The organism is Mitsuokella jalaludinii DSM 13811 (genome assembly GCF_000702905.1).
In the GTDB taxonomy this organism is placed as follows: Bacteria; Bacillota; Negativicutes; order Selenomonadales; family Selenomonadaceae; genus Mitsuokella; species Mitsuokella jalaludinii.
Genome location: NZ_JNKR01000015.1, coordinates 1 through 56254, shown reverse-complemented (window position 1 = coordinate 56254; position 56254 = coordinate 1). Strand labels below are relative to the sequence as shown.

Below are 56254 nucleotides of genomic sequence, written 5' to 3'. Positions count from 1 at the left end.
AGCACTGGCCCTTGGCGTGGTTTGTCGTGCGGAAGAGCAAGAGCAGTGCGAAGATAACGACGTCGAGCTGTCCTTCCCAGACTTCAGCCGGCCAGAGCGGCTGGTCGCCGTACGTGTGGTAGGCGAGCGTGGTCGTCGGATAGATGATGCCGAATGAGCTGCCCGTCGGTGCGCCAAAGGCGTCGCCGTTCAGTAGGTTGGCACAGCGGCCGAGCGCCTGGCCGAGGATGATGGCCGGTGCGAGCACGTCCATGAGGTGGACGGTGTCAAGATGATGGCGGTGACAGTACCAGACGCCCGTCAGCACGCCGAGGAAGACGCCGCCCTGGATGGCCATGCCACCCTGCCAGACGTTCAGCAGCTCGGTCAGATGATGGCCGTAGTAATCCCAGTCAAAGAAGAAGACGTCCCAGAGGCGCGCGCCGAGCAGTCCAGCGACGCCGCAGTAGATGCCGAGGTCGACGATGTACTTCTCGTAGCCGCGGCCGTCCGCCTTTGTCAGGAAGTAGCCGACGCCTGTCGCGAGGATGATGGAGAGAGACAGCACGAGGCCGTAGGCCCGTATCGGGAAGTCTCCGATATAGAAAAGATACTGATGCATGAGATCCCTTCCTTTTCAGTGTTCTTGTTTGCTCAAACAACCTTCATTATAGCGTAAAGCGGATGGCTTGAGAAGAGAGCCTAGGAACGCTCAAAATGTATTTGAAATCTGTCCATCCCTGTGGTACAATAAAGCCTGTCAACATGTAAATGCATCGATGGAGAGAGTAGACTGCAGAGAGAGCGGAAGCGAACCGGGAAAGGTGAGAGCCGGGCGTGCGTACCTGCAGGGGAAAATCACTCCGGAGCAGCGGGCTGAACGAATCGAGTAAGCCTTGCCGGCATCCCCCGTTACGGGACAGCGCATGGTGGTGCGTGGAAATAGGTGGTTATCCTGTAGGTATCATGAGCCTGCATCCTATTTGGGTGCAGGCTTTTCATATGTGAGGAGGCATTCTGTTTGTATAAGAAAGTAGATACGAACTTGAATTTCGTGGAACGCGAGAAGGAGATCCGCGAGTTCTGGAAAGCACATGACATCGCTCAGAAGGCAATCGACCAGCGCGAGGGCTGCGATACCTTCACGTTCTACGATGGCCCGCCGACGGCCAACGGCAAGCCGCATATCGGCCATGTCCTGACGCGCGTCATCAAGGACATGCTGCCGCGCTTCGCCTCGATGAAGGGCAAGAAGGTCCTCAGGAAGGCTGGCTGGGATACGCACGGCCTGCCGGTCGAGCTCGAAGTCGAGAAGCAGATCGGCATCAACGGCAAGGAACAGATCGAGGCATATGGCATCGAGCCGTTTATCAAGAAGTGCCGCGAGTCCGTCTGGAAGTACAAGGGCATGTGGGAGGAGTTCTCCGATGTCGTCGGCTTCTGGGCTGACATGGAGCACCCGTACATCACCTATGAGAACGACTTCATCGAGTCGGAGTGGTGGGCACTCAAGGAAATCTGGAAGAAGGGCCTGCTCTACGAGGGCTACAAGGTTGTCCCGTATTGCCCGCGCTGCGGCACACCGCTCTCCTCGCACGAGGTGGCACAGGGCTACAAGGATGTCACGGAGCGCTCGGCTATGGTCGAGTTCAAGGCCAAGGACGGCGACTACTCGTTCCTCGCCTGGACGACGACGCCGTGGACGCTGCCGTCGAACATGGCGCTCTGCGTGAACCCCGCGGTCGACTACGTCAAGGTACAGGTCGGCGATAAGAAGTACGTCCTCGCTGAGGCACTCGTCGACAAGGTCTTCGAGGGTGTCGAAGGCGAGCGCCAGATCCTCGAGCGCTATAAGGGCAAGGATCTCGAGTACCGCGAGTATGAGCCGCTCTATCCGTACGCTGTCGAGAAGGTCAAGAACCAGCGCGGCAAGAAGGCATTCATCGTGACCTGCGATGACTACGTCACGACGGAAGACGGCACGGGCATTGTCCACATGGCTCCGGCATATGGCGAAGACGATAACCGCGTCTGCCAGAAGTACGGCGTCGCTTTTGTCAATCTCGTCAACAGCAAGGGCGAGCTCACGGCTGAGACGGATTGGCCGGGCCTCTTCGTCAAGAAGGCTGACCCGCTGATCCTCGCAGACCTCGAGAAGAAGGGGCTGCTCTTCAAGGCTCCGGAATTCACGCACAGCTATCCGCATTGCTGGCGCTGCGATACGCCGCTGCTCTACTATTCGTTCCCGACCTGGTTCATCAAGATGACGGCCGTCAAGGACGAGCTCGTCGCCAACAACAAGACGGTCAACTGGATCCCGAAGTCCATCGGCGAGGGCCGCTTCGGCAACTGGCTCGAGCATGTACAGGACTGGGGCCTCTCGCGCAACCGCTACTGGGGCACGCCGCTGCCGGTATGGCAGTGCGAATGCGGCCATCAGCATGTCATCGGCTCGATCGAGGAACTCAAGTCCATGAGCTCGAACTGTCCGGATGATATCGAGCTGCACCGTCCGTACATCGACAAGGTCACGATTAAGTGCCCGGAGTGCGGCAAGGAGATGCACCGCGTCAAGGAAGTCATCGACTGCTGGTTTGACTCGGGGTCCATGCCATTCGCGCAGTGGCATTATCCGTTCGACAACAAGGAGATCTTCGAGAAGCGCTTCCCGGCGGACTTCATCTCGGAGGCTGTCGATCAGACGCGCGGCTGGTTCTACTCGCTCATCGCCATCTCGACGCTGCTCTTCCACAAGGCACCGTATCGCAATGTCATCGTCCTCGGCCACGTCCAGGACAAGGAAGGCCGCAAGATGTCGAAGTCGAAGGGCAATGCCGTCGACCCGATGGAGGCACTGCAGAAGCACGGCGCTGACGCCATCCGCTGGTATTTCTACGAGAACAGCGCACCGTGGCTGCCGAACCGCTTCCACGACGATGCCGTCCAGGAAGGCCAGCGCAAGTTCATGGGCACGCTCTGGAATACGTACGCGTTCTTCGTGCTCTACGCCAACATCGACAACTTCGATGCGACGAAGTACACGCTCGACTACGATAAGCTGCCAGTCATGGACAAGTGGTGCCTCTCGCGCCTCAACACGATGGTCAAGGACGTCGACTACGACCTCTCGAACTACCGCGTGACGGAAGCCGCCAAGGCACTCGAGGAGTTCGTCGACGAGCTCTCGAATTGGTACGTCCGCCGCAGCCGCAGCCGCTTCTGGGCAAAGGGCATGGAACAGGACAAGATCAATGCCTACATGACGCTCTACACGGCACTCGTCACGACGGCCAAGGCCGCTGCACCGATGATTCCGTTCATGACGGAGTCCATCTACCGCAACCTCGTCTGCAGCATCGATGAGAAGGCACCGGAATCCGTCCATCTCTGCGACTTCCCGAAGGCCAATGAGGCACATATCGACAAGGAGCTCGAGAAGAACATGGGCGAGGTCCTCGAGATCGTCGTGCTCGGCCGCGCTGCGCGCAATGAGGCCAACATCAAGAACCGTCAGCCAATCGGCAAGATGTTTGTCAAGGCACCTGTCGTGCTGCCGGACTTCTACAAGGAAATCGTCGAAGAGGAGCTCAACGTCAAGGAAGTTGTCTTCACGGACGATATGGAGGCATACCTCACGTACAGCTTCAAGCCGCAGTTCCGTGTCCTCGGACCAAAGGTTGGCAAGAAGATGGGCGCCATCCAGAAGGCTCTGAAGGCGGTCAACGGCCACAAAGCCAAGGAAGAGCTCGACACGACGGGCAAGCTCGTCGTCGCATTGCCGGATGGCGATGTCACGCTGCTGCCGGAAGACGTCGAGGTCACGATGGCCCAGACGGAGGGCTTCAACTGCCAGCGCTACAACGGCGTGACGATTGCGCTGGAGACGACGCTCAGCGAAGAGCTGCTCGAAGAGGGCTTTGTCCGCGAGATCATCAGCAAGGTCCAGACGATGCGCAAGGAAAATGGCTATGAGGTCACGGATCACATCAAGGTCGGCCTCAAGGGCAACGAGAAGCTCGAGAACCTCGTCAAGAAGAACGAGAGCTTCCTCAAGGACATCACGCTCGCTGACGAAGTCACGTACGGCACGACGTCCGGCCACGAGAAAGAGTGGAACATCAACGGTGAGACGGTGACCCTCTCGGTTGACTGATTTCCCCGCTGACCATAAAAAGATCTCCTCTTGATGAGGAGATTTTTTTATTGCGGGAAAGAAGGAAAAACAGAAGTAAAACACGAATATAGACAATAGTCCTTTGCAACGAGAATACCAGGCAGGTGATACTGAAGCGAATGAACGAGAACAATCGAAATCAGGACAATGGACATCATGGACAGGATGGACATACGGAACATATCCATGTGCTGGCCGATGGCACGGTGCTCCACCATACACATGGCGCGCACGGCCATCAGCACAGCCACACGCAGACGAAGGCGGTGCTCAACCGCATGGCGCGGCTCATCGGCCACCTCGAATCCATCAAGCACATGATCGAGGACGGGCGCGACTGCAGCGAGGTGCTCGTGCAGCTCTCGGCGGTCGACAGCGCCATCAAGGGCGTCAGCCGCATCATCCTCAAGGACCATCTCGAGCACTGCATCGTCGATGCCGTGCGCGACAACGACCAAGAGGCATTGGACCAGCTCAACCGGGCTATTGACCGCTTCATCAAGTGAGGTGCGCGCGGTTTTGTGAGTCAGTCACGGTATTTCCCGTGTGAATCCTATATCCTAGTCCTGTATCCTATAGGCAATATGTCCGTATATCATTTCTATAACATGAGCGGAGCGCGTGCTCTGCATCGATAGATCAGGAGGTTTTTCCATGGCACAGAATAAACTCATAATCAGCCAGGTCATGATGCCGAACCAGACGAACCCGAGCGGCAACATCTACGGCGGCGATATCATGAAGATGATGGACTCGGCGGCTTATGCCGTGACGCGCAAGTACGCGCGCTGCAATGTCGTTACGGCTCGCGTGGACGAGCTCGAGTTCCACCTGCCGATCCTCGTCGGCGACCTCGTCACCTGCACGGCAGAGATTGTCTTCGTCGGCCACAGCTCGATGGAAGTCACGGTAAACGTCGATGTAGAGGATCTCGATCAGGAGGGCAAGCCGCAGCGCGCGCTGACAGCCTACTTCACGATGGTCGCTCTCGACCGCAATTCGCGCCCGAAGGCTGTGCCGCCGCTCATCATCGACACGGAAGAGGCGAGAAAGGCCTTTGAGGAAGGCCGCCGCCGCTATGAGGCGCACAAGGAGCAGAAGCGCCAGCAGCGCGAGGTCGAGAAGAAGCTCAGCCAGGCCAAGAAGACGCTGCGCGAGCCAGAAGAGAAAAAATGAGCGCAGACCTGTAAAAAAGTTTACAGATTTACAAAAAATGCTTGCAAAACAGTTTCTCCTGTGCTATTCTAGTACCCAACACAGGGAAATGCGTTGAAGAGGAATAGTAAGGACCCCGGAACGATCAGAGAGCTGCCGTCTGGTGCGAGGCAGTCGGGAAAGGATCTGGAACTCACCTTGAAGCAGCTCGCTGAAAGTGCATCGGCGTACACGATTGTATGCAGTGAGTGCATGATTAGGCAGGGACGGAGCCTGACCGTTACAGCAGGAGGATTTGCTAGAATCCGTAGAGGTACTCCGCAAGGAGTATGAATTTGAGTGGTAACACGCAGGTACAGCCCTTCGTCTCATGAGACGGGGGGCTTTTCTATTTGGGGAGGTTTTGTCAAATGATGAATTATCAGAAGTACAGCAAAGGTTATTTCATGCCGCCGGAGATTGACCTGGAGTGGGCGAAGAAGGATGCCCCAGACCATGCGCCAATCTGGTGCAGCGTTGACCTTCGCGATGGCAACCAGTCGCTCGTCATCCCGATGAGCCTTGACGAGAAGATGGAATTCTACAAGATGCTCCTCAAAGTCGGCTTCAAGGAAATCGAGATCGGCTTCCCGGCTGCATCGGAAACGGAGTTCGAGTTCCTGCGCCGCCTCGTAGAGGAAGACCTGATCCCAGACGATGTGACGGTACAGGTCCTCACGCAGGCACGCGAGCACATCATCCGCAAGACGTTCGATGCCCTCAAGGGTGTCAAGAACGCCATCGTCCACGTCTACAACTCGACTTCTGTTGCACAGCGCCAGCAGGTCTTCCGCAAGAACAAGGAACAGATCAAGCAGATGGCTGTCGATGGTGCAAAGCTCCTGCAGGAACTCACGGAAGAGGCCGGTGCGAACTACCGCTTCGAGTATTCGCCGGAGTCCTTCACGGGCACGGAGCCGGAGTACGCACTTGAGGTCTGCAATGCCGTCCTCGATGTCTGGAAACCGACGGCTGACCGCAAGGCCATCATCAACCTGCCGGCGACCATCGAGATGAGCATGCCGCACGTCTTCGCGACGCAGGTCGCCTACATGAACAAGCACCTCAAGTACCGCGACAATGTCGTGCTCTCGCTCCATCCGCACAATGACCGCGGCTGCGGCGTAGCTGATGCCGAGATGGGCATGCTGGCCGGTGCGGACCGCATCGAGGGCACGCTGTTCGGCAACGGCGAGCGCACGGGCAACGTCGACATCATCACGGTTGCCATGAACATGTTCGCACTCGGCGTCGATCCGCAGCTCGACTTCTCGAATATGCCGGAACTCGTCGAGATGTACGAGCGCGTCACGCGCATGCACGTCTCGCCGCGCCAGCCGTACGCCGGCGACCTCGTCTTCGCCGCCTTCTCCGGCTCCCATCAGGATGCCATCGCGAAGGGCATGCACTGGAAGGAAGAGAAGAATCCGGAAAAGTGGACACTGCCGTACCTCTACATCGACCCGAAGGATGTCGGCCGCGAGTACGACGGCGACGTCATCCGCATCAACAGCCAGTCCGGCAAGGGCGGCGTCGGCTTCATCATGGAGCAGAAATACGGCATCGACATGCCGAAGAAGATGCGCGAGGACTTCGGTTACTGCGTCAAAGGCGTTTCCGACCACAAGCACAAGGAACTCATGCCGGATGAGATCTACCAGATCTTCCAGGATGAGTACGTCAACGTCGATACGCCGTACAAGCTCCATGACTTCCTGCTCCAGAAGGAGCCGGACGGCACGCGCAAGGGCACGGTCGATATCTTTGTCAACGGCGAGCCGAAGACCTTCCTCGCACGCGGCAACGGCCGCCTCGACGCCGTCTCCAATGCGCTGCAGGCAAACCTCGACATTGCCTACAAGGATCTGACGTACAGCGAGCATGCGCTGGAGATCGGCCAGAATAGCCGCGCGATGGCCTACATCGGCATCACGAACGACGACGGCCACATCACCTGGGGCGCCGGCATGGACACGGATATCATCACGGCATCCATCCAGGCCTTGATCAGCGCCATCAACCGCATGAAGGCAGGCAAGTAATAACCGTAAGTACATACGTATATCAAAAGAAAATCCGGGCCAAGCGATTGGTCCGGATTTTTGTGTGTTCGAGTGATTGAGAGGTCCAGCTGGTCATCGGGCGTCTCTCGTCAGGAGCACGCGCGCTTCGTACGGCTGCAGGCAGTCCGCCTTGTGCTGCTCGTAGTTGGAGATCAGCGTCTCGCCCTCGAGCCCTTCAAACAGCGTGCAGGGGACTTCCTTATCGGTCCAGTTGCAGGCGACGCGGAGCGTCTCATTGTCCAGGTGACGTGCAAAGGCATAGACGCACGGGTCTTCCTCCAAGAGGGGCTCGAAGGTGCCGTAGACGATGATCGGGTAGGCGTGGCGCAGGCGGATGAGCTTCTGGTAGTAGTAGAAGGTGGAATCGGGATCCTTGAGCGCGGCCTCGGCGTTGATCGTCTTGTAGTTCGGATTGACGGCGAGCCACGGCGTGCCGTCGGTAAAGCCGGCATTGTCGCTGGCATCCCACTGCATTGGTGTGCGCGCATTGTCGCGGGCGACTGTGTTGAAGCACGCGAGCATCGTCTCGGGCGTGACCTTCTTCTGCTCGTCGACGTACTGGTGCCAGGCGTTGATCTCCTCGAGGTCCTGGCAGTCAGCGAGCGAGTGGAACGTCGTGTTCGTCATGCCGAGCTCTTCGCCCTGGTAGATGTAGGGCGTGCCCTTCTGCATGTGCAGGCAAGTCGCGAGCATCTTGGCGGAGAGCACGCGCCACTCGGGGCTGTCGTTGCCGAACATCGAAACGCAGCGCGGCTGGTCGTGATTGTCGAGGTAGAGCGAGTTCCAGGCCTTGCCCTCAAGCTCCAGCTGCCACTTGTTGAGGATGGCGCGGACATCCGGCATCTGCGGTTTGCCCGTCGTCCACTTGTCGATGATGCTGCCCTTGCCGTTTTCCGGGCCGACGTGCTCAAACTGGAAGACCATGCCGAGTTCCTTGCCGTCGCTGCGGGCGTACTTCTTGGCCTCGTCGATCGTGACGCCCGCTGCCTCGCCGACGGTCAGCAGGTCGTAATGCGAGAGCACGCGATCGTTCATTTCCTGCAGGTACTCGTGGACGCGCGGCCCGTTGCAGACGTGCGGCGAGAGGTCGCCGTAGCCGTCTGCCTTGAGGGGACCGTCCGGGAAGGACTGGTCCTTGGAAATCATTGAGATGACATCCATGCGGAAACCGTCGATGCCCTTCTCGCACCACCAGGTCATCATGTCGAAGACGGCATCGCGCACCTTCGTGTTCTCCCAGTTGAGGTCCGGCTGCTTCTTGGAGAAGCAGTGCAGGTAGTACTGGTCCGTCGCCGCATCGTACTGCCAGGCCGGGCCGCTGAAGTACGACTCCCAGTTGTTCGGTTCCTTGCCGTCTCGTCCGTCCTTCCAGATGTAGAAGTCGCGGTACGGGTTCGTGCGGGACTTGCGACTCTCGATGAACCAGGCGTGCTCGTCAGACGTGTGGTTGACGACGAGGTCCATGACGAGCTTGATGCCCGCCTCATGTGCCGTCTTCAGCAGCGTGTCGAAGTCGGCCATCGTGCCGAAGTCCTTCATGATGGCGCGGTAGTCGGAGATGTCGTAGCCGTTGTCGTCGTTGGGCGACTGGTAGATCGGGGAGAGCCAGATGACATCGACGCCGAGCTTCTTGAGATACGGGATGCGGCGCGTGATGCCAGGCAGGTCGCCGATGCCGTCGCCGTTCGAATCCTGGAAACTGCGCGGATAAATCTGATAGATGACGGCCTCTTTCCACCAGGCCTTCTGTTCTTCTGCCATATGTGAATGCCTCCTGTTGAGTTCTTTTTCCTAGACGTATTCGCCCTTCCCGTGTGGATTTCCTATGCGGGACTGATACAGAATGCGGACCTCGTTCCATATGCGGCCTGCGAGGCGGCTGGGAGACGGGGGAAAAATTTTGGCAGATGCCACCTTTTTTCCCGATAATGATGATATAATAGAAGCACATTTTGGCAGAGCAGAAAGGTGGTTCTTGACGCTTTTATGAAGAAGATCCTCATATCCTGCCTCTTGACGGCAGTCATCGTGACGGCGGCGCTTGTCATCGAGGCGGGATATTTTATTGGCAATTACTGCGTGCACTTCGGCCTGGAGCGCGGGACGGCGGAGAATCCGCAGGAGCCCCCGCGGGCCTATGCGTTGCTGATGCCGCCGGAGGCGCGCCATTTTGACAAGCCGAACTACGCTTCGGAGAACTGGAACATCGAGTCGGAGGACGGCATCTACCTCGCGGCGACGCATTTCAAGCCGGAGCGCGCGACGGACAAGTGGGTCATCGTCGCGCACGGCTACGGCTGCACGCAGCAGAATTCCTATTACATCGCGGAGCATTACCTATCGATGGGCTACCACGTGCTGACGCCGGACCTGCGGGCCTCGGGGCTCAGCGGCGGGCGCTATCTGACGCTCGGCTACCGCGAGAGCGAGGACATCGTGCTCTGGGCGAAGCGAGTCGCTGAGCTCTATCCGCAGGCCAAGATCGTGCTGCACGGCGTCTCGATGGGGGCGGCGACGGTCATGATGGCCGCGGGCCGCGAGGATCTGCCGCCGGAAGTCGTCGCGGCGGTGGAGGACTGCGGCTACACGAATGCGGATGAGCTCATCGCCATGCAGATGGAGAACTCGTTCGGCCTGCCCGCCTTCCCGGCCATGAATCTCCTGAACTGGCGCTGCGAGAAGGTGGCGGGTTTCAACCTGCACGATGCGGCGCCGATTGATGCTGTGCGCCATGCCCGCGTGCCAATCCTCTTCATCCACGGCACGAAGGACACGCTCGTGCCACCGAACATGGCGGAGCAGCTCTACGCGGCGGCCAATGCGCCGAAAAAGGAACTGCTGATGATACCGGGGGCCGTGCACGCGGCGGCGAGTCAGGCAGATCAGCAGACGTACTTCCGGACCATCCGGAAATTCGTGCAGCCCTATATGGAGGAACAGAAATGAAAGCAGTTGTGACAAGGGTGCAGCAGGCATCCGTTGAGATTGAGGGCAAGGTGTGCGGTGCCATAGGACAGGGCTTTCTCGTCCTGCTCGGCGTTGGCCCTGATGATGATGAGGCGTCCTGTGACCGCTTGGCCGAGAAGGTCGCCCATGTGCGCGTCTTCTCGGATGAGGCAGGCAAGATGAACTTGAGCATCGACCAGGTGGGCGGGGCCTTCCTCGTCATCTCGCAGTTCACGCTTTACGCTGACCTCAAGAAGCGGCGCCCCGGGTTCTCGCATGCAGCTAAGCCGGAGATCGCGGCACCGCTCTACGAGCGCTTCATGGAGGATCTGCGCCAAAAAGGCTTTGCGGTAGAGCACGGTGAATTCGGTGCGGATATGAAGGTGGCTTCTGTCAATGATGGCCCGGTCACGCTGCTCTTTGATACCGATTGCTTGTAAGGATAGAGTCAGACAGGGGGAAAGGCATGAATATGAATTTACTGCACAATTATGCACGTCTCGTCGTGCGTGTCGGCGTCAATCTGCAGCGCGAACAGATCCTCGTCATCAATGCGCCAATCGAGTGCGCAGAGTTTGCTCGCGCCATTGCCAAGGAGGCCTTTGCAGCGGGCGCCCACGATGTCGTCGTGAGCTGGAACGATGAGCAGCTCGCTCACATCCGCTATGCGGGCGGCAAGAAAGCGCTCTTCACAGAGTTCCCCGAGTGGCGTCGCGCCTTCTATGAGGACTATGCGGCGCAGGGAGCGGCCTTCGTCTCAATCGCCGCGCGCGACCCGGAGATCTTCGGCGACATCGACCCGGAGAAGCTCAAGCTGGCCAATCAGGCAGCGGGCGCGGCGCTCATGGAGTACCGGGAGCGCCTGATGAACAACCGCAATACATGGTGCGTCGTCTCGGTGCCGACAAAGGGCTGGGCAAAGAAGGTCTTCCCAGAGCTTGCAGAGGATGAGGCCGTCGCACGCCTTTGGTGTGAGATCTACAAGACGGTCCGCGTCGGCGAGGGCATCGACACGGTCAAGGCGTGGCAGGAGCACATCGCCTTCCTGCACAAGGCGGCCGATTTCCTCAACGCGAATGACTTCCAGAAGCTCCACTACACGAATCGTCTCGGCACGGACCTGACTATCGAACTGCCGGAGGGTCATATCTGGGCGGGGGGCGCCGAGAAGTCGGAGCTTGGCACGGTGTTTGCCGCAAACATGCCGACGGAAGAGGTCTACACGTTGCCGAAGCGCGACGGTGTCAACGGCATTGTCTACGCGACGAAGCCGTTGAACTTCAACGGCAATCTCATCGAGGACTTCTGGCTGCGCTTCGAGAATGGCCGCGTCACAGACTTCGCCGCGAAGAAAGGCGAGGCGATCCTCAGGGGGCTGATCGAGACGGACGAGGGCTCGCACTTCCTCGGCGAAGTGGCGCTCGTGCCGTATGACTCGCCTATCTCGAAGAGCGGCGTGCTCTTCTACAACACCTTGTTCGACGAGAACGCTGCCTGTCATCTGGCGCTCGGCAAGGCATATCCGACCTGTCTCAAGGACGGCGAGAAGATGGACAGCGTGACGCTCCTGCAGCACGGCGTCAACGACTCGCTGATGCACGAGGACTTCATGGTCGGCAGCCGCGACCTCGAGATCGTCGGCACGCGCCGTGACGGCACGGAGGTGCAGGTATTCCATGAGGGCAATTTCGCTTTTTGACGCATAGGAGACAGAAAGGAGATGGGATGATGCAGAGGACTCTAGGCATCTTCACGGCGCTCGTGCTGGTCTTGGCGGCACTCTGCCTGCCAGCGGGGCGCTCAGAGGCAGAGGGGCTCCAGGATGCGGATTTTTCCTGCCGCGGCGCAATGCTCGGCGCGAGCGAAGCGGAGCTTTTCAAAGCGTGGGGGGAGCCGCTCTTTGACCGGACGGAGATACGCCAGGGCGTGACGGTCAAGGTCTACGTCTACAAGGACCACTACGAGGCCGCCGTCGACAAGAGTGGCCACGTCGTCGACTTCCTCATCAAGAACGACCGCTACGAGGCGAGGAACGGCATCCGGCTCGGCGCGACTTCGTACTGGATTCAGAAGACGTACGGCAAGACAGAGCGTCAGCGTCTCGACGGGGCGGCGTACTACATCTACACGCGCGAGGGCCATCCGCACGACCATCTCCTACTGGGCATCGATGCGCAGGATGGGTATCTGACGTCGATGCGCATCACGTCTCTGCCGCTGACGGATGAGGAAGCGGAAAAGCGGGCGCTGGAAGACGATGCGGAAGAAGGGGAACTCGAACCGCGCTTTGCCGAGAAGGAAATCGACACCTCCGCACTCGGGAAGGCAGAGCCACCCGTCCTCAAGGAGGTACGGCCATGATTCACCTCAAGATGATGCGCCACCGCCTGCTGCGCTATCTCGGCATCACCGTGGGCTGCCTGATCGCAAGCTGCTCCATCAACCTCTTCCTCGTGCCTTCCCATCTCCTGACGGGCGGCGCGACGGGCATCGCGATCATCGTCTACTACCTGGCGCAGCTGCCCATCGGCCTGCAGACCTTCCTCTACAACATCCCGCTTCTCATGGCAGCCTGGAAGACGCTCGGGCACGGCTACACGGTCGATGTCATCATCGGCACGGGCATCTTCTCGCTGTGCCTCGATCTCACGCGCTTCCTCAATGCCTACGCGCCTGTCAATGACATCATGCTCGCAGCCATCTTCGGCGGTGTCTTCAACGGCATCGGCTACGGCATTGTCTTCCGCATGAACGGCAGCACGGGCGGCTTCGATATCGTCGGCGCCATCGCCAAGAAGTACTACTCGCTCAACATGGGCGGCGTCATCTTCGCCTTCAACTGCATGATCATGTGTGTGGCGGCCTTCTTGTTCGGCGTGGCCCCCGCGATGTTCACGCTGATCTGCATGTACATGAATGCGATGGTCACCGACAAGGTCATTGCGGGTTTCAACAGCCGCAAGGCCGTGCTGATCGTCTCGGACCGCGCGCAGCAGATCGCGGACGGCATCATGGAAGTCGGCCGCGGCGTGACCTTCCTGCACGGGCAGGGCGCCTTCACGCGCAAGGAGCGCAATGTCGTCTTCGTCGTCGTCAAGCTCACGCAGGTCAGCAAGATCAAGCTCATCGCGCATGCGGTCGACCCACACGCCTTCATGATCATCATGTCGGCCAACGAGGTCATGGGCCGCGGCTTCAGTGAACCCGGCATCGCCTTCCGGCGCTTCATCAACAAGGACAAGGTACAGCTAGAGCATCCGGAGCATCTGAAATGGCACGATGAGCGCTGAGCCTCTACCAAAAGAAAGGAAGAATCCACATGATTGAGATCACCTACCTGCTGAACAGCGGCTTCCTCGTGCGCGTCGGCCGCACACTGCTCGTATTCGACGACTTCAAGGACCCGGCGGGAGCCGTCGATGTGGCCGTCGAAGCGGCGGATTTTGACCACCTCTACTTCTTCGCGTCGCACGGCCACTTCGACCACTTCGATGCGCACATCTGCACTTACGAGGCAAAGACAGAACGCTACATCCTCAGCGATGACATCCGCTGCACAAAGGCCCTCAGCAGCTTTGACCAGGCGAAGCTCGTCTTCCTCAAGACGTACGCATCCTGGCAGGACGAGCACATCGCCGTGGAGTCCTTCGACTCGACGGACATCGGCACATCGTTCCGCGTCGTGCTCAAGGACGAGGGCGTAACAATCTTCCATGCCGGTGACTTCAACTGGTGGGACTGGACGGGCGAGCCCCAGGAGCAGCGGAAGCTCGCCGAGAACGCCTTCCGCAAGCAGATGAAGAAGCTCAAGGGGCTAGAGGCGGATCTGGCCTTCTTCCCCGTCGACGGCCGCCTGGGCCCGAGCATCGACAAGGGCGCAAAGGTGTTCTGCGCCGAGACGGAGGTGCGCGCGCTCGTCACGATGCACTCCGTCGGCTATCCAGCCTGGCAGCCGCCAGAGGGGTTTTTCGGAGCAGGCCGTTCCATTCCCGTCTGGTCGCCGCGCACGCCGGGCGAGAAGGCCTGCCTCAAAGATGGCCAATTCCTCGCAGACTGACGGTCGACTATTGAAAACATAGGAGGATATAAGGTAAAATGAAGAAGGTGTTCTTGCTGCTGCTCGCCATGCTCGTGATGACGGGCAGTTGCCTTGCCGCATCCGGCAGTGAGAAAACAACAAGCATTCAAGACGGCCAGACCGTCAAAGATGTTCATGGAGGAGATAAGAAAATGGTAAATCGCATTGCAGTATTTGAGACGAACCTCGGCAACTTCAGCGTGGAGCTCTTTGAGGACCAGACGCCAATCACGACGGAGAACTTCATCGACCTCGCCGAGAAGGGCTTCTACGATGGCGTCATCTTCCACCGCGTCATCGACGGCTTCATGATCCAGGGCGGCGATCCGGAGGGCACGGGCATGGGCGGCCCGGGCTACACGATTGAGGATGAGTTCCTCGACGATCTGCGCTTCGACGGTGAGGGCATCCTCGCGATGGCCAACACGGGCATGCCGCACACGGGCGGTAGCCAGTTCTTCATCACACTCGATAAGACGCCGTGGCTCAACGGCCATCACACGATCTTCGGCAAGGTCAAGGAAGGTATGGATGTCGTGCGCCGCATCGGCCATTCGGAGACAGACATGGCCGACCGCCCGCTCGAGGACGTTGTCATCAAGACCATCGAGATCAAGTATCCGGAGTGATGGCAGAGGCCTACACCTACATCCTCGAATGTGCGGACGGCAGCTTCTACACGGGCTGGACGAATGACCTGGCGGGGCGCGTCAAGGCGCATAATGCAGGGCGCGGCGCGAAGTACACGCGCTCGCACCGCCCGGTCCATCTCGTCTACTTCGAGTCCTTCGCGACGAAGGGAGAGGCACTTTCGCGCGAGGCCGCCATCAAGAAGATGACGCGCGCGGCGAAGCTTGCCTTGATTGACACAGCTGAGAAAAGAAATTATAATGAATAAGTTAAACTGAAACATAAAGGGGCGTTTTATCATGGCAGATAAACAGGTCATGCTGACCGAAGAAGGCTATAATAAACTCGTAGAAAAGCTCAACTACCTCAAGAGCGTCAAGCGCATCGAGATTGCAGAGCGCCTGAAGGCCGCCATCGCACTGGGCGACCTCTCCGAGAACTCGGAGTACGACGATGCCAAGAACGAGCAGGCATTCCTCGAGGGCGAGATCCAGGACCTCACGGCCAAGATCCGCAACTCGCACATCATCAAGGCTGGTGCCGGCGATATCGTCCAGATGGGCAGCAAGGTCACGGTCAAGGACATCGAGTTCGGCGATGAGGACACCTTCATGCTCGTCGGCTCGACGGAGGCTGACCCGGACGAGGGCAAGATCTCGAATGAGTCCCCGCTCGGTCAGGCACTTCTCGGACAGAAGAGCGGCAGCGTCATCGACGTGCACGCTCCGGCCGGCATCATCAAGTACGAGATCCTCGCAATCAAGGGCTGAGAGCGCAGCGGATCGTTTAGATTGGAGTAATGGAAAGTATGGCAGATAAGAAGCAGAAGGGGCAGCAGGCTCCTGTGGAAGACCTCAATGAGATGATGAAGGTCCGCCGCGAAAAGATGGAAGAATTCCGCGCGATGGGCGTGCCGCCGTTTGGCCATCGTTACGAAGTCACGGATTATGCAGAGCCAATCAAGGAGAAATACGCACATCTTGAAGGCGATGAAGAGGGCGGCGAGGTCCGCATCGCCGGCCGTCTCATGGCCATCCGCGGCCATGGCAAGGCGTCGTTCTGCACGCTCAACGACCGCACGGGCAACATCCAGGTCTACTTCAAGATCGATGTGCTCGGCGAGGACAAGTACAAGAACCAGTTCAAGAAGCTCGATATCGGCGACATCGTCGGCATCCGCGGCATCGTCTTCAAGACGCACCGCGGCGAGGTGACGGTCCGCGTCGAGGACTTCGACCTGCTCTCGAAGTCGCTGCGCCCGCTGCCGGAGAAGTTCCACGGCCTGCAGGATGTCGACATCCGTTACCGCCAGCGCTACCTCGACCTCATCATGAACCCGGAGGTCCGCGACACCTTCCGCAAGCGCACGAAGATCATCCAGTCCATCCGCACGTACCTCGATGATCGCGATTACCTCGAGGTCGAGACGCCGGTACTCTCGACGATCGCCGGCGGCGCAGCAGCGCGCCCGTTCGTCACGCACCACAATGCACTCGACATCGACCTCTACCTGCGCATCGCGACGGAGCTCAACCTCAAGCGCCTCGTCATCGGCGGTTTCGACCGCGTCTACGAGATGGGCCGCGTCTTCCGCAACGAGGGCATGGATGTCCGCCACAACCCGGAGTTCACGACGATCGAGTTCTACCAGGCGTACGCTGACTACACGGACATGATGGACATCACGGAAGGCATTGTCGTCAATGCCGCCAAGAGCGTTCTCGGCACGCCGGTCATCAATTACCAGGGCGTCGAGATCGATCTCTCGAAGGTCAAGCGCATCAGCATGAACGATGCCGTCAAAGAGGCGACGGGCAAGGATTTCCTCTCTTGCAAGACCGTCGAAGAGGCCCGCAAGATGGCTGACGAGATCGGCGTCCCGTACGAGCCGCGCCACGGCATCGGCGGCATCCTCAACCAGGCCTTCGAGGAGAAGGTCGAGGAGACACTGATGCAGCCGACGTTCATCACGGGCCATCCGACGGAGATCTCGCCGCTCGCGAAGCGCAATCCGGAAGACCCGCGCATCACCGACCGCTTCGAGTTCTTCATCTACGGCCGCGAGCTGGCCAATGGCTTCACGGAGCTCAACGACCCAATCGACCAGGAGGGCCGCTTCCTCGATCAGCTCAAGCAGCGCGAAGCCGGCGACGATGAGGCTCACGTCATGGACCGCGACTACATCACGGCCATGGAGTACGGCCTGCCGCCGACGGGCGGTGTCGGCATCGGCATCGACCGCCTCGTCATGCTGCTGACGGACGCGCCGTCCATCCGCGACGTCCTGCTCTTCCCGACGATGAAGCCGCTCTCTGAATAAGACTTGGCAGACTTCTGGCGCCTTCTGGTGCCAGGAGTTTTTCTATTTGCAGAGATTGACAGCATCATCGCTCTATATTACAATGTCAGTAAAACATATTAATTAACTATGTATATAGATAGCGAGGGATAGATATGAACGAACAGGACATCTTCCAGAAGATAACCGATGAATTTTACTGGTTCCACCGTCACCCGGAACTCTCCTACGAGGAAGTCGAGACGACAAAGCGCCTCCGAGAGGACCTCGCGGCTGCTGGCATCGAGGTCCTCGACCTGCCGCTCAAGACGGGCCTTGTCGCCAAGGTTGGCACAGGTGAGGCGCCGTTCATCGCGTTGCGCTGCGATATCGACGGCCTGCCGATCCAGGAGGAGTCGGGTCTTGCCTATGCGTCTGAGCACGCGGGCCGCATGCACGCCTGCGGCCATGACTTCCACATCAGTGCGGTGCTCGGCTCGGCGTACCTGCTCAAGGCGAAGGAGCGCGAGCTTCGCGGCACAGTCTACCTGATCTTCCAGTCGGCAGAAGAGGCGCCGGGCGGCGCGCGCAAGGTCATGGAGACGGGGGTGCTCAAGGACGTACAGGCCATCTTTGGCCTGCACACCTCGCCGCTCTACGATGTCGGCACGCTCGGCATCCGCTCGGGCGCGGTGACGGCGTCTGTCGACAAGTTCACCGTGACGTTCCACGGCAAGGGCACGCATGCAGCTCATCCGGAGCGCGGCATCGACCCCATCGTCATGGCCGCGAGCTTCGTCACGGCTGCGCAGAGCATCGTCTCGCGCAATATCGACCCGGCACACCCGGGCCTCGTCTCCATCACGCACATCGAGAGCGGCAATACCTGGAACGTCATCCCTGAATCCTCGTGGCTGGAGGGCACGGTGCGCTGCCTGACGGCAGAGGACCGGAAGCTCATCAAGAAACGCATCTACGAGCTGGCAGAGGGGCAGGCCGCATCCTTTGGCGGTCATGCAGAACTCACCTGGTATGCCGGCCCGCCGGCGACGGATAACACGCCGGACTGGACGGACTTTGCCATCGAGGTGGCGAAGGAGGCGGAGCTGGACGTCGTGCCCGCGCCCGTCAATCTGGCCGGCGAGGATTTCGCCTACTACCAGGAGGAGATCCCCGGCGTATTCGTGCTCGTCGGCACGGGCAAGTCGCCGGCTAACCACAATCCGAAATTCCACGTTGATCCGGCAGCACTCGGACCGGCTGCCAGATATATGGCAAGACTCGCCGTGGAGGCCTTTGTGCGCCTCTGAGGCGATGCGCCAAGATAAGGGGTAAGCAATGAAAATCATCGATGCACATCTTCACTTTGGGTCGGATGCCTACTTTGACGAGATCGCGAAGGCAGCCGAGCATGAGAACAGCGCCGACCACCTGCTCGAGCAGTACAGGATGCGCGGCATGGTGCACGGCATCGTCATGGGCAATCTGCCCGTCGAAGCGCTCGCGCCAGCGTATCCGCCCTTCCTTTCGTACTGCATCGGGCTTGACAGCCAGGTATTCGACATGGAGAAGCTGCCGCAGAAGCTCCATCTCATCGAGCAGCATTTGAGGAGCGATCGCTGTGTCGGCATCAAGCTCTACCCGGGCTACGCTTCGTTTTACCTCTACGACGACAGGCTTGCGCCAGTCTACGAGCTCGCCGCGCGCTACGACAAGCCGGTCGCGGTCCATACGGGCCTGACGGCGACAGACAACGCGCTCTTGAAGTACAGCCATCCGCTCGTCATGGATGAGGCGGCGACGAAGTTCCGCAAGGTGCGGTTCGTCATGTGCCACTTTGGCGAGCCGTGGTTTACGGATGCGGCAGCCGTCATTGAGAAGAACCCCAATGTGGCGGCAGACCTCTCGGGCCTTTTAGAGCGCAAGATCCCGGATTTTGGGGCTTTCTGCGAGAAGAAGCATTTCTACATCGAGCGCCTCAAGGGCTGGCTCGAATACCTCGACCTCTACGACCGCTTCATGTTCGGCACGGACTGGCCGCTTGCCAATCTCGGGGACTACATCGCCTTCACGAAGGAAATCATCCCAGAGGAGCATTGGGATGAGGTATTCTACAAGAATGCCATGCGCATCTACCATCTGAAGCCAGAAGCGATGCTCGACAGCTGATGCATATCGGACAAAGTGAATCGGCAACAAAAAATACGGTATCCGTCTAGGATACCGTATTTCTGTTGAGCATGGGATGCAGATCTCAGTGTGCACCGGCAAGGCGCTTCTCGTAGAAGCGCTGGCGGCGCTGGGCGATGATCGTCTTGGCTTCGCTGTCGCGGTCCATCTGATGGCGCGTGAAGCGGTGATGGCGGGCGAGCAGGTAGTAGTAGAGGACGATGCCGATGAGGGAGATGGCACCAGCTGCGATGTAGACGAAGGAGAAGCCGAAGGCCGGGACAAAGCTGCCGAGCGTGTATGGGCCGACGCCGATGCCGAAGTCAAGCAGGACGAAGTAAGTGCTCGTCGCGACGCCGACCTGATGCATCGGTGCGCAGTGGACGGCAAGAGCATGGCAGGAAGCCGTCGTCGTGCCGTAGCCGAAGCCGAGGAAGAGTGCGCCGATCAGCATGGCTGCGTCCGTGCTGGCCGTACCGATGAAGCCCATGGCGACGGCCATGCAGATGAGTGCCGGGTAGATGACGATGTTGCCGCCGAAGTGGTCGAGCAGGTAGCCAGTCAGCGGGCGGCTGATGAAGGAAGTAGCGGCGAAGCAGAGGAAGAAGCCCGTCGCGCCGATGCCCGTGATGCCGATGTGAGCCGTGTAGGCGCCGAGGAAGCTCAGGACCGTGGAGTAGCAGACACCGGCCATCAGGGCGATGCAGGAGATGGCGAGTGCCTTGATGGAGAAGAAGCGGTCGAACGAGATCTTGTGGAGATCTGCTTTCTCTTCTGGCAGGATCGTGCGCTCCGGCGCCTTGATGAAGAAGGAGAGCGCGAAGATCAGGAAGGTTGCGGCCGCGCAGATCTCGATGGCGAGCGTGAATTCCTTGGCGGACGTGAGGTTCATGGCGATGAAGGGGCCGATGGCCGAAGCCATCGTGACGCCGAGCGTGAAGTAGCCGATGCCCGTGCCCATGCGCTTGAGCGGGACGAGTGCGGCGACGACCGTGCTCGCTGCCGTCGAGGTCGTGCCGAAAGACAGGCCATGCAGGAAGCGGACGAGCATGAAGACCTCGAGCGACGGCGCGAGCTCGTAGCAGAGGACGAGCAGGAAGAACATCAGCGTGCCGGCAAGGAACATCTTGCGGCGGCCGACGAAATCGATGAAGCGTCCAGCTGGGATGCGGGCGAACAGGGCACCGACGATGAAGAGGCCAGAGGCGAGGCCGGCCATGCTGATGGAAGCATTCCAGGTGTAGATGGCATAGGCCGTAGACCAGAGCATCAAGAGGAAGTGGACCGAGTAGACGAGGAAGTTGACACCGATGTCAAATACGTAGTCACGCGTCCAGAGGCGCGTCGGGGCAGCTGAATCTGCCATGACAGAAGACTCCTTTCCAAGCGAAACCTGTTTCTTATGATGATGGCGCGGATGATGGACCGCTGTGCAGTGCGCGACCGTCAGCATGCGATGGGCATCGCTCGCTGACATGCCAGTCTCTGCACAGAGCGCTTCAACATAATCCGAGGGAATCCGATAATTCAATGCGTTCACCTGCTTATCTAAAATATCTATGAATGAAATCTGAAACTTAGTATAGTCATCTTCAGAGAGCACGTCTAATGTATAATTTTCACAAATAGGATGCAAATTGTGCATAATCGTGGCGATCCCTGCCGTTTTTTGCAGAAAATGCATGCGAGATTCCTTGTATACATGAATACAATGCAAAATAATCATGGAAATGAAGCAGGAAAACGTTGTCAGCCTAGGTTACCGTGCATATAATAGACTATAACCTAAAGTAATTATGCACGATATGCAAGAAACGAGGAACAAAATGGAATTGACACAACTGAAGTACTTCCAGGCGATGGCCAAGTGCCGTCACTTCACGCAGGCAGCCGAAGAGATGGCCGTCTCGCAGTCGGCTCTTTCTCGCTCCATCCAGAAATTGGAGCAGGAGCTCGGCGTCACCCTGTTTGAACGCCATGGCCGCACCTCGGATCTGACGGAGGCCGGGCAGAAATTCCTGTTCCATGTCGACCGCGTGATCCGCGAGCTTGCGCTGGCGGAACAGGAGATCGAACTCGACAACGGCGGTGCAGGCGTCGTGCATCTCTCCTTCCTGCACTCGCTCGGCGACACGTTCCTGCCGCTGATCCTGCGCCAGTTCCATGAGCGCTACCCGCACATCGATGTCAAGCTCAACCAGCAGAGTTCTTCGATGCTCGCCGAGCAGCTGACGAGCGGCGAGACGGATATCTGCCTCTGCTCGACGATGAATGAACCGGATACGGCCTGGATGTACCTCTGGTCGGAAGAAATGTTCCTCGTCGTGCCGGAGGACCATCCGCTCGCGCAGAAGTCGCGCGTCAGCCTGCGCGAAGTCGGGGATGAGCCGTTCGTCGCTTTGAAGCCCGAGTACACGCTGCGCCAGCAGGTCAACCAGTTCCTCGACCTCGCAGAGAGCCATCCGCAGATCATCTTCGAGGGCGATGAAGTCCACACGCTCGTCTCTTTCGTCGCGGCGCATCTCGGCGTCAGCGTCCTGCCGCACGTGCCATGCACAGAGCACCTCGGCGTCGTCTTCGTGCCGATATCCTTCCCGCTCTGCAAGCGCGCCGTCGGCATCGCCTGGAACACTTCGCGGCCACTCTCGCCGGCAGCTATGACCTTCCAGCAGTTCACCATCCACCACTTCGTGCACGAGGGGGATATTCCACTGACGCAGCCCGATGGCAGAGGAAACGCGGCGCGCTGACTTGTCGATGTTCCGTAATATTGATATAATTATATGATGACTATCATATGAGGTGATTGGAATGACAATGGAGATCGAGATGGAAACCGTCGTGAAGCGGTTCCGCGACTATATTTCCTTCAATACACAGTCGGATGAGGCAAACGACAAGGAATGCCCGTCGACGCCCGGCCAGATGGTGTTGGCCAAGCACTTGGCTGACGAGCTTCGCTCCATCGGCCTCACGGAGGTGACGGTGGACGAGCACGGCTACGTCATGGCGACGCTGCCGGCGAACAACGGGGACGATTCGCCTGTCGTCGGCTTTATCTCGCATCTCGACACGAGTCCTGATGCGGCGGGCGGCCCGATCCACGAGCAGATCATCCACGCGTATGCGGGCGGCGATATCGTGCTGAACGAAGAGAAGGGAATCGTCTTCTCGGTCGCGGACTTCCCGGGCATCGAGCGCTACAAGGGCCAGGACATCATGATGACAGACGGCACGACGCTTTTGGGTGCAGATGACAAGGCCGGCGTCACGGCCATCGTCAGCGCTGCGGAATACCTCATGGCGCACCCGGAAATCTCGCACGGCAAGATCCGCCTGGGCTTCACGCCGGATGAGGAGACGGGCCGCAGTGCAGACCGCTTCGATGTCAAGGCGTTCGGCGCGGATTTTGCCTACACGGTCGACGGCGGCGAGATCGGCGGGCTGGAGTACGAGAACTTCAATGCGGCGAACCCGACCATCCTCTTCCATGGCCGCAGCGTCCACACGGGCGACGCGAAGGGCAAGATGAAGAATGCCGTCTCGATGGCTGCGGAGTGGCAGCAGATGTTGCCGGCCGGCGAGAAGCCGGAGTACACGGAGGGGCATGAGGGCTTCTTCCATGTTCACACCGTCGCGGGCAGTGTCGAGCTCGTCACGATGGAGATGCTCGTGCGCGACCACGACCGCGCGCACTTCGAGCGGCGCAAGGCACTGCTCGACGATATGGCCGCATTCTTCAACAAGAAGTACGGCGAGGGTTCCGTCGAGGTGCATCACCGCGATGTCTACTACAACATGCTCGAGAAGATCGAGGATGGCAATCTCTATGTCGTGGAGCTCGCGCGCGAGGCGATGGAGGAGATTGGCATCGAGCCGGATGTCCAGCCCATCCGCGGCGGCACTGACGGCGCACGCCTCTCGTTCATGGGTCTGCCGTGCCCGAATCTCTTCACGGGCGGTGCGAACTTCCACGGCCGCTTTGAGTACCTGCCGCTGCCATCCCTGAAGAAGGCGGCGGAGCTCGTCCTTGCGATCATGGTCAAGGCAGCTTCCTGCAAGGGCAAGGCTGGCAAATGAGAATGCAGCAATGAATTGACGCGTCAGGCAACCTGGCGCGTCAGTGTTATGGATATGCGGATATCCGACTGATGAGACAAGCAATCAGACAGATAAAAGGAGATTTTTCTTTATGGCAATACTGGAAATCAAGAAAGCAGGGGCGCCGGTCCTCAAGGAGGTCTGCGCTCCGGTGGAGAAGATCGACAAGGGACTGCGCAAGCTGCTCGACGACATGGCCGTCACGATGTACGAGAGCGACGGCGTCGGCCTCGCTGCGCCGCAGATCGGCCGTCCCATCCGCGTCGTCGTCATCGACTGCCAGGACGACCACGGACTCATCGAGCTCATCAACCCGGTCATCACCTTCCGTGAGGGCACGGCAACGGATACCGAGGGATGCCTCTCCGTGCCGGGCATCTACGGCGAGGTGGAGCGCGCAGCGAAGGTCAAGGTGGAGTTCCTCAACCGCCGCGGCAAGAAGCAGCATTTGACGGCGACGGGCCTTCTGGCACGCTGCATCCAGCATGAGCTCGACCATCTCGAGGGCCAGCTCTTCATCGATATCGCAAAGAGTCTGCACAGGGGGAATCAGGCGTGAAAAAGTTCCGAGTCATTTTCATGGGCACGCCGGAATTTGCCGTGCCGTGCCTCGCAGCTCTTTATGAGCACTGCGACGTCATCGGCGTCGTGACGCAGCCCGACAAGCCGAGAGGGCGCGGCCAGAAGCTCGTGCCGTCGCCGGTCAAGGCCTGGGCGGAGGCGCACGGCCTGCCGGTCTGGCAGCCGAAGAGAATCAAGGAGGAAGACTTCACGGCCTTCCTCGAAGAGCAGAAGCCCGACCTCATGGTCGTCGTGGCCTTCGGCCAGATTCTCTCTCAGCGCATCCTCGACATCCCGCCTTATGGCTGCATCAATGTACACGGTTCACTCCTGCCGCGTTACCGCGGCGCGGCGCCGATGCAGTGGTGCGTCATCGACGGAGAGAAGAAGACGGGGATCACGACGATGTTCATGGACGCTGGGCTCGACACGGGCGACATGCTGCTGAAGGCGGAGTTCCCGATCGGTCCGGACACGACGCTCGAGGAGGTGCACGACGGCCTCATGGCGCTCGGCGCCAAGGTGCTCATCGATACGCTCGAGGAGCTCTCGGCCGGGACGCTCAAGCGCATCCCGCAGACGGGCGAGTCGAATTACGCGCCGATGCTGACGAAGGAGACGGGCCACATCCACTGGCAGGACCGTGCACAGAAGATACACAATCTCGTGCGCGGCCTCGACTCGTGGCCGGGGGCTTACACCTTCCTTGCAGGCAAGAAATACAAGATCTGGCGCACGCGCTGTACGACTGAGAAGACGGAAGCGCAGCCGGGCACCATCCTTAGGGCCGACAAGAAAGAAGGCCTCTTTGTAGCAGCGGGCGACGGCGTGCTCGAGATCACGGAGCTCCAAGCGCCTGGCAAGAAGCGTATGGCCGCGAAGGATTACCTCAATGGTCACGCGATTGCTCTGCCCGCAACGTTTGAGGATTGAATATGACAAAAGCAAAGAATGATCACGTGCTGACGGGGCGCCCGAAGAAGCGGCTGTTCATCGGCATGCTCTCGCTGACGGCCGTCCTCATGGCGGTCATCCTCTACGCCATCTGGTACATCGGCGTGCCGGGGCTCCGCGCCATCCAGCCCATGCTGCCCTGGCTCATCGGCGCTGTGTTCACCTTCTTGGTGGCAGGGGCGTTCTTCAGCATCTTCAACATGGTCCTCGCTGTCGCACATCTGCCGTACCTGCCGTTCCTGCAGCGCCAGACGTATGAGCTCATCAACCTGCTCTTCCCGCTGGCCGTGCGCCTCGGCAGCATCTTCGGCATCCGGCGCCGCAAGCTCGAGGGCTCCTTCATCGCGGTGAGCAATCTCCTGTTCAACCGCATGGGCATCCGCGTGCCAGCCGACCGGCTGCTCGTCGTGACACCGCACTGCCTGCAGCTCGCCTCATGCCCGCACAAGATCACGCGGGACCCGGAGAACTGCAAGCGTTGCGGCCGTTGCGATATCGGCGCCCTCGTGACGCTGTCGCATGAGATGGGCTTCCACTTCTTCGTGGCGACGGGCGGCACGCTCGCGCGCCAGATCGTCTACAAGACGAAGCCGAAAGCCGTGCTGGCCATTGCCTGCGAGCGTGACCTCATGAGCGGCATCCAGGACGTCTACCCGCTGCCGGCCGTCGGCGTGCTCAACATCCGTCCGAACGGACCGTGCTACAACACGCACGTCGACATCGAGGAGGTGCGGGCACAACTCGAGAAGATCATCATACCGAAACTAAAAGAGAAACAATGAGTGATACGATACGTAGTCAAGAGTCAAGACAAATGAGGTGGATCTATGGATAAAGCGCGCGAGACGGCAGTCCGCATCCTATACGAAGTACATGAGAATGGCGCCTATGCCAATGTGGCGCTTGCCAAGGCACTGCGCCAGGCAGAGCTTGGCGAGCAGGACCGTCGCTTTGTCACGGAGCTCGTCTACGGCACGGTCAAGGCCGGCGGCACGCTCGACTGGATCCTGCGCCGCTACGTCAACCGACCCGTGCGCAAGATCCAGCCGCTCGTCCGCGAGATCCTGCGGCTCGGTCTCTACCAGCTCTTCTACCTCGACAAGGTGCCGGTTTCGGCAGCCTGCAACACGGCTGTAGAGCTGGCCAAGGGCATGGGCATGAAAGGGCTCGCGGGCTTTGTCAATGCCGTGCTGCGCACGGCAGTGCGCGAGCCGGAGAAGGCCGCATTCCCGAGCGGGAAGGGCCATGCGACGGAAAACCTCGCCCTCTCCAGCCAGCATCCGGAGTGGCTCGTGCGCCGCTGGGTCAAGACGTTCGGCTTTGAGGCGGCGGAGAGACTCTGCCGCTTTGACAATGAGCAGCCTCTCCTCTCCGTGCGCACGAATACGCTGCGCACGGAACGCGATGCGCTGCTCGAAGAGCTCAGGCAGGCAGGCGCGGAAGTCGAGCCTTCGCTCTGGGCTCCCGAGGGCATCCTCGTGCGCCGTCACGGCGCACTCGATGCGCTCGCACCGCTGCAGCAGGGGCGCTGCCAGGTGCAGGATGAGAGCTCGATGCTCGTCGCACATGTCGTAGGGCCGCAGCCTGGAGAGTTCATCATCGACTGCTGTGCGGCGCCAGGCGGCAAGACGACGCACATGGCGGCGCTCATGCACGACAAGGGCCGCATCCTCGCCGGTGACATCTATGACCACAAGCTCCAACGCATCGAGGAGAATGCCGCGCGCCTCGGCATCCAGATCATCGAGACGGAGGAGATTGACGCGCGAGAGATCGGCGAGCAGTATGAGGCGATGGCCGACCGCGTCCTCGTCGACGCGCCGTGTTCCGGTCTCGGCGTGCTGCGCCGCAAGCAGGATGCCCGCTGGCGCAAGACGGCAGACGAGATCGCGGCCTTGCCTGACCTGCAGCTTTCCATTCTCGAGAGCGCAGCGATGGCCGTCAAGCCGGGCGGGGTGCTCGTCTATAGCACCTGCACGATCGAGCTCGCCGAGAATCAGGGCGTCGTCAGCCGCTTCCTCGAAGCGCATCCGGAGTTCGCCTTGGAGACGACGGGCCATTACCTGCCGCTGCCGACGAAGCATGCGGAGTCGAAGATGGTTCAGCTGCTGCCGCATGTCGACGGCACGGATGGCTTCTTCATCTGCCGCATGAAAAAGACAAGCAAGACAGACAAGAAAGGATAAGACGTTGAACGATATTTTTGGGTTGACCTGCCAGGAACTCCAGGCAGCGCTGCAGCCGTTCTCGCTGCCGAAGTACCGCGCCAAGCAGATCGCGGAGTGGATGTACCAGCGCGGTGCCACGAGCTTCGGTGATATGACGAACCTCTCGAAGAAGCTGCGCGAGGAGCTGTCATCTTCACTGGCGATTGGCCGCCCGCGCCTCAAGGACCGCCTCGATTCGGCCGACGGCCACACGACGAAGTTCCTGCTGGAATTTGCTGACGGCACGGCCGTAGAGACAGTGCTCATGCGCCAGCCCTACGGCAATAGCATCTGCGTCTCGACGCAGGCCGGCTGCAACATGGGCTGTGCTTTCTGCGCATCGACGCTGCACGGCATGGCGCGCAACCTGACGAAGGGCGAGATCCTCTCGCAGGCCATCGCGATAAACGACATGCTGCGCGGGGAAGGGCGCGGGGAGAAGGTCGACACCGTCGTCATCATGGGCTCGGGCGAGCCTCTGATGAACTACGAGAACGTGCTCGGCTTCATCCGACTGCTGCATGAGGAATACGTCCTCGGCCTGAGCTACCGCAGCATCACGATCTCGACTTCCGGCATCGTGCCGCAGATGTACAAGCTCGCAGATGAGGGAATCCCCATCTCGCTCTCTGTCTCGCTGCACGCGCCGAACCAGGAACTCCGCAGCGAGCTCATGCCAATCAATCGCAAGTACCCGCTCGCTGATGTCGTGCGCGCGGCGCGCCACTACGCGGAGACGACGAAGCGCCGCGTGACGTACGAGTACATCCTCATCGATCACGTCAATGACGGGGAGGCGCAGGCAAGAGAACTCGTCTCACTGCTGCGCGGCCAGCTGGCCAGCGTCAATCTCATCCCCATCAATCCTGTGGCTGAGCGTCATCTGCTGCGCCCGTCTGCCGCACGCATCGACTGGTTCGAGCACTACCTCACGGCGCATCATCTGACGGTCACGGTGCGGCGCGAGATGGGGACGGACATCCAGGCAGCCTGCGGCCAGCTCCGCAATAAGCACCTGGAAGAGTGACCATTTCCCAATAAATTCACAGCTTTTTCATCCGATATCTGCTATAATGTACGGATAGTGGTCATAGCGAAAGAAACGGAGGCGAAAACCATGGGTCTAGGGACATGGGAATCGTATCTGGCAAATCATATCGAGGGCTTCTTCAACAAGAAGTTCAGCAGCAGCCTTGAGGCTGTCGAGCTCATGAACGGCCTTGAGCGTGAGGTCAAGCGCCAGTCCTCTGGCAAGAGGCGGCAGGATATCGACACGGCATTCATCTTCTCGCTGAATCCGGAGGACTACCACCGCCTCTGTGCGCGGCGCGTCATCGAGGACCTCAGGACGATGGTAGCGCGCCAGATCATCCTGCAGGACTGCGCGGCGGACGGTGTCATCACCGTGCGCATGGAGCAGAGCGGCAAGCTGAGTCGCGGTGTCTACAAGCTGCGCTGCGGGCGCTCCGACGAGGTGGAGGACATCTCGGCCAACACGCTCGTCCTCCAGAAGCGGCCGTCGCTTGACGGCCGCGTACCGCTCAACCTGCCGGCCTTCCACGCGATGGCTTCGCTGACTGTCGTCGAGGGTCCCGACCTCGATGCCTACCTCGAGATCGGGGAGAAGCAGGTCTACATCGGCCGGCGTGACAAGAACGAGTTCATCCTGACGGACACGAATGCCTCGCGGCTCCACGCCTGGATCTCGTACGAGCACCATCGCCACGAGCTCTACGATGCACAGAGCACGAATGGCACGTTCGTCAACGGGCGGCGCATCGATTCCTGCCGTCTGCAGCATGGGGACAAGATACGGATCGGCATGACGGTCCTGCGATATGAGGTGATATAATTGGCGGTGACAGCCGTTTTTCTCAAAGGCATCCGCGTGGTGCTCGAATATGGCATGCTCCTTTGGCTCCTGTGGTTCACGGTGACGCTCTCAAGGCGCCTCTTCGGGGCGGTGCGCAAGCAGTCAGCGGCCATACGCAGGCCGGAGACGAAACCGCAGGAGGCCGTCGTTTCTGTGCTGGAGGCGCCGGAGCCGGAACTCGCGGGTAAGCGCTTTGCGTTCGGCGAACAGCTCATGGTGGGGCGCGGCCGCGACAACCACATCGTGATACCCGAGGGCTATGTCTCGCATCATCATGCGCAGATCTATCGCCATGGCAATCAGTACGTCATCGAAGATCTCGGCAGTATCAACCATACGTATGTGAACGGTCAAATCCTGGAGGGCAGGGCGTACCTTCGCCCTGGTGACAAGATCCGCATCGGGCTCGTCACCCTTCGGTTCGAGAGGTGAGAATTTTGAGTAAGGTTTATGAAGCGACCGATGTCGGCTGTGTGCGGCCGATCAATGAGGACAGCGCTGCGGTATTCGACCCGGAGGTCTACGTCGTGGCAGACGGCATGGGCGGCCATGCGGCTGGAGAAGTCGCGAGCCACATTCTCGTCAAGGCAGTGCGGGACGATCTCGCTGACTGCGGATCGATTGAGGAGCAGGCGCTCTGCCGCGCCATCCACCGCGCCAACCGCGAGATCCTCGCCACGGTGGCAGAGAATCCTGACTGCCAGGGCATGGGGACGACGGCGACGCTGCTGCACACGGAGCAGGGGCTGGCCTTCTGGGCCCATGTCGGGGACAGCCGCCTCTACCTCCTGCGCGACGGTGTGCTGCATCAGGTCACGCGCGACCATTCGTATGTCGAGGACCTCGTCGAGCACGGCGAGCTCACGGAGGCAGAGGCGCGCATCCATCCGCAGAAGAACATGCTGACGCGCGCCGTCGGCGTCGCGGAAGCGCTCGAGGTGGACAGCGGCCGCTTTGACGTCCGGACGGGGGATATCCTACTCCTGGCGACAGACGGCCTCATGAACATGGTCCGAGAGGAAGAGATCGCATCCATCCTGCAGCAGGGGCAGCAGGACCCGGCCAGGGCCCTCATCGAGGCGGCACTGCGCTCGGGCGGGCGCGACAATGTCACGGCAGTCGTGGTGGTGTACGGCGTATGAAGAACTGGAGTCTTCTCTTACCGCCGTTCGGCATCCTGATTTCTGGGCTCGCTGTGCTCTACCTCAAGGCGCACCCGCAGCCGGGCGTCGTCCACACGCAGGACCTCCTGGGCATCGCGTACCTGCCGTGGCTCGCAGCCGTCATCGTCGCGGCCGTCATCCTGCAGGGCGTCCTCGTGCGCCGGCACATGGACACGTGCCTCTTTCCGCTCGTCATGCTGCTCGCGAGTGTCGGCGTCGTCGAGATCGCCCGCCTAAAGCCCGCGCTGCTCATACCGCAGTTGCGCTGGCTGCTCATCGCGATGGTCCTGATGTTCCTCGTCATCCGCTTCTGGAGCCGCATCGTCAGGCTCGTCGACTACCCGTACATCACGGGGATCTGCTGCGTCGTCGTGCTCTTCCTGCCCATTCTCTTCGGCACAGAGATCGGCGGCAGCCGCAACTGGCTCGTGCTCGGGCCGTTTTCGGTGCAGCCGTCGGAATTCGGCAAGATCCTCATCGTCCTGTTCCTCGCGGCGTACCTCTCGGATCACCGCAAGGTCCTATCCCTGCCGAAGCGCCGCCTGCTCTTCCTGCAGTTGCCGCCGCTGCGCTTCATCGCGCCGCTCATCTGCATCTGGAGCATCGCGGTGCTGATGTTCGTCGTGGAGAAGGACCTCGGCTCGGCACTGCTCTTCTTCGGCATTGCCGTGCTCATGACGTACATGGCGACGGGGAGCAAGTCCTATGTCTTCTTGGCGTTGCTCTTCATGGGCCTTGCCGCGACCATCTGCTACATGGGCTTTGCCCACGTGCGCGTGCGCTTCGACATCTGGCTCAACCCCTGGCAGGACCCCAACGGCATGGCCTATCAGGTCGTCCAGTCGCTCTTCGCCTTCGGTACGGGCGGTGTCTGGGGCACGGGCTTCGGCTACGGCCACCCGGGCTTCATCCCCGAGGTACACACGGACTTCATCTTCGCCGCTATCGCGGAGGAGATGGGCCTCATCGCCTCGCTGATGCTCATGGCCTGTTATGTCATGGCCTTCTGGCGCGGCATCTGCATCGCGCTCTCGTGCCCGCAGGAGAAAGAGCTGCTGCTCGCGGCCGGATGCAGTGCGCTGCTCCTCATGCAGGCCTTCATCATCATTGCCGGCGTGACGAAATTCCTGCCGCTGACGGGCATCACGCTGCCGTTCATCAGCTACGGCGGCAGCTCGATGGTGTCGGGCTTCATCTTGCTCGGCATGCTCCTGTCTCTGTCAAAGGAGAGGAAAAATGTCTGATTGGAAAATCAAGCGGCAGGTCCTCAGGGCGGCATCTTTTGCGATGGTCCTGTTCGGACTGCTGGCTGTCTATATCATCTACCTGTCGACTTGGGAGGCGGACGACCTCGCCAAGAACCCGCTCAACATGAGGCGTGCGGCGGCTCGGGCCGACATCCAGCGCGGCTCCATCCTCGCGGCCGACGGCCAGATCCTGGCCGAGACGCGCCAGGACGGCAGCCGCGTCTACCCGTTCGGCACGACCATGGCTGCCGTCACGGGCTACAACGGCGAGAACATCGGCAGCGCCGGCATCGAGGGGCACGCCAACCAGGCGTTGCTCGGCCTGACGGCCGATATGAGCCGCCTCGGCCCGCTCTCGCAGCTCCTGCAGTCGGAGCGCGGCAATGACGTCAAGCTGACCATCGAGCCGGCCGCCCAGAAGGCAGCCGCCGCAGCTCTCGGCAAGCGTCGCGGCGCCGTCGTCGCGCTCGACGCGCGGACGGGAGCCGTGCTTGCGATGGTGAGCTCGCCCTCGTATGACCCGAATGACATCGAGTCGAACTGGAAGGCGCTCTCGGGGCAGGAGGACAGCCCGCTTCTCAACCGCGCCGTCCAGGGGCTCTACCCGCCGGGCTCGACCATCAAGGTGATGATTGCCGATGCGGCGCTGACGGACGGCGTGACGAACACGTCGGAGGTCTTTGACTGCGACGGCGTGCTCGACGTCGGCGGCGGCCACACGATACGCGAGAGCCATGGCGAAGTCCACGGCCGCGTTGACCTCAGACAGGCCGTCACGGAGTCGTGCAACGTCACCTTCGGCACGCTCGGCATGCGCATGGGTGACGAGAAGCTCAAGAAAGCCTTCTCGCGCTTCGGTTTTGACCGCGAGATCGGCGACGAGATCCTCATGACGAAGTCGCATTTCCCCGACTTCGGCACGCTCTCCAAGGGCGATCAGGCGCAGACGGCCATCGGCCAGAGCGCCCTGCTCGTCACGCCGATGCACATGGCATTGCTCGCTGACGCCTTCGCCAATGGCGGCAAGATCATGAAGCCGTACCTCGTGCAGGACGTCATCACGCCGGGCGGCACAGTCGTCTACAAGGCACAGCCCTCGCGCTGGCTGACGGCCACGACGCCGGAGATGGCGGCTCTCATCGACAGCTATATGGAAGATGTCGTGACGAAGGGCACGGGCACGGCGGCTAGGGTGCAGGGCGTCCGCGTGACGGGCAAGACCGGCACGGCCGAGAATCCAGCGGGCAAGGATCACGCCTGGTTCATCGGTTCAGCCGAGCTGCCGGAGCGCAAGATCGTCTTCGCCATCATCGTAGAGAACGGCGGTGGAGGCGGTATCGAGGCCGCACCAATCGCGAAACAAATGATAGAGAGTCTGATGTAACTTTATTCCTGGTATAGTAGGGGGAACGGATATGGTACAGCGTATCTTAGATCAGCGCTATGAACTCGAGGAGCTGATCGGCGGAGGCGGCATGGCCGATGTCTACAGGGCAAAGGATCGCCTGCTCAACCGGCCTGTGGCCGTCAAGATCCTGCATGAGGCATTCAAGCAGGACAAGGAATTCATCGATAAATTCCAGCGTGAAGCCCAGGCGGCAGCACGTCTTTCGCATCCGAATATCGTCAATATCTACGATGTCGGCGTGGCCGATGGCGACCATTACATCGTCATGGAATACGTGCCGGGCCGTACCCTCAAGGATCGCATCCGCCAGGAAGGCCATCTTTCCGTCAGCGAGTCCCTGCGGGTCGCACGAGAGATCGCAGAGGCACTCGCCCACGCGCATGCCAATAACCTCGTGCACTGCGACATCAAGCCGCACAACATCCTCATGATGGCCGACGGCCACGCCAAGGTAGCTGACTTCGGCATCGCGCGCGCCGTCACCGAGTCCACGATGACGTACAGCGGCAATGTCATCGGCTCGGTGCATTACTTCTCGCCCGAGCAGGCCAAGGGCACGATGATCACGCCGAAGTCGGATGTCTACTCTCTAGGCGTCGTGCTCTACGAGATGCTGACCGGCAAGCTGCCGTTCACCGGGGAAAACCCCGTCAGCATTGCCGTCAAGCACCTGCAGGAAGAGCCTGTGCCAGTGCGCCAGATCGACCCCGCCATCCCGCCAGTCGTCGAGGCCATCGTCTCGAAGGCGATGAGCAAGGACCCGGCCATGCGCCCGACGAGCGCAGAGCTCGTGCAGGACATCAGCCAGGCGGAGCGCATGCTCATGGCAGGGACTCCGCAGACTCCTGCCATGATGGCGCAGGACCCCGACGCAACGCAGGTCTTGCCGCGCGTCCAGCCTGTGCAGCAGTCCATCCCGCCGCGCCGTGCGCCGCAGAATGAGGTGTACGAACAGGATGAACCCGAGCAGGAGAAGTCCATCTTCAAGTCGAAGAAATTCATAGCAGGACTGCTCGTCGTCCTCTTAGCCGGCTTCTTCATCGGCGCCTTCATGAGCTACGGCAAGTTCTGGAGCACGGCAGAAGTCACGGTCCCAGATGTCACGGGCAAGCAGATGACACTCGCGCGCCAGATCCTCGAGGACAAGAAGCTGCGCGTCAACGTAGCGGAGACGTACAACGCTGACGTGCCAGCCGGACAGGTCGTCTCGCAGAATCCGACGGCTGGCTCCAAGGTCAAGGAGCAGCGCCTCGTCACAATCTACGTCAGCAAGGGCGGCGAAGAGATCGAGATGCCGGACCTCACGGGCCTCTCAAAGTCAGATGCAGAGGCACAGCTCAAGAAGATGGGCCTGAAGCTCGGCTCCGTTTACGAGAAGTACTCGAATGAAGAAGCGGGCACCGTCATCAAGCAGGACCCGAAGGCCGGCACGAAGATCAGCCGCGGCCAGACGGTTGACATTACAGTCAGCAAGGGCAAGCAGAGCCACAAGGTCAGCGTGCCGGATGTGACGGGTGTCTCGCTCGACGCAGCGAAGGCCGCTCTGCAGAGCCACGGCCTCAGAGTCGGCAGCGTCTCGAAGCAGGAGAGCCGCCAGGCAACGGGCACGGTCATCAGCCAGTCGCCGGCAAGCGGTGAGGTAGAAGAGGGCTCGAGCATCAGCCTCGTCATCGCAGAGCCAGTCAAGCAGCAGGTCCAGAAACCGGACAAGAAAGACCCGGAGAAGAACAGCAACAGTGAGGCGAAAGTGCCCTCCAAACAGAATGAGAATGGCAAAGAGCGGTGACAAGCCGCCTTTGCCTGTGTACAGAGAGTAGGAGGCTTTATGCTAGAAGGTCGCGTCATCAAGGCCTACAACAGTTTTTTCTATGTCATGACAGAGGCGGGGCTCGTGAGCTGCAAGCTCCGCGGCAGGTTCAAGAAGCGGCGTCAGAGCGCCGGCGTCGTGCCGGGCGACCGCGTCGTCATTGACCAGCTGCCCGACGGCACGGGCGTCATCGAGCAGCAGCTGCCGCGCGAGAACCTGCTGCGCCGCCCGGCGGTGGCCAATCTCACGCAGGTCGTCCTGACGTTTGCGGCGGCAGAGCCCGATCTCCATCCGCTGCTCCTGAACCGCTTCCTCGTGCTCGCGGAGTGGTCGGGCATCCCGAAGATCGTCATCTGCGTCAACAAGATGGACCTCCATGAAGGCCCCTGGCAGGATTTCCTGCACGATTACGAGGCAATCGGCTATCCCGTCGTGCGCGTCTCTGCCCATGAGGGGCGGGGAATCGAAGCGCTGCGTAGCCGCCTCAGCGGCGAAGTCTCCGTCTTTGCCGGGCCATCCGGTGTCGGCAAGTCCTCGCTGCTCAACGAGATCGATCCGTCGCTGACGCTCGCGACAGGCCATGTCAGCGAGAAGATCAAGCGCGGCCGCCACACGACGCGCGTCGCGGAGCTCCTTCCCTACGAAGGCGGCTACATCGTCGATACGCCGGGCTTCAGCGCCATGGAGATGACCGAGCTTTCAGTCACGGACCTGCCGCATTATTTCCCGGAATTCCGCAACTACGAGGGCACCTGCCGCTTCTCGCCCTGCAGCCACACGCACGAGCCGGGCTGTGCCGTCAAGGCGGCCGTCGAAGAAGGGCGTATCGCGCGAGAGCGCTACGATGCCTACGAACAGATACTCCAAGAAGTCAAGGAAGCACAGATGCTTGCCAGAAAGAAGGAATACAAATGATCAAGATTGCACCGTCCATCCTTTCCGCCGACTTTGCCCACCTGGCCGATGAGGTCAAGCGCGTCCAGGATGCTGGCGCGGATTACATCCACATCGATGTCATGGACGGCACATACGTGCCGAACATCACGCTGGGCTCGCCTGTCGTCAAGAGCCTGCGCAAATCATCGGATGCCGTCTTTGACGTGCACCTGATGGTCGAGCATCCCGAGACGCAGATCGAGGCCTTTGCTGAGGCCGGTGCCGACATCATCACCTTCCACGTCGAGGCGGCTAAGCACAGCCACCGCATCGTGCAGCAGATCAAGGCTGCCGGGTGCAAGGCGGGCATCGCGTTGAATCCGGGCACGAGCCTCGCGATGATTGAGGAGCTCCTGCAGGATCTCGACATGGTCCTCATCATGACGGTCAACCCGGGCTTCGGCGGCCAGAAGTTCATCGAGTCGCAGCTCGACAAGATCCACATGCTGCGTCACACGATCCAGGACATGGGCTTTGAGTGTGACATCGAGGTAGATGGCGGCATCAATGAGGAGACGAGCCTGCTCGTCCGCCAGGCCGGCGCCAATGTGCTCGTGGCCGGTTCGGCCATCTACGGTGCAGAGGATGTCGCAGAAGCCATCAAGAAGATCCGCGGCTGACAGCCGTTCTAGACGATAGGGAGTAATCATCATGGAAAAAGCAGTCGTTTTACTTTCGGGCGGCCTCGACAGCTGCACGTGCATGGCCGTGGCCAAGAGCAAGGGGTATGACGTATACCCGATCAGCTTCAACTACCACCAGCGCCACAGCATCGAGCTTGAGGGCGCCAAGAAGATTGCCGCGTACTACGGTGTCAAGAAGCATCTGATCATCGAGACGAACATGGAGGCCATCGGCGGTTCCGCGCTGACAGACGAGAAGATCGAGGTGCCGGAAGGCGATGTCAATCGCCACTCGGTGCCGCCGACGTACGTGCCGGCGCGCAACCTGATCTTCCTCTCGTACGCGATGGGCTACGCGGAGGTGCTCGGTGCGACGCACGTCTACATTGGCGTCAACTCCGTCGACTACTCGGGCTACCCGGACTGCCGCCCGGAGTTCATCCAGAAGTTCCAGGCGCTCGCCAACTACGCGACGACAGCAACGGCCGTCGAGGGCAGGAAGATCACGATTGAGACGCCGCTGCAGGACCTCTCGAAGAAGGACATCGTCTTGCTCGGCACAAAGCTCGGCGCGCCATTCCAGTTCACGCACAGCTGCTACAAGGGCGGCGAGAAGGCCTGCGGCATCTGCGACAGCTGCAAGCTGCGCCTGCGCGGTTTCGCTGAGGCGGGTGTCGAAGATCCCATCGACTACGAGACGAGGGAAATCTGATGCGCGACGTACAGAACCAGGCAGATGCGCGCGGCATTGCCATCCAGCGCGTCGGCATCAAGGATGCGCAGCTGCCTTTCCTGATCAAGACAAAGGACGGCGGCTTCCAGCAGGTCCTTGCGCGCATCCTCTTCACGGTCGCGCTACCGATGGAGTACAAGGGTACGCACATGAGCCGCTTCCTCGAGATTCTCATGCCGTGGAGCAAGAAGCCGCTGGCAGAGCCGGAAATGGAGGCCATGCTCGAAGAGGCGCTCGAGCGCCTCGACGCGCAGTCAGCTGAAGTCGAGCTCTCCTTCAAGTACTTCATCGACAAGGAGGCGCCCGTCAGCGGCCGCAAGTCCGTCCTGGACCTCGACTGCTTCTTCCGTGGCACGAAGGCACGCGGGGATAAGATGGCGTTCACGCTCGGCGTCGACGTTCCCTTCACCTCGCTCTGCCCGTGCAGCAAGGAGATCTCAAAGTACGGCGCGCACAACCAGCGCTCCGTCTGCCGCACGGCCGTGCGCTTCCAGGAGGGTACGGAGTGCATCTTCATCGAAGACCTCGCCGCGCTCATCGAGAAGCAGGGCTCTTCGCCCATCTATCCGCTCCTGAAGCGCGAGGATGAGAAGTACGTGACGGAAGCTGCCTACGAGAATCCCAAGTTCGTCGAGGACATCCTGCGCGACACGGTGCTCGCCCTGCGCAGCCTGCCGGGCATCGCCTGGTTCTCGATTGAATGTGAGAATTACGAGTCCATCCACAACCACAATGCGTTTGCGGCTCATGAAGAAACGGTCGTCTGAAGAGAAGGCGGCACGACAGCTGGATTGGAGTTTTCATGAATAAGTTTTACAAGCGATTCCTGATATTGATCGTCCTGGTGCTCGTGATTTCCGGGACCGTCATCTACACGACGGTGGACATCAACACGCTTAAAAACCTGACTCAGTTCAAGACGTGGTCGATTGCGCTGGCTATCTTTGCCGTGTCACTCGGGCTCTTCTTCGACGGCAGCCGACTCATGCATCTCGTCAAGATATCGGACGAGAAGATCACGCTGTATCAGGCCGTGCAGGTCATCTTCGGCAATTACTTCCTCGCGCTCCTGACGCCGGGGGCGACGGGCGGCGCGGTGGCGCAGCTGATGTTCCTGCGCCATGCCGGCGTGCCGACAGGCAAGGCAGCCGTGCTCGTCATCGTGCGCACGCTGCTCTCCATCCTGTTCCTCGTCCTCTGCATGCCGTTCATCTTCATGCACGATGCGGGCATCGTGCCGGGCATCTCGAACGACACGCTCATGGCCATCACGCTGACGGCCTTCGTCGTCATCATCGCCATCGTCGTGGGCGCAAGGCGCGGCTATCTCGATTACCTCGTCGTCCGCATCGCCCGCCACACGAAGAAGGAGCGGCGCTGCAAGATTATCGCCTTCTACCGCGATACGAAGAGCGCCATCGCGCTGCTCGCGGCCTCGCCGAAGGCCATGCTGCTCGTCTTTGCGGAGTCGGGGCTCAACCTGCTCTGCATCTACGCCATCGTGCCGTGCCTGCTCCTGGGCCTCGGCGTCACGGATGCTGACTGGTACAGCGTCATGGGACGCATGATCTTCCTGAACATGCTGCTCTACTTCACGCCGACGCCGGGCGGTTCGGGCATCGCTGAGGGCGGCTTCGTGCTGCTGTTCAGCGACACAGTGCCTGCGGGCACAGTCGGCATCATCGCGGTCTGCTGGCGCCTGATTGCAGAGTACATCCCGTTCCTCATCGGGCTCTACTACACGCTGACGGTATTCGGGCGCGACTTCCTCAACCGTCAGCTGCGCTGAGGTGGCTGTCATGAAGAACGGCTATACGACAGGCGCCTGTGCGGCGGCCGGCGTCAAGGCGGCACTGCTCTTCGAAGCAGGGAGACCCTGGCAGACAGTCCATCTCACGGCGCTCGACGGCACAGAGCTGACGATTCCCGTCAAGGCAGTCACGCAGACGGAGGGGGGCATCTGTGCAGAGGTCGTCAAGTTCTCGGGCGATGACCCCGACATCACGGACGGCGTTTCCGTCTTTACGACGGTCCGTCACGAGGACGGAGGTGCGATGACGTTCGCCGCAGGCGAGGGCATCGGCACGGTGACAAAGCCGGGCCTCTCGGTCCCCGTCGGCCAGCCGTCCATCAATCCCGGGCCGCGCGAGCTCATGCGCCGCGCGGCCTCTGATGTCCTCGGCACGAGCGACGGCCTGCATGTCACCATTGCAATCCCGGCGGGGAAAGGATTGGCCGAGAAGACGCTGAACCCCGTGCTCGGCGTCAAGGGTGGCATCTCTGTCATAGGCACGACGGGTGTCCTGCGGCCCATGTCAGAAGAGGGCTTCAAGAACTCGCTCGTGCCGCAGATCGATGTCGCGCGCGCGGCTGGGGCAGAGGAGCTCATCTTCGTGCCCGGCAAGATCGGCGAGAACTTGGCGAAGGCATGGGGCCTGCCGCAGAATCGGCTCGTGCAGACGAGCAACTTCATCGGCTTCATGCTCGAGAGGGCTGCGGAGCGCGGGATTGCCCGCGTCATGCTCTTTGGACATATTGGCAAGCTCAGCAAGGTGGCAGCGGGCGTCTTCTACACACACAACCGCATCGCAGATGCGCGCCTCGAGACGATTGCCGCCTATGCGGCAGCCGCGGGGCTCAGCACCGAAGGCGCGCGCCGCGTGCTCGCGAGCAATACGACGGAGGACGCCCTGACTGTCCTGCGCGAAGCGGGACTCGAGCAGGCAGTCTGCCGTGCCATCGCGGAGCGCGCCTCGGTGCGCGCCGAGCGCTACCTATTCGGCAAGATGAAGGTGGGCGTCGCCATGGTGACACTGCAGGGCAGGCTGCTCGGCATGGATGAGACGGCGCGCGAGATCGGGGAGAAGTATCACTGGCATATCAGCAAATAGGAGCAGGAGAGAAACATGAATGAGATCATCGTGGCCGGCATCGGCCCGGGCCATCCCGACTACATGCTGCCGGCGGCAGAGCGCGCCATCCGCGAGGCGAAGGTCCTCGTGGGCGGCCGTCGCGCGCTCGCGCAGTTCGCGCGGCCGCGGGGCGAAGGCCAGCTGACGATGGCCGTGACGGGCGACATCGATTCTGTCATGCAGTTCATCCGCGAGAAGCTGGAGCTGTCATCCGTCGTGGTGATGGTTTCGGGCGATCCGGGCTACTTCTCGCTGCTCGACGCGCTGCGCCGCCATTTCCCGCCCGCGTGCCTCCGCGTGATACCGGGACTCAGCGCCATGCAGCTGGCCTTTGCGCGGCTTGCCCTGCCGTGGCATGAGGCGCGCCTGCTGTCGTTCCACGGCAGGAAGCCCGCGGCAGAGCGCCTCGCCTATCATCCCGGCAGTGTGCTCGGCATGCTGACCGACAGGACATTCACATCGAAGACCATACCGGCTGTGCTGCTCGCGCACGGCTGGCCGCCAGAGACGCGCCTCTTCATCTGTGCGCGTCTTTCTTATGAGGACGAGCAGATTGTGGCGACGCGATTGTCCGAGGCGCAGGAGCTGCCTGAGCTGGGCGGCGTCATCCTGATCGCGGTGGACGAGACGGAAAAGAAAGAGGGGGACTGCAAATGAAGCTGGGACTGCCGGATGCGGCATTCGTCCGCGGCAAGGTGCCGATGACGAAGCAGGAGATTCGCATCCTGACGCTCGTCAAGGCGCAGATCGGGCCGCGCGATATCGTCTACGACATCGGCGCGGGGACGGGCTCGCTCTCCATCGAGGCGGCGCGTCTCGCGCCAGAGGGCCATGTTTATGCCGTCGAGCGCAAAGAAGAAGCCATCCGCCTCATTGAGGCGAATGGCGAGCGCTTCGGCCTCGAGAATCTATCCGTCATTGAGGCGGAGGCACCAGCTGGCCTCGAGAACTTGCCGCTGGCCGACGCCGTGCTGATCGGCGGTAGCGGCGGCCATCTCGCATCGATACTTGACTGTGTGGCAGGGAAAATGCGCGAGGGCGGCCGCCTTGTGCTCAACTGCATCACCGTGCAGACATTGGCGGCGGCGCTCGACTACCTCCATGCGCATGAGGCGGTCTACCGCTACGAGGCCATCCAGGTGCAGGTCAGCCGCCTGCGCCGTGTGGGACCCTACGACATGGCCGATGCACAGAATCCCGTTTACATCATTACCTGCACGAAGGAGGTTTGATTCATGGTACACATCGTTGGAGCCGGCCCCGGAGACCCGGAGCTCATCACGGTCAAGGGCAGGCGCTATCTCGAAGAAGCGGATGTCGTCATCTACGCGGGCTCGCTCGTCAACCCGGCGCTATTAGGTGTCTGCCGCGAGGACGCCGTCATCCACAATTCGGCGAAGATGACGCTCGAGGAAGTCCTTGCGGTCATCGAGGAGGCTGAGGCCGCGGGCAGGATGACGGTGCGCCTGCATACGGGCGATCCCGCCATCTACGGGGCCATCCAGGAGCAGATGGATGCGATGGCGAAGAAAGGCATCGCTTACGACGTCGTGCCGGGCGTTAGCTCGTTCCTTGCCTCGGCCGCTGCTCTGCGCCAGGAGTACACGCTGCCCGGCATCTCGCAGACGGTCATCATCACGCGTCAGGCCGGGCGCACGCCTGTGCCGGAGCGCGAGCAGCTGCGCGCACTCGCCGCGCATCAGGCGACGATGTGCATCTTCCTCTCTATCACGATGCTCGAGACGGTCATCGCTGAACTGATGGCGGGCGGCTACGCGGCGGACACGCCAATCGCCATCGTGCAGAAGGCGTCGTGGCCTGAGCAGAAGATCGTGCGCGGTACGCTCGCGACGATTGCAGAGCAGGCAGCTGAGGCCAAGATTGACCGCACGGCGATGATCGTTGTCAGCCGCTGCCTCGGCGCGGACTACGAGCTCTCGCGCCTCTACGCGCCGGAGTTCTCGCACATGTTCCGCAAGGCGAGCCGATGAGGACGGCCGTCTTTGCGCTGACAGAGGCGGGCGCGCAGATGGCAATGCGGGTGAAGCTTGCCTTAGGAGGTTCGGCTGTGCTCTTTGTCAGCAGCCGCCATCCCGTCGAGGGGGCGCAGACCTTCGGGCGCCTGCGCGCGGCGGTGCAGGAGAATTTTGCGCGCTACGATGCGCTCGTATTCATCATGGCGTCTGGCATCGCCGTGCGCAGTATCGCGCCGCACCTCGTGAGCAAACTCGAGGACCCCGCCGTCCTCGTGCTCGACGAGCGCGGGCAGCACGTCATCAGCCTGCTCTCAGGCCATGTCGGCGGGGCGAACCGCCTGGCGCGTGAGCTCGCAGCGTCGCTCGGCGCAGAGCCTGTCATCACGACGGCGACCGATGTCGAGGGAATCGTGGCGCCTGACGCGCTGGGCATGGAACTCGGTCTCTTCCCCGAGCCGCACGAGGCCATCCAGGCCGTTAACAGCGCCCTGCTGCGCGGAAGGTCTGTCGCTTATTACGTCGATCCCCGCTGTCATCTGGCCAGCTCCTACAAAGGGGCCTTGCGGCAGCGCGGCCTTTCCGTCTGCGACTTTGGCGCGGCAGAGCAGGATGAAGGGATGCAGGTCATCATCAGCCCTGATTCCTGCGGGAGACGGGCAGGCCGACTCTTCCTGCACCCGATGATGCTGCGCGCGGGCGTTGGCTGCCGCAAGGGGGCGTCGAGGGACGCGATACTCGCGGCACTTCGCGAGGCCGTCTCGCGCATCGCCATGCCGCTCGCGGCCATCAGCTCGCTCTCGTCGACTGTGTTCAAACAGGAGGAGAGGGGGCTTCACGAAGCAGCGGCAGAGCTTTGCATCCCGCTGACCTTTTACACGAATGAAGAATTGCAGCCCGTCATCGAGCGGTACGGGCTCGCGGAGTCCGATTTCGTGCGGCAGACAATCGGCATCGGCAACGTCTGTGAGGCGGCGGCTCTTGCGGCAGGAGGCGGGCGCATGGCGCTCGGCAAGACAAGATTTGAGAGAGTGACGGTGGCACTCGTATGGCAGAACAAGGAGCAGTAAATATGGCAAGAATCACAGTAGTGGGCATTGGCCCGGGCAGTCTTCTCGACATGACGCCGCGGGCGCGCGCGGCAATCGAGCGCGCGGAGGTCGTCGCGGGCTATACGACGTACATCCGCCTGATCGAGCCGCTGCTCGCGGGCCAATCAGACAAGGAAGTCATCGGCACGGGCATGATGCAGGAGATCGACCGCTGCCGCATGGCAGTCGAAGCGGCTGCTTCGGGAAAGGAGACGGTCGTCGTCTCGAGCGGCGATGCCGGCGTCTACGGCATGGCCGGGCTCGTGCTCGAACTGGTGCTGCAGAAGCCGTCGGCAGAACGCCCGGATTTTGGCGGCGTGATCGCCGGCGTATCGGCTGTCAACGCAGCGGCCTCTGTGCTCGGCGCACCACTCATGCACGACTTCGCCGTCATCAGCCTCTCGGACCTTCTGACGCCTTGGGAGACCATCTGCAAGCGCGCGGAGATGGCGGCGGCCGGCGACTTCGTCATCGCGCTCTACAACCCGAAGAGCAAGAAGCGCGTGCAGCAGATCGAGGAGATCCGCCGCATCGTGCTGAAGCACCGGGCTCCTGAGACGCCTGTCGGCATCGTGACCGCGGCGAGCCGTGCGGAGCAGTCAAAGGCCATCTCGACGCTCGCGGATTTCACGAAGGAGACGATCAACATGTTCTCGCTCGTCATCATCGGCAACTCCCAGACATACGTCAAGGAAGGATGGATGCTGACGCCGCGCGGCTACGGCAGGAAGGAGAGCGGTCTATGATCTTTGTCGCAGCGGGGACACAGGATGGGCGCGAACTCACGAAGCTGCTGCTCGACGCGGGCCATCGTGTGACGGCCTCTGTCGTCAGCCATTACGGCGAGCAGCTGCTCAAGCGTTGCGGCAGCGAGAGACTGACCATCAACGACAAGCCACTGGACCGTGAGGCGCTGGAGTCTTATCTGCGCGAGCACCGGGCATCCTGCTTCGTCGACGCGAGCCATCCCTATGCCGTGAACGTCTCAGAGAACGCGATGGCGGCCTGCCGTGCGCTCGCCATCCCGTATCTGCGCTACGAGCGGTCGCTGACAGAGCTCGAGGATACGTGGCGTTCGGCGATATGCCTCGTTCACTCGTACGAGGAGGCGGCTGAGGAAGCCTCGCGGCGCGGCAAGGTCGTCTTCCTGACGACGGGCAGCCGCAACCTGCGGCAGTTCACCGAGTCGCCGGCTCTCTCGGACTGCACGCTGATCGCGCGCGTGCTGCCGACGGCCGAAGTCATCGCGCTCTGTGAGGGTCTTGGTCTTTCGCCGAAGCAGATCGTCGCCATGCAGGGGCCATTCTCGCAAGCGCTCAATCGGGAGATGTTCCGCCAGTACAGGGCGGACGTCGTTGTGACGAAGAACAGCGGCGCGATCGGTGGTACGGACACGAAGATCGCGGCGGCCGTCGAGCTCGGCCTGCCCGTCGTCGTCATCGACCGACCTGTCCTCGCGTACGACCGCCTCGTGCATTGCTATGAGGATGTCCTTTCTTTTGTGAACAATCTGGAGGATTGATGATGGAATTTATCAAGCAGCCGATGGCAATCGAGCGCCGCAGCATGGAGCTCATCGCGCCGTACATCGAGGGACTTTCCCTGAGCGAAGCCGAGAAGAAGGTATACTCGCGCATCATCCACGCGGCCGGCGACGTCGAATACGCGCCGATCATCCGCATCTCAGAGACGGCGGTGGAGGAAGGCATCGCGGCTCTGCGCGGCGGTGCGGACATCTACACGGATGTCGAGATGGTCCGCACGGGCATCAACAAGCGCAAGCTCGCCTCATTTGGCGGAGCGGTCCACTGCCGGATACAGGATCCGGAGATCGCGGCGCAGGCCAAGGCTCAGGGCGTGACGCGCTCGCTTGCCGCCATGCGCAGCTTCGGAGCAGCGCTGACGGGCAGCGTCGTTGCCATTGGCAATGCGCCGACGGCGCTCTTCGAGGTCCTGCGCCTTGTGCGCGAAGAGGGCGTGCGCCCCGCCTGCATCGTCGGCATCCCCGTCGGCTTCGTCGGCGCGGCCGACTCCAAGAAGGCACTAGCCGAGAATCGTCTCGTGCCCTACATCACGGTCGAGGGCACGAAGGGCGGCAGTCCGATTGCCGCTGCAGCTGTCAACGCGATGCTCTATGAGATCGACAACAGCCGCGATTGATTTTTCTTGTGTAAGATGTACCAGATGCACGTCTCGATAGGATTCAGTCATTCATCAGGAGGTTTATCATGCGCTATTCGATTCCACGCTTAGTGATTGCCGCGACGCAGTCCGGCTCTGGCAAGACGACGATCGCGACGGGGCTTCTCTCGGCGCTGCGCGAGCAGGGCATTGCGGTCCAGTCCTTCAAGGTCGGCCCCGACTACATCGACCCGGGCTACCACGCGATGGCCAGCGGCCGGCCCGCTCACAACCTCGACAGCTGGCTCGTGCCGGAGCAGGTCTTGCCGAAGCTCTTCGCCAAGGCGATGGACGGCTCGGATATCGCCGTCATCGAGGGCGTCATGGGCCTCTATGACGGCGGCCGCGAGGGCATCAGCTCGACGGCTTCCATCGCCAAGCTGCTCAAGGCGCCTGTCGTGCTCGTGCTCGATGTCAAGTCGATGGGCGCGTCGGCCGCGGCCATCGCGCAGGGATTCCGCGACTACGACCACGAGGTCGACTTCGCCGGCGTCATCCTCAACCGCCTCGGCTCCGCGACGCACGAGGAGATGATCCGCAGCGCCATGAAGGATGCGGGAATCCGTGTGCTCGGCGCGCTGCACCGCGATGACTCGCTCAAGATGCCGGAGCGCCACCTCGGTCTTGTGCCTGCCGCCGAGAACGAGAGGGAGCGCGAGGCCATCGAGTCGATGGGCACGGCCGTCGCCAAGTCGCTCGACATCGAGGCCATCCTGCACCTCGCCTGCCTCGCGCCGGAGCTCGAGGCCGAGCCGTTTGACCTCGGGCAGGTGGCGGAGCGCTCGTGCCGCATCGGCATCGCGCGCGATGAGGCGTTCTCCTTCTACTACCCGGCCAGCCTCGCCGTGCTCGAGCATGAAGGTGCGGTGCTCGTGCCGTTTAGCCCGCTGCACGACGCAGAGCTCCCGGATGTCGACGGCCTCTTCCTCGGCGGCGGCTTTCCCGAGATGTTCGCCGCGAAGCTGCAGGAAAATGCCGCAATGCGCGCTTCCATCAAGAAGGCCGCGGAAAAGGGCATGCCCATCTACGCAGAATGCGGCGGCTACATGTACCTCATGCACTCGCTCCAGGATTTCACGGGCACGGAATACGCGATGTGCGATGTGCTGCCCGGCAAGGCAGCGATGAAAGAGAAGCTCCAGATGGTCGGCTACGTCGAGGCCGAGCTCATGGGGGATACGGTGCTCGGCAAGGCCGGCACGAAGCTGCGCGGCCACGAGTTCCACTTCTCGGAGGACGCTGTCGAGGGCAAGCGCCCGCTTCGCTTCGAGAAGCTGCGCACGGGCGAGCGCTATGAGGCGGGCGCGAGCCGCGGGAACGTGCTCGGCAGCTACCTGCACCTGCACTTCGCCGGCTGCCCGGAGGCCGCCGCTCACTTTGTGGAGGCTTGCACTTCATGGGCAAGATGATCCTCGTCACGGGCGGCGCGCGCAGCGGCAAGTCCGCGTTTGCCGAGCAGCTGGCTCGCGAGAGCTGTGGTAGCGTGGCCTACATCGCGACGGCCGAGGTCTGGGATGAGGAGATGGCGCACCGCGTCACCCTGCACCGCAGCCGACGGCCCGCTGGCTGGAAGACGTACGAGGCGCCGCGCGAGGCAGCTGCAGTCATCCGTGAGGCGGGACGGGAGCACGGCGTCATCCTCTTTGACTGCGTGACCATCTACCTCAGCAACATGCTCTGCCGCGAGGCGGAGCCGTATGATGAGGCGCACCTGACCGCGCTCGTGCGGGGCGAGATGGCGGCACTTGTCGAGGCGGTACAAGGACTGCCCCAAGAGGCGGAAGTCCTCTTTGTGACGAATGAGGTCGGGGCCGGCATCGTGCCGGAGAACCGCCTCGCGCGTCTCTACCGCGACCTCGCGGGCCTTTCGAACCAGCAGCTCGCCGCGGCCGCCGATGCAGTCTACGCCGTGCTCTGCGGCATCCCGCTGCGCATCAAGTGATATGTTCCAGTGAGACAGATAAGACAGATAGGAGGCATGGTTTTGGAATCCATTATGCTCATGGGCACGAGTTCGCACGTCGGCAAGAGCATCCTGACGACGGCGCTCTGCCGCATCTTCTACCGCGAAGGGCGGCGCGTCGTGCCGTTCAAGGCGCAGAACATGGCGCTCAACTCGTATGTCACGAAGGATGGCCTGGAGATGGGCCGGGCGCAGGTCGCGCAGGCGGAGGCAGCCGGCCTTGAGCCGATGGTGGACATGAATCCCGTGCTCTTGAAGCCGACGGGCAATTCCCGCTCGCAGGTCATCCTCGCGGGCCGCTCCATCGGCACGATGAGCGCGCGGGAGTACCATGCCGGCTATTCGCTCGAGGCATTCGGCGAGGTCAAGGCGGCCCTCGCGCGCCTGCAGCAGGATTTCGACACGCTCGTCGTCGAAGGGGCCGGCAGCCCCGCTGAAGTCAACCTCAAGTCGCACGATATCGTCAACATGCGCGTGGCAAAATACCTGCAGGCACCCGTGCTGCTCATCGCGGACATCGACCGCGGCGGCGCACTGGCCTCGCTTGTCGGTACGCTGGAACTCCTCGATGAGGAAGAGCGCGCGCTCGTCAAGGGGCTCGTCATCAACAAGTTCCGCGGCGATGTCTCGCTCTTCACGCCAGCTATCGACTTCCTCGAGGAGAAGACGGGCAAGCCAGTGCTCGGCATCGTGCCCTACATCGAGGACATGGGCATCGATGACGAGGATTCCGTCTCGCTCGAAGAGCGTGAGGAAAAGCAGGAGAAGAAGGCCGAGATCCGCATCGCCGTCATCGAATTGCCGAAGCTCTCGAACTTCACGGACTTCGACGCGCTCGCCGACGAGCCGGACGTCGAAGTCACCTATGTGCGCCGGCCAGAAGAGCTCGGCAGCCCCGACCTCATCATCCTGCCCGGTTCGAAGAACACGACGGAGGACCTGCTCTTCGTGCGCGAGTCGGGCCTCGAGGCGGCCATCCGCACGAGCGTCGAGGGGGGCACGCCGCTCATCGGCATCTGCGGCGGCTACCAGATGCTCGGCGAAGCGATTGCCGACCCGCATCGCGTGGAGTCGGAGCACGGCGAGGTCAAGGGACTCGGCTACCTGCCGATGAAGACGACCTTTGCCGAGCAGAAGCACACGCGCCAGGTCACGGCCGACTGCCCGGGCATGGAGTTCTTTGGCTGCACGCTTCTGGGCCGCGGGATGGCCGGTTACGAGATCCATATGGGCGAGACGGAGTTCACTGCGCCCGTGCGCCATCCCTTCTACATCCATGCGGAGAGGGGGGAGACGAGCCGCTGGGACGGTGCGCTGCGCGAGGACGGCCTTGTCTTCGGCACCTACATCCACGGCCTCTTCGACGACGACGCCTTCCGCCGCCAGCTCATCAATACGCTGCGCATCCAGAAGGGCCTGCCGCCGCTCGCCATCCAGCGCAATCGCCGCCAGCAGAAAGAGCGCGCCTACGAGCATCTGGCCGACGTCGTCGAGAGTGCCTTGGATATGGAAAGAGTCAGAGCCATTATGGCGGAGATGGCAGAAGAGCAGTGCGATAGGGGGGAGTGCGAATGAACGTTGCGATCTTTGCCTTTATCATCGACACGATCATCGGCGATCCGCGCTCGCGCTTCCATCCCGTCGTGCTGATCGGCAAGCTCATCTCCTTCCTCGAGCGGCTCTACTACCGCGAGGCGGACGGCGACCAGAAGAAATTCCTCTGCGGTGCCATCCTCGTGCTGCTCGTGCTCTTCATCACCTACGATGTGGCGGCGGGCATCATCTACCTCTCGTACGCCATTCCGTGGGAGTGGGGCACGATGGCCGTCGAGGCTCTGCTGCTCGCCTTCACGATCTCGCCCAAGAGCCTCGCGAAGGCCGGCCGCGGCATCTACGCATTGCTCCTGACGAATGAGCTCGACAAGGCGCGCAAGGCCGTCGGCTGGATTGTCGGGCGCGACACAGAGGAGCTCGATGAGTCGGAGGTCGCGCGCGCGACCGTCGAGACAATCGCCGAGAACACGGTCGACGGTGTCATCGCGCCGCTCTTCTTCTTCGTGATCGGCGGCGTGCCGCTGGCCTTCCTCTATCGCGCGGCCAACACGATGGATTCGATGATCGGCTACAAGAACGAGAAGTATCTCTATTTTGGCAAGGCCGCGGCGAAGCTCGACGATGTGCTCAACTACATCCCCGCGCGCATCACCGCGGTGCTCTTCATCATCTCAGCCTGGCTTTTGGGCTTCGACTCCCGCAATGCCATGCAGATGATGCGCCGCGATGCCGCCAAGCACCCGAGCCCGAACGGCGGCTATGCGGAGGCGACGGTGGCCGGTGCACTGCACATCCGGCTCGGCGGCATCAACTCGTACTTCGGCAAGAAGTCGTTCCGCGCCTACATGGGCGAGGCCATCGAGCGCACGGCCCCCAAGCACATCATGGAGGCCATCCGCATGATGTACACGGCGACCGTCCTTTTTCTGATCTTTGCCTATGCGCTCTTGAAGTGCATGGGATATTAAAGGAGAATCACATTGCGAAGCTTTCTGACTGCACTTCAGTTCCTCACGCGCATCCATCTCGTCCGGCAGGAGAACCTGACGGCGGAGGATTTCGGCCGCAGCACGCGCTTCTTCCCGCTCGTCGGCGTCGTGCTCGGCGCGCTCTACCTGCTGGCTGCACTCGCCTGCCTGGCCTTCCTCGGCCTGCCGTCCTACACGGGCAAGGCCATCCTCGTCTTGCTGCCGCTCCTCTTGACAGGCGGCCTGCACGCCGATGGCTTCATGGACACGGTGGACGGCCTCTTCTCGGGCCGCAGCCGCGAGCGCATGCTCGAGATCATGAAGGACAGCCGCACGGGTTCATTTGGCGTCGCCGCGTTTGCCGGATTGCTGCTGCTCAATTGGTCGCTGCTGCTCGACCTGCCGGCGCCCGTCTTGCTCATCGGCATCTTCATCATGCCCATCATCGGCCGCATGGCCATGCTTCTTGCCGTCGCGCACTTCCCGTACGCGCGTCCGAGCGGCATGGGGCAGGCCTTTGCGGCGATGGCCGACCGCAGGGCAGTCCTCATCGGCCTCGTGACTTCGCTAGTCTTTGTCGCGCCGTGGGGTATTGCCGCCATCGCCGCCCTGCTTATCGGGCTGCTCTTTGCCTTCCTGTTTGGCCGCTATGCGGAAAAGAAGCTCGGCGGCCTGACGGGCGATGTCTACGGCGCCATCGAGCTCATGACAGAGGTGCTCGTGCTCTTCGTCCTGTTCCTCTTCGCCGTGCTCCCATTTGACCGCGCGGGCTGCTTCCTCTGGATGTGATGGATTCGATGGACGTGATGGAAGTGTTGGATGTCACAGTGCGAGTGCCGGGGTCCTGCGGTGAGCTGCTGCAGGGCTGGCATCGCGGCGAGCCTTTCCTCGTGACCTGCCCGATCGCGCGCTATACGACAGTCAGGGCCGCAACTTCCCTGCAGGGGCTCATCGGCCTCGGTGAGAAGACGCGGTGCGCATTGCAGCTCTACCTGCGCGAGGCGGGCATCGAGAAATTTCCCTTTGGCATGCAGCTCACGTCCGAGCTGCCGCGGGGCAAGGGCATGGCCTCGTCGAGCGCCGACATCGCCGCCGTCCTCGCGGCCGCATCGCTTGCGCTCGGGCGGCCGCTCGCGCCCGAGGCCATCCTGCACCTTGCCGTGCAGGTCGAGCCGACGGACGCCGTCTTCCTCCCGGGCATCGTCTGCCTCAATCAGGTGACGGGGCGCGTGCAGCGCGTTTACCGTCGTCTCTCGCATCCGTACCTGACCATCTTCGATACGGGCGGCACGGTCGACACGGCCGACTGCCATGCCTGTGCTGCAATAGCGGGAGAGCGCGGCAGCCGTCCCTGGACGGACTTGCTCGAAGCTTTGGCAGAGGGAGAGAGGCGCATGGCAGAGGCCGCGACGCAGAGTGCGCTCTGGAATCAGGCACGACTGCCAAAACATTGCCTCGAAGCCCTGTTGCAGCAGGCGAGGGACATTGGTGCTCTGGGGCTCGTGGCCGCGCACAGCGGCACGGTCATCGGCGTCATCTGGCCATCGCAGATGGCGCGCGGGCAGATCGAGTGCCGCTCGGCACACCTTGTCCGGCAGTTTCCCGAGCTCACCTGCCTCGGCATCTCTTTGATGCGCAGCGGTGGTATAGAATATATGAGAAAGGATGATGCATGATGCAGGAAGAACTTCGCTTTGTCCACGGCGGCAATGTCTATGAGCCGACGGCAGATGGAGAGCCATGGCTTGACTTTTCGGCCAACATCAATCCGCTCGGCCTTTCGCCGCGCGTGAAAGAGGCCCTCGCGGCGCATCTCGACGGGGTCATCCACTATCCCGACCCCGCGATGCGCGAGCTTCGGACGGCCCTCTCTGCCTATTATGGCAGGGCTCCCGGCGACTTTATCCTCGGCAACGGCGCGGCGGAACTCTTTTACCTCTACGCTTTCGTCACGCGGCCGAAGCGTGTCCTCTTGCCTGTGCCCGCCTTCAGCGAGTACGAGCGGGCCGCGCATGCCGCGGGCGCTGCCGTGTCGTACAGCCCGCTCGAGGAGAGGGAGGGCTTCGAGCCGGACCTCATCTTCCTGGCAGAGGAAGCGCGGCGCGTCGAGGCCGACTGCATCGTGATCGGCAACCCCAACAACCCGACGGGCACGCTCGTGGAGCGCGAGGCCATTGCAGACCTCGCGCGGGAGCTCCTGCCGCTCGGCACACAGCTCGTCGTCGACGAGTCCTTCCTCGACTTCCGCGAGGATGAGGCGCGCTTTACCGTGCGCCAAGAGCGTCTAGAAAATCTCTTTCTCGTGCGCTCCTTAACGAAGTTCTTCGCAATCCCCGGCCTGCGCCTCGGTTTCGCCATCGGCAGCCCCGCGCTGCTCGCGCGGATGGAGGCAGCCAAGGACGTCTGGAATGTCAACGTGCTCGCGCAGGCCGCGGGCGTGGCGGCGCTTGCCGACACGGCCTATCAGGTAGAGTCGCGCGCGTTCATCGCAGGGGAGAAGGCGCGCCTGGCTCAGGCACTGGCCGCTCTGCACGGTGTCACCGTCTTCCCGCCGAGCGTCAACTTCATCCTCGTGAAGCTTGCTCCCGCGGAGCGGGCAGAACGGCTCGTAAAGTATCTGCGCGCGCGCCATATCCTCGTGCGCGACTGCCAGCACTACCCCGGTCTAGCGCCGGGCTTCCTGCGCCTCGCCGTGCGCACGCGCGCAGAGAACGAGGCACTGCTCGCCGCCTGGCGGGATTTTGACCGCATGGACCCATGACCTTATTTTTGGATAGATTCTGGATGGATTGGAGAGTTCCTATGACAAAGATCATTTTTGTGCGCCATGGCCAGACCGAGTGGAATGTGCTCGGCCGCTACCAGGGCCAGACGGACATCGCACTCTCGCCGCTCGGCATCGAGCAGGCTGAGAAGCTTGCGGCACACTTCCCCGTGGACAAGGTGGAGGCCGTCTACTCGAGCGACCTCGTGCGCGCCATGATGACGGCCCGCTGCGTCGCCGACCGCTTCGGCCTGACAGTCGAGCCGCGCCCCGAGCTGCGCGAGCTCAACTTCGGCGACTGGGAGGGCCTGACGTACGACGAAATCGTCGCCAAGTGGCCCGATGCCCTCAATAATTTCTTCCAGCATCCCGACGTCCTCGAGATCCCGCACGGTGAGAGCTTCCCGAAGCTGCGCGAGCGTGCGCTCGATGCCGTCGAGAAGATCGTGGCCTGCCACCCTGAGCAGACCGTTGCCGTCTTTGCGCACGGCGCCATCCTGCGCACCATCCTGACGGCCGCCCTGCACATGGACCTCAAGTACGTCTGGACCATCCGCCAGTTCAACACGGCCGTCAACATCGTGACGTACACCGAGCACGGCACGACAGTCGAACTGCTCAATGGCACAGGACATCTGAAGTATGCACAGGGGACTGTGGATTAATTTTATTTTCTGGTGAAAAATCCCTTGACTTTCTCGGGACTTTTCTTTAGAATAATTCTATGTGATGTCATGGACGAGCGTTTCCATTAGCCCCGGAAGCCTGTTTCGATACATCATACTACATGAATAATTGACATTGAAAAAACTCTAGGGGGGAAATCGCATGAAGACAACGTTTATGGCAAATGCATCCAATATCGAGCGCAAATGGTACGTTGTAGACGCTGAAGGCCAGACTGTCGGCCGCCTCGCAGCTGAAGTCGCAAAAGTTCTTCGCGGTAAAAATAAACCGACCTTTACTCCGCACGTTGATACGGGTGATTACGTCATCGTCATCAATGCAGAGAAAGTAAAGTTCACGGGTAAGAAACTCACGGATAAGACGTATTTCCGTCATTCCGGTTACCAGGGTGGCACGACGTTCACGACGGCTGGCCACATGCTGGAGCGCTTCCCGGAGCGCGTTCTCGAGCATGCAATCAAGGGCATGCTGCCGAAGAACCGTCTCGGCGCTCAGATGTACCGCAAGCTCAGCGTTTACGCTGGCCCGGAGCATCCGCATGCAGCTCAGAAGCCGGAGAAGCTTGAGCTGAACATCCGCTAATCTGGAAAGGGAGGAACATAACACATGGCAGAAGTCATCTACTACGGCACTGGCCGCAGAAAATCGTCCGTTGCCCGTGTTCGTCTGGTTCCAGGCGAGGGCAAAGTCACGATCAATGGTCGCGACATGGAAGAGTATTTTGGTCTCAAGACTCTCGAACTCATCGTTCGTCAGCCGCTGAACCTCACGGAGACGGTTGATAAGTACGACGTCATCGCAAACGTTGCTGGTGGCGGCGTCACGGGCCAGGCTGGCGCAATCCGCCACGGCATCACCCGCGCGCTCATGGAAATGAACGCAGAGCTCCGTCCGGCCCTCAAGAAGGCTGGCTTCGTTACGCGTGATCCGCGCGAGAAAGAGCGCCGCAAGTATGGCCTCAAGAAAGCCCGCAAGGCTTCCCAGTTCTCGAAGCGTTAATCACTCGCTTTACACGAACATACAAGTCCCACCGGTCCTTGGCCGGTGGGACTTTTTGTGCAAGAAAGGAGCCGCATGACGTGCTGTCATGCGGCTCCTTGATTTTTGCAGAGAATCACTCCATGAAGTTGAAGTCATCCTTCTGGAAGACGGTGTCAATCTGGAAGGAGACTTTCTGCACGATCTCGCCGTTGTCGGTGTTGTGGATGACGAGGAAGTACTCGGCATTGCGGTTGTAGTCGCCTGCCTTGAGGTTGAAGGTGCAGCGGAAGATGCGGTCGGCATTTTCCTGGCTGACCTTGTCGGCGATGATTTTCTGGATGTCGCTGACGACGTTGCCGTAGGCGTCGGTGAAGTAGACGTCGAAGTTCGCGGGGATGAAGCCTGTGCCGACGGCCTCGACCTGGTAGAAGTTCAGGCTGAAGCTCATGTTGCTGACCTTGTGGCCAGAGCTCAGCAGTCGGACGCTCGCGGGCTTCATGGCGTATTGCTCGGCGTGCTTCTTGTAGGCGGCCGAGTCGGAGCGGATGTGCTTGAAGTCGATGACGGGCACGACCATCTCCTGCAGGCTGGCGCCGCCGTGGACGAAGTTCAGGCCGCTGCCCTTGATCTTCAGGCGGATCTCTGCTCGCGTGGCGCGAAGGCCTTGTAGGGCGCAGCGCCCTTCATGAAGTTCACGGGCAGCAGGTGATCGGACTCGGCGTCCGGTGTGGTGATGACGTAGCGGCGGGCCTGCTCGATGACCTGGTCCTTCTGCAGACCGCTCCCTGCCTTGCTGTCCTCGGTGAGGGGCTTCATCGTGTAGAGGAAGCCGTGGTCGGCTGTCAGCAGGATGCTCGTGCCGGTGAACTCGTTGACGATGATGCGCACGAGGTTCTTGAGCTCGGCGATGGCCTCTTCGCAGGCGGGGAAGACCTTCTTGTCGTCCGTGTGGCTGGCTGCGTTGATGGTGTCGTGGTAGATGTAGACGACATCCATGCCGCGCACCTTGGCAGAGCGCTCGCTGCGCTTCATGGCGATGATGTCCGTGGCCTTGAGGGCGACGCTCTTCGGATTGGCGGCCTTGAGCACAGCGTCGCGGTTCGGAGCCTCGGTCGACTGGCCGTCGGCGAGTACGGCGAGGCCGCTTCCCGCTGGCGCGACTGTCAGCTCCTTGTGCGGCAGCAGCGCTGCCATGCCGAACTTCGTGATGCTCGGGAACATGGACTGGTAGCTCTCGTGAGCTGGACCTCGCTCGGGATGTCGCGCTCGAGCTCCTGCGCGAGCGTCGCGGCGACCTCGTAGCGCATGGCATCCGAGATGATGACGAAGATGCGGCTCGTGATTAGAATACAGCAGTTTACAGCTTTTAAGCCGCTTGCTCATCGCCCCGAGCCAATGCTTGCAAGGCCCTGAGCAATGTGCTTGAATTTATGCTACTTTGGGCTTTGGACACCAAAGTGGCGAAAAATACTTCCTTGTGGATCTGCTGGCTCAGTGCGTGCCGCAGCTCTTGCGGGCTCTTGTCCTGGTAGGCACTCAGCCGCTCGTCCTCGTACGGCAGGATCTTCATAAGAGCGTGTCCGGCATTCGTCAGGTTCAGCAGATGCTCAATCGCAGTCCTTGTGCGAACTTTGTAGCTGCCGAGCTCCCAGAACATCTTCTGCTCGTAGTAGTTCGTCTCAATGCCCCAGCGGAGCTTGTAGAGCTTGAGCGGGGAAATCGCCATATGCTTGGAACTGGTGTTGCGGAGTCCTTTGTTCTCCTGCCAAGCAATGCTCATATGCAGCGCCATCGGATCTATTGTGCTGAAAAAGAGACGGTACGAGCCACTCTTGCTCAACGTCACATAGGCATGGACGGTATGGTCGCCAAAGATGCGCGTTTTCACCAGACGGTGAGCAACAAAATAGTTGTCCATCCGGCAAAGGTAATTCGTGAGATCATTGGCAATCTCGTCCAGCATCAAGCGTTTACCATACTTTGGTGGACGGCCGCGACGGCCTGCCGTCGAATCCGGCAACTCGAACATGGCCGTATCGTGGCGTGCATTGCAGAT

Annotated in this window: 58 protein-coding genes, 1 pseudogene and 1 other annotated feature (1 of these 60 cut by a window edge); of the genes and pseudogenes, 52 read left to right on the top strand and 7 right to left on the bottom strand. The window is 61.1% G+C overall.

Features of this window, described 5'->3' with window-relative positions:
• Positions 1–601, bottom strand: partial view of a prolipoprotein diacylglyceryl transferase gene (gene lgt, locus T518_RS08240; protein WP_005838766.1) — the 5' portion only. The gene continues 209 nt to the left of window position 1, outside the view; only the first 601 of its 810 coding nucleotides appear in the window; it begins with the start codon at positions 599–601; the stop codon falls past the left edge of the window.
• A 399-nt stretch (positions 602–1000) separates the two neighbouring features.
• Here lgt and ileS point away from each other — a divergent pair, with 399 nt between their 5' ends.
• The 4 genes from ileS (at position 1001) to T518_RS08220 (ending at position 7389) form a co-directional block, all read left to right on the top strand.
• Positions 1001–4132 carry an isoleucine--tRNA ligase gene (gene ileS, locus T518_RS08235; RefSeq protein ID WP_036378097.1) on the top strand — a complete coding sequence of 1044 codons (3132 nt, stop codon included), beginning with the start codon at positions 1001–1003 and terminating at the stop codon, positions 4130–4132.
• 140 nt (positions 4133–4272) lie between these two features.
• Positions 4273–4659 carry a metal-sensing transcriptional repressor gene (locus T518_RS08230; RefSeq protein ID WP_051652259.1) on the top strand — a complete coding sequence of 129 codons (387 nt, stop codon included), beginning with the start codon at positions 4273–4275 and terminating at the stop codon, positions 4657–4659.
• A 148-nt stretch (positions 4660–4807) separates the two neighbouring features.
• Positions 4808–5329, top strand: coding sequence for an acyl-CoA thioesterase (locus tag T518_RS08225; RefSeq protein WP_036378093.1), 522 nt, complete (start codon positions 4808–4810; stop codon positions 5327–5329).
• Positions 5330–5413: 84 nt separating this feature from the next.
• Positions 5414–5682: a binding site (T-box leader), on the top strand.
• Between the two features lie 39 nt (positions 5683–5721).
• Positions 5722–7389, top strand: coding sequence for a 2-isopropylmalate synthase (locus tag T518_RS08220; protein WP_036378127.1), 1668 nt, complete (start codon positions 5722–5724; stop codon positions 7387–7389).
• Positions 7390–7482: 93 nt separating this feature from the next.
• Here the strand turns inward: T518_RS08220 and T518_RS08215 are convergent, their stop codons facing one another.
• Complete coding sequence (locus tag T518_RS08215) at positions 7483–9171, bottom strand: glycoside hydrolase family 13 protein (protein WP_036378089.1); 1689 nt, start codon at positions 9169–9171, stop codon at positions 7483–7485.
• 225 nt (positions 9172–9396) lie between these two features.
• On the opposite strand from T518_RS08215, the gene T518_RS08210 reads away from it, so the two are divergent.
• The 12 genes from T518_RS08210 to T518_RS08155 all read left to right on the top strand — a co-directional run bounded on the left by T518_RS08210 (position 9397) and on the right by T518_RS08155 (position 19511).
• Positions 9397–10356 carry an alpha/beta hydrolase gene (locus tag T518_RS08210; RefSeq protein WP_036378085.1) on the top strand — a complete coding sequence of 320 codons (960 nt, stop codon included), beginning with the start codon at positions 9397–9399 and terminating at the stop codon, positions 10354–10356.
• Positions 10353–10796: a D-aminoacyl-tRNA deacylase gene (dtd, locus tag T518_RS08205; protein WP_036378080.1), complete on the top strand. Its 444-nt coding sequence runs from the start codon at positions 10353–10355 to the stop codon at positions 10794–10796. The genes T518_RS08210 and dtd overlap by 4 nt, the downstream gene beginning before the upstream one ends.
• Positions 10797–10822: 26 nt before the next feature.
• Complete coding sequence (locus T518_RS08200; protein ID WP_036378076.1) at positions 10823–12055, top strand: aminopeptidase; 1233 nt, start codon at positions 10823–10825, stop codon at positions 12053–12055.
• A 29-nt stretch (positions 12056–12084) separates the two neighbouring features.
• A complete protein-coding gene (locus tag T518_RS08195; RefSeq protein ID WP_036378124.1) occupies positions 12085–12717 on the top strand; it encodes a hypothetical protein in 633 nt (210 codons plus the stop codon).
• The gene (locus tag T518_RS08190; RefSeq protein ID WP_036378074.1) at positions 12714–13646 is read left to right on the top strand and encodes a YitT family protein; all 933 of its coding nucleotides are present in this window, start codon (positions 12714–12716) and stop codon (positions 13644–13646) included. The genes T518_RS08195 and T518_RS08190 overlap by 4 nt, the downstream gene beginning before the upstream one ends.
• 29 nt (positions 13647–13675) lie before the next feature.
• Positions 13676–14413 (top strand): MBL fold metallo-hydrolase, encoded by a 738-nt coding sequence (locus tag T518_RS08185; RefSeq protein WP_036378071.1) that lies wholly within the window; start codon positions 13676–13678, stop codon positions 14411–14413.
• Between the two features lie 38 nt (positions 14414–14451).
• A complete protein-coding gene (locus tag T518_RS08180) occupies positions 14452–15063 on the top strand; it encodes a peptidylprolyl isomerase (RefSeq protein WP_036378067.1) in 612 nt (203 codons plus the stop codon).
• Positions 15063–15332: a GIY-YIG nuclease family protein gene (locus tag T518_RS08175; RefSeq protein WP_036378065.1), complete on the top strand. Its 270-nt coding sequence runs from the start codon at positions 15063–15065 to the stop codon at positions 15330–15332. The genes T518_RS08180 and T518_RS08175 overlap by 1 nt, the downstream gene beginning before the upstream one ends.
• A gap of 31 nt (positions 15333–15363) precedes the next feature.
• Positions 15364–15834: a transcription elongation factor GreA gene (gene greA, locus T518_RS08170; RefSeq protein WP_036378063.1), complete on the top strand. Its 471-nt coding sequence runs from the start codon at positions 15364–15366 to the stop codon at positions 15832–15834.
• Positions 15835–15872: 38 nt separating this feature from the next.
• Complete coding sequence (gene lysS / locus T518_RS08165; protein WP_036378061.1) at positions 15873–17384, top strand: lysine--tRNA ligase; 1512 nt, start codon at positions 15873–15875, stop codon at positions 17382–17384.
• 134 nt (positions 17385–17518) lie between these two features.
• The gene (locus T518_RS08160) at positions 17519–18652 is read left to right on the top strand and encodes an amidohydrolase (protein ID WP_036378059.1); all 1134 of its coding nucleotides are present in this window, start codon (positions 17519–17521) and stop codon (positions 18650–18652) included.
• A gap of 28 nt (positions 18653–18680) precedes the next feature.
• The gene (locus tag T518_RS08155) at positions 18681–19511 is read left to right on the top strand and encodes an amidohydrolase family protein (RefSeq protein ID WP_036378057.1); all 831 of its coding nucleotides are present in this window, start codon (positions 18681–18683) and stop codon (positions 19509–19511) included.
• Positions 19512–19596: 85 nt separating this feature from the next.
• Here T518_RS08155 and T518_RS08150 read toward each other — a convergent pair whose 3' ends face one another.
• Positions 19597–20877: an MFS transporter gene (locus T518_RS08150; RefSeq protein WP_036378055.1), complete on the bottom strand. Its 1281-nt coding sequence runs from the start codon at positions 20875–20877 to the stop codon at positions 19597–19599.
• A 460-nt stretch (positions 20878–21337) separates the two neighbouring features.
• Between T518_RS08150 and T518_RS08145 the strand changes: the two genes are divergently transcribed.
• The 36 genes from T518_RS08145 to rpsI all read left to right on the top strand — a co-directional run bounded on the left by T518_RS08145 (position 21338) and on the right by rpsI (position 54216).
• Positions 21338–22261, top strand: a complete 924-nt coding sequence (locus T518_RS08145; RefSeq protein ID WP_036378053.1) for a LysR family transcriptional regulator — start codon at positions 21338–21340, stop codon at positions 22259–22261.
• Between the two features lie 61 nt (positions 22262–22322).
• Positions 22323–23591 (top strand): peptidase T, encoded by a 1269-nt coding sequence (gene pepT / locus T518_RS08140; protein ID WP_428829227.1) that lies wholly within the window; start codon positions 22323–22325, stop codon positions 23589–23591.
• 112 nt (positions 23592–23703) lie between these two features.
• Positions 23704–24171: a peptide deformylase gene (gene def / locus T518_RS08135; protein ID WP_036378051.1), complete on the top strand. Its 468-nt coding sequence runs from the start codon at positions 23704–23706 to the stop codon at positions 24169–24171.
• Positions 24168–25106, top strand: a complete 939-nt coding sequence (fmt, locus tag T518_RS08130) for a methionyl-tRNA formyltransferase (protein WP_036378049.1) — start codon at positions 24168–24170, stop codon at positions 25104–25106. The genes def and fmt overlap by 4 nt, the downstream gene beginning before the upstream one ends.
• 2 nt (positions 25107–25108) lie before the next feature.
• On the top strand, positions 25109–25909 hold the full coding sequence (locus tag T518_RS08125; protein ID WP_036378047.1) for a DUF116 domain-containing protein: 801 nt from the start codon (positions 25109–25111) through the stop codon (positions 25907–25909).
• A gap of 45 nt (positions 25910–25954) precedes the next feature.
• Positions 25955–27313: a 16S rRNA (cytosine(967)-C(5))-methyltransferase RsmB gene (rsmB, locus tag T518_RS08120; protein ID WP_036378045.1), complete on the top strand. Its 1359-nt coding sequence runs from the start codon at positions 25955–25957 to the stop codon at positions 27311–27313.
• A 4-nt stretch (positions 27314–27317) separates the two neighbouring features.
• A complete protein-coding gene (gene rlmN / locus T518_RS08115; RefSeq protein ID WP_036378041.1) occupies positions 27318–28361 on the top strand; it encodes a dual-specificity RNA methyltransferase RlmN in 1044 nt (347 codons plus the stop codon).
• Positions 28362–28451: 90 nt separating this feature from the next.
• Complete coding sequence (locus T518_RS08110; RefSeq protein WP_036378038.1) at positions 28452–29186, top strand: FhaA domain-containing protein; 735 nt, start codon at positions 28452–28454, stop codon at positions 29184–29186.
• 54 nt (positions 29187–29240) lie between these two features.
• On the top strand, positions 29241–29639 hold the full coding sequence (locus tag T518_RS08105; protein ID WP_051652260.1) for an FHA domain-containing protein: 399 nt from the start codon (positions 29241–29243) through the stop codon (positions 29637–29639).
• Between the two features lie 5 nt (positions 29640–29644).
• Entirely contained in the window at positions 29645–30349 is a 705-nt protein-coding gene (locus T518_RS08100; RefSeq protein WP_036378035.1) for a Stp1/IreP family PP2C-type Ser/Thr phosphatase, read from the top strand.
• Positions 30346–31614, top strand: coding sequence for an FtsW/RodA/SpoVE family cell cycle protein (locus T518_RS08095; RefSeq protein ID WP_036378031.1), 1269 nt, complete (start codon positions 30346–30348; stop codon positions 31612–31614). Before T518_RS08100 ends, T518_RS08095 begins: the two co-directional genes overlap by 4 nt.
• Entirely contained in the window at positions 31607–33001 is a 1395-nt protein-coding gene (locus T518_RS08090) for a peptidoglycan D,D-transpeptidase FtsI family protein (RefSeq protein ID WP_036378028.1), read from the top strand. The genes T518_RS08095 and T518_RS08090 overlap by 8 nt, the downstream gene beginning before the upstream one ends.
• A gap of 31 nt (positions 33002–33032) precedes the next feature.
• Positions 33033–34811, top strand: coding sequence for a Stk1 family PASTA domain-containing Ser/Thr kinase (gene pknB, locus T518_RS08085; RefSeq protein ID WP_036378024.1), 1779 nt, complete (start codon positions 33033–33035; stop codon positions 34809–34811).
• Between the two features lie 39 nt (positions 34812–34850).
• Positions 34851–35747 carry a ribosome small subunit-dependent GTPase A gene (gene rsgA, locus T518_RS08080; protein ID WP_036378020.1) on the top strand — a complete coding sequence of 299 codons (897 nt, stop codon included), beginning with the start codon at positions 34851–34853 and terminating at the stop codon, positions 35745–35747.
• Positions 35744–36388 (top strand): ribulose-phosphate 3-epimerase, encoded by a 645-nt coding sequence (gene rpe, locus T518_RS08075; RefSeq protein ID WP_036378015.1) that lies wholly within the window; start codon positions 35744–35746, stop codon positions 36386–36388. The genes rsgA and rpe overlap by 4 nt, the downstream gene beginning before the upstream one ends.
• A 31-nt stretch (positions 36389–36419) precedes the next feature.
• Complete coding sequence (gene queC, locus T518_RS08070; RefSeq protein WP_036378010.1) at positions 36420–37103, top strand: 7-cyano-7-deazaguanine synthase QueC; 684 nt, start codon at positions 36420–36422, stop codon at positions 37101–37103.
• Positions 37103–37891 carry a GTP cyclohydrolase FolE2 gene (folE2, locus tag T518_RS08065; protein ID WP_036378007.1) on the top strand — a complete coding sequence of 263 codons (789 nt, stop codon included), beginning with the start codon at positions 37103–37105 and terminating at the stop codon, positions 37889–37891. The genes queC and folE2 overlap by 1 nt, the downstream gene beginning before the upstream one ends.
• A 35-nt stretch (positions 37892–37926) precedes the next feature.
• Positions 37927–38913, top strand: coding sequence for a lysylphosphatidylglycerol synthase transmembrane domain-containing protein (locus tag T518_RS08060; protein WP_036378004.1), 987 nt, complete (start codon positions 37927–37929; stop codon positions 38911–38913).
• Positions 38914–38923: 10 nt separating this feature from the next.
• The gene (gene cbiD, locus T518_RS08055; protein WP_036378002.1) at positions 38924–40015 is read left to right on the top strand and encodes a cobalt-precorrin-5B (C(1))-methyltransferase CbiD; all 1092 of its coding nucleotides are present in this window, start codon (positions 38924–38926) and stop codon (positions 40013–40015) included.
• Between the two features lie 15 nt (positions 40016–40030).
• Entirely contained in the window at positions 40031–40693 is a 663-nt protein-coding gene (gene cbiE / locus T518_RS08050; protein WP_036377998.1) for a precorrin-6y C5,15-methyltransferase (decarboxylating) subunit CbiE, read from the top strand.
• Positions 40690–41268, top strand: coding sequence for a precorrin-6Y C5,15-methyltransferase (decarboxylating) subunit CbiT (gene cbiT / locus T518_RS08045; RefSeq protein ID WP_036377995.1), 579 nt, complete (start codon positions 40690–40692; stop codon positions 41266–41268). Before cbiE ends, cbiT begins: the two co-directional genes overlap by 4 nt.
• A 3-nt stretch (positions 41269–41271) precedes the next feature.
• Entirely contained in the window at positions 41272–42027 is a 756-nt protein-coding gene (gene cobM, locus T518_RS08040; RefSeq protein ID WP_036377993.1) for a precorrin-4 C(11)-methyltransferase, read from the top strand.
• A gap of 77 nt (positions 42028–42104) precedes the next feature.
• Positions 42105–43079, top strand: coding sequence for a cobalt-precorrin 5A hydrolase (locus tag T518_RS08035; protein WP_341459365.1), 975 nt, complete (start codon positions 42105–42107; stop codon positions 43077–43079).
• Between the two features lie 2 nt (positions 43080–43081).
• Complete coding sequence (gene cobJ / locus T518_RS08030; RefSeq protein ID WP_036377989.1) at positions 43082–43846, top strand: precorrin-3B C(17)-methyltransferase; 765 nt, start codon at positions 43082–43084, stop codon at positions 43844–43846.
• The gene (gene cobK / locus T518_RS08025) at positions 43843–44622 is read left to right on the top strand and encodes a precorrin-6A reductase (protein WP_036377985.1); all 780 of its coding nucleotides are present in this window, start codon (positions 43843–43845) and stop codon (positions 44620–44622) included. Before cobJ ends, cobK begins: the two co-directional genes overlap by 4 nt.
• 2 nt (positions 44623–44624) lie before the next feature.
• Positions 44625–45260, top strand: coding sequence for a precorrin-8X methylmutase (locus T518_RS08020; RefSeq protein ID WP_036377982.1), 636 nt, complete (start codon positions 44625–44627; stop codon positions 45258–45260).
• Positions 45261–45328: 68 nt separating this feature from the next.
• Positions 45329–46690 carry a cobyrinic acid a,c-diamide synthase CobB gene (locus tag T518_RS08015; RefSeq protein WP_036377980.1) on the top strand — a complete coding sequence of 454 codons (1362 nt, stop codon included), beginning with the start codon at positions 45329–45331 and terminating at the stop codon, positions 46688–46690.
• On the top strand, positions 46678–47223 hold the full coding sequence (cobU, locus tag T518_RS08010) for a bifunctional adenosylcobinamide kinase/adenosylcobinamide-phosphate guanylyltransferase (protein ID WP_036377977.1): 546 nt from the start codon (positions 46678–46680) through the stop codon (positions 47221–47223). Before T518_RS08015 ends, cobU begins: the two co-directional genes overlap by 13 nt.
• A 36-nt stretch (positions 47224–47259) precedes the next feature.
• Complete coding sequence (locus T518_RS08005; RefSeq protein WP_036377974.1) at positions 47260–48819, top strand: cobyric acid synthase; 1560 nt, start codon at positions 47260–47262, stop codon at positions 48817–48819.
• On the top strand, positions 48816–49766 hold the full coding sequence (cbiB, locus tag T518_RS08000) for an adenosylcobinamide-phosphate synthase CbiB (protein ID WP_036377971.1): 951 nt from the start codon (positions 48816–48818) through the stop codon (positions 49764–49766). Before T518_RS08005 ends, cbiB begins: the two co-directional genes overlap by 4 nt.
• Positions 49767–49778: 12 nt before the next feature.
• Complete coding sequence (cobS, locus tag T518_RS07995) at positions 49779–50555, top strand: adenosylcobinamide-GDP ribazoletransferase (RefSeq protein ID WP_036377969.1); 777 nt, start codon at positions 49779–49781, stop codon at positions 50553–50555.
• Positions 50556–50572: 17 nt separating this feature from the next.
• Complete coding sequence (locus T518_RS07990; protein ID WP_248617173.1) at positions 50573–51442, top strand: GHMP family kinase ATP-binding protein; 870 nt, start codon at positions 50573–50575, stop codon at positions 51440–51442.
• Positions 51439–52527: a threonine-phosphate decarboxylase CobD gene (gene cobD, locus T518_RS07985; RefSeq protein ID WP_036377967.1), complete on the top strand. Its 1089-nt coding sequence runs from the start codon at positions 51439–51441 to the stop codon at positions 52525–52527. The genes T518_RS07990 and cobD overlap by 4 nt, the downstream gene beginning before the upstream one ends.
• Positions 52528–52568: 41 nt before the next feature.
• On the top strand, positions 52569–53195 hold the full coding sequence (locus T518_RS07980; protein ID WP_036377965.1) for a histidine phosphatase family protein: 627 nt from the start codon (positions 52569–52571) through the stop codon (positions 53193–53195).
• A 163-nt stretch (positions 53196–53358) separates the two neighbouring features.
• Positions 53359–53799: a 50S ribosomal protein L13 gene (gene rplM, locus T518_RS07975; RefSeq protein ID WP_036377963.1), complete on the top strand. Its 441-nt coding sequence runs from the start codon at positions 53359–53361 to the stop codon at positions 53797–53799.
• A 24-nt stretch (positions 53800–53823) separates the two neighbouring features.
• Positions 53824–54216 (top strand): 30S ribosomal protein S9, encoded by a 393-nt coding sequence (rpsI, locus tag T518_RS07970; protein ID WP_005838873.1) that lies wholly within the window; start codon positions 53824–53826, stop codon positions 54214–54216.
• Between the two features lie 115 nt (positions 54217–54331).
• Here the strand turns inward: rpsI and T518_RS11435 are convergent, their stop codons facing one another.
• From T518_RS11435 to T518_RS07960, 4 genes and pseudogenes are all read right to left on the bottom strand, one after another.
• Positions 54332–54769 (bottom strand): hypothetical protein, encoded by a 438-nt coding sequence (locus T518_RS11435; RefSeq protein ID WP_148485451.1) that lies wholly within the window; start codon positions 54767–54769, stop codon positions 54332–54334.
• Positions 54770–54828: 59 nt separating this feature from the next.
• Positions 54829–55422, bottom strand: a pseudogene (locus T518_RS11430) (PglZ domain-containing protein); the annotation flags it as partial.
• Complete coding sequence (locus tag T518_RS12460) at positions 55362–55529, bottom strand: hypothetical protein (RefSeq protein WP_353936041.1); 168 nt, start codon at positions 55527–55529, stop codon at positions 55362–55364. The gene T518_RS12460 and the pseudogene T518_RS11430, both read right to left, overlap by 61 nt.
• Before the next feature lie 35 nt (positions 55530–55564).
• Positions 55565–56254: IS701 family transposase (locus tag T518_RS07960; RefSeq protein WP_036377960.1), on the bottom strand; the 690-nt coding region annotated here is incomplete at its 5' end.

Excerpts from the sequence above, each read along its gene's own strand:
- cobK (WP_036377985.1), top strand. The coding sequence starts at position 43,843 with ATGATCTTTGTCGCAGCGGGGACACAGGATGGGCGCGAACTCACGAAG.
- folE2 (WP_036378007.1), top strand. The coding sequence starts at position 37,103 with ATGCGCGACGTACAGAACCAGGCAGATGCGCGCGGCATTGCCATCCAG.
- cobM (WP_036377993.1), top strand. The coding sequence starts at position 41,272 with ATGGTACACATCGTTGGAGCCGGCCCCGGAGACCCGGAGCTCATCACG.
- T518_RS08175 (WP_036378065.1), top strand. The coding sequence starts at position 15,063 with ATGGCAGAGGCCTACACCTACATCCTCGAATGTGCGGACGGCAGCTTC.
- T518_RS08005 (WP_036377974.1), top strand. The coding sequence starts at position 47,260 with ATGGTTTTGGAATCCATTATGCTCATGGGCACGAGTTCGCACGTCGGC.
- T518_RS08185 (WP_036378071.1), top strand. The coding sequence starts at position 13,676 with ATGATTGAGATCACCTACCTGCTGAACAGCGGCTTCCTCGTGCGCGTC.
- lysS (WP_036378061.1), top strand. The coding sequence starts at position 15,873 with ATGGCAGATAAGAAGCAGAAGGGGCAGCAGGCTCCTGTGGAAGACCTC.
- rpe (WP_036378015.1), top strand. The coding sequence starts at position 35,744 with ATGATCAAGATTGCACCGTCCATCCTTTCCGCCGACTTTGCCCACCTG.
- cbiE (WP_036377998.1), top strand. The coding sequence starts at position 40,031 with ATGAATGAGATCATCGTGGCCGGCATCGGCCCGGGCCATCCCGACTAC.
- T518_RS08090 (WP_036378028.1), top strand. The coding sequence starts at position 31,607 with ATGTCTGATTGGAAAATCAAGCGGCAGGTCCTCAGGGCGGCATCTTTT.
- queC (WP_036378010.1), top strand. The coding sequence starts at position 36,420 with ATGGAAAAAGCAGTCGTTTTACTTTCGGGCGGCCTCGACAGCTGCACG.
- greA (WP_036378063.1), top strand. The coding sequence starts at position 15,364 with ATGGCAGATAAACAGGTCATGCTGACCGAAGAAGGCTATAATAAACTC.
- T518_RS08195 (WP_036378124.1), top strand. The coding sequence starts at position 12,085 with ATGCAGAGGACTCTAGGCATCTTCACGGCGCTCGTGCTGGTCTTGGCG.
- T518_RS08210 (WP_036378085.1), top strand. The coding sequence starts at position 9,397 with ATGAAGAAGATCCTCATATCCTGCCTCTTGACGGCAGTCATCGTGACG.
- T518_RS08190 (WP_036378074.1), top strand. The coding sequence starts at position 12,714 with ATGATTCACCTCAAGATGATGCGCCACCGCCTGCTGCGCTATCTCGGC.
- T518_RS08060 (WP_036378004.1), top strand. The coding sequence starts at position 37,927 with ATGAATAAGTTTTACAAGCGATTCCTGATATTGATCGTCCTGGTGCTC.
- cbiT (WP_036377995.1), top strand. The coding sequence starts at position 40,690 with ATGAAGCTGGGACTGCCGGATGCGGCATTCGTCCGCGGCAAGGTGCCG.
- rpsI (WP_005838873.1), top strand. The coding sequence starts at position 53,824 with ATGGCAGAAGTCATCTACTACGGCACTGGCCGCAGAAAATCGTCCGTT.
- cobD (WP_036377967.1), top strand. The coding sequence starts at position 51,439 with ATGATGCAGGAAGAACTTCGCTTTGTCCACGGCGGCAATGTCTATGAG.
- cobJ (WP_036377989.1), top strand. The coding sequence starts at position 43,082 with ATGGCAAGAATCACAGTAGTGGGCATTGGCCCGGGCAGTCTTCTCGAC.
- T518_RS08200 (WP_036378076.1), top strand. The coding sequence starts at position 10,823 with ATGAATATGAATTTACTGCACAATTATGCACGTCTCGTCGTGCGTGTC.
- rplM (WP_036377963.1), top strand. The coding sequence starts at position 53,359 with ATGAAGACAACGTTTATGGCAAATGCATCCAATATCGAGCGCAAATGG.
- T518_RS08150 (WP_036378055.1), bottom strand. The coding sequence starts at position 20,877 with ATGGCAGATTCAGCTGCCCCGACGCGCCTCTGGACGCGTGACTACGTA.
- T518_RS08215 (WP_036378089.1), bottom strand. The coding sequence starts at position 9,171 with ATGGCAGAAGAACAGAAGGCCTGGTGGAAAGAGGCCGTCATCTATCAG.
- pepT (WP_428829227.1), top strand. The coding sequence starts at position 22,323 with ATGACAATGGAGATCGAGATGGAAACCGTCGTGAAGCGGTTCCGCGAC.
- pknB (WP_036378024.1), top strand. The coding sequence starts at position 33,033 with ATGGTACAGCGTATCTTAGATCAGCGCTATGAACTCGAGGAGCTGATC.
- cobU (WP_036377977.1), top strand. The coding sequence starts at position 46,678 with ATGGGCAAGATGATCCTCGTCACGGGCGGCGCGCGCAGCGGCAAGTCC.
- T518_RS07990 (WP_248617173.1), top strand. The coding sequence starts at position 50,573 with ATGGAAGTGTTGGATGTCACAGTGCGAGTGCCGGGGTCCTGCGGTGAG.
- T518_RS08155 (WP_036378057.1), top strand. The coding sequence starts at position 18,681 with ATGAAAATCATCGATGCACATCTTCACTTTGGGTCGGATGCCTACTTT.
- T518_RS08095 (WP_036378031.1), top strand. The coding sequence starts at position 30,346 with ATGAAGAACTGGAGTCTTCTCTTACCGCCGTTCGGCATCCTGATTTCT.
- T518_RS08125 (WP_036378047.1), top strand. The coding sequence starts at position 25,109 with ATGACAAAAGCAAAGAATGATCACGTGCTGACGGGGCGCCCGAAGAAG.
- rsmB (WP_036378045.1), top strand. The coding sequence starts at position 25,955 with ATGGATAAAGCGCGCGAGACGGCAGTCCGCATCCTATACGAAGTACAT.
- def (WP_036378051.1), top strand. The coding sequence starts at position 23,704 with ATGGCAATACTGGAAATCAAGAAAGCAGGGGCGCCGGTCCTCAAGGAG.
- T518_RS08020 (WP_036377982.1), top strand. The coding sequence starts at position 44,625 with ATGGAATTTATCAAGCAGCCGATGGCAATCGAGCGCCGCAGCATGGAG.
- dtd (WP_036378080.1), top strand. The coding sequence starts at position 10,353 with ATGAAAGCAGTTGTGACAAGGGTGCAGCAGGCATCCGTTGAGATTGAG.
- cbiD (WP_036378002.1), top strand. The coding sequence starts at position 38,924 with ATGAAGAACGGCTATACGACAGGCGCCTGTGCGGCGGCCGGCGTCAAG.
- rsgA (WP_036378020.1), top strand. The coding sequence starts at position 34,851 with ATGCTAGAAGGTCGCGTCATCAAGGCCTACAACAGTTTTTTCTATGTC.
- T518_RS08220 (WP_036378127.1), top strand. The coding sequence starts at position 5,722 with ATGAATTATCAGAAGTACAGCAAAGGTTATTTCATGCCGCCGGAGATT.
- T518_RS08105 (WP_051652260.1), top strand. The coding sequence starts at position 29,241 with ATGCTCCTTTGGCTCCTGTGGTTCACGGTGACGCTCTCAAGGCGCCTC.
- T518_RS08110 (WP_036378038.1), top strand. The coding sequence starts at position 28,452 with ATGGGTCTAGGGACATGGGAATCGTATCTGGCAAATCATATCGAGGGC.
- T518_RS08160 (WP_036378059.1), top strand. The coding sequence starts at position 17,519 with ATGAACGAACAGGACATCTTCCAGAAGATAACCGATGAATTTTACTGG.
- T518_RS08180 (WP_036378067.1), top strand. The coding sequence starts at position 14,452 with ATGAAGAAGGTGTTCTTGCTGCTGCTCGCCATGCTCGTGATGACGGGC.
- T518_RS08015 (WP_036377980.1), top strand. The coding sequence starts at position 45,329 with ATGCGCTATTCGATTCCACGCTTAGTGATTGCCGCGACGCAGTCCGGC.
- T518_RS08230 (WP_051652259.1), top strand. The coding sequence starts at position 4,273 with ATGAACGAGAACAATCGAAATCAGGACAATGGACATCATGGACAGGAT.
- cbiB (WP_036377971.1), top strand. The coding sequence starts at position 48,816 with ATGAACGTTGCGATCTTTGCCTTTATCATCGACACGATCATCGGCGAT.
- T518_RS08225 (WP_036378093.1), top strand. The coding sequence starts at position 4,808 with ATGGCACAGAATAAACTCATAATCAGCCAGGTCATGATGCCGAACCAG.
- T518_RS07980 (WP_036377965.1), top strand. The coding sequence starts at position 52,569 with ATGACAAAGATCATTTTTGTGCGCCATGGCCAGACCGAGTGGAATGTG.
- T518_RS08145 (WP_036378053.1), top strand. The coding sequence starts at position 21,338 with ATGGAATTGACACAACTGAAGTACTTCCAGGCGATGGCCAAGTGCCGT.